Raw genomic sequence first — 57671 nt, 5'->3', positions numbered from 1 at the left:
GTCAGGGACGCGTTGCGCGCCATGACCGCCGTCGTGGTGGAGCACGAGGACGAGCTCGGGCGGATCGACGCGATCGCCGGTGACGGCGACCACGGCTCGGGCATGGTCCGCGGGCTGCGCGCGGCCCGGTCGGCGGCCGAGGCGACCGGGGGAGGGGCCGAGACCGTGCTCGCCGCCGCCGCGAGCGCCTTCGGCGACCGGGCCGGCGGCACCTCCGGCGTGCTGTGGAGCCTGTTCCTGCGCACGATCGGCGAGTCCCTCGGCGACGCCGGCCCCGTCGACGCGGCGCGGCTGGCGCGGGCCGTGCGACGGGGCGCGGCGGCGATGAAGGACTTCGGCGGGGCCGAGCTCGGCGACAAGACCATGCTGGACGCGCTCTACCCGTTCGCCGACGCCCTCGACGCGAACCTCGCCGCCGGCGCCACGCTCGCCGCCGCGTGGGCCGCGGCGGCCGGGACCGCGGTCGAGGCGGCCGCCGCCACCGCGCGCCTGGTGCCCAAGATCGGCCGGGCCCGTCCGCTGGCCGAGCGCAGCGTCGGGTCCCCGGACGCGGGCGCGACCTCCATGGGCCTCATCCTCACCGCGGTCGGCGACGTGCTCGTCCGGCACTGCGGCTGATCTACAGAAGAAGGAGACGATGTCCATGGTGTCCAAGCGCTGGCGGATGGCGATCGGCTGCGACTCCGCCGGGCTCGCGTACAAGGAGCTGATCCTGGCGGACCTGCGGGCCGACGACCGTGTGGAGTCGGTCCGCGACCTCGGCGTGCCCGCGTCGGATCCGGAGAGCGAGTCGTACGGGGAGGTCGGCATCAGGCTCGCCGAGCTCGTCGCGGCGGGAGAGATCGACCGCGGTGTGCTGATCTGCGGCACCGGCATCGGCATGGCCATCAGCGCCAACAAGGTGCCCGGAGTGCGCGCCACGGTCGCCCACGACTCCTTCAGCGCCGAGCGGTCGATCCTGTCCAACAACTGCCAGGTGCTCGCGCTCGGCCAGCGCGTGATCGGGCCCGAGCTGGCGCGACGCCTGGTCAAGGAGTGGCTCGGCTACGAGTTCGACAGCTCATCCCCGTCGAATGAGAAGGTCGTCGTCATCACCCGCTACGAGGACCGCAGCGCGAGCTAGGGAACGAGGAACATGGCCGTCTTGTGCGTCGACGCGGGCACCACCGTGGTCAAGGCCGTGCTGTTCGACGAGGAGGGGCGCGAGCTGCGGGTCGCCCGCCAGGCGACGCAGGTGCGGCGCGGCGCTCCGGGATTCAGCGAGCAGGACATGGACGGCGTCTGGGACGCGGTCGTCCACACCGTCCGAGCCGTCGTCGACGCGCGCCTGGAGCCGGTGCGGATGCTCGCGTTCACCGGGCAAGGCGACGGATGCTGGCTGGTGGGACCCGACGGCCGCCCCACGGGCCCGGCCATCCTGTGGAACGACGGGCGGGCCTGCGACATCATCGACCGCTGGGAGGCCGGCGGGGTGCTCGACGCCGCCTTCAAGATCAATGGGAACTACGGCTTCGCCGGCACGTCCGGCGCCATCCTGGCGTGGCTGCGGGCCCACGACCGGGCCCGGCTGGACGCCTCCCACCAGGCGCTCTACTGCGGCGGCTGGCTGTTCCTGCGCCTGACAGGCGAGTACGCGGCCGAGGAGTCCGACGCCGCCTCGCCGTTCCTGGACATCCGCACGCGCGCCTACGCGCCGGAGATCCTCGACCTCCTCGGCATGCCGTGGGCCGAACGCCTCCTGCCCGGCGTCCGCGGCGACGGCGACCGGATCGGACAGCTGCGTCCCCTCGCGGCGACGGAGCTGCGGCTCCCGGCCGGGCTGCCGGTGGTCATGGCACCCTTCGACATTCCCGCCACGGCACTCGGCATCGGCGCCGTCACCCCGGGACAGGCCTGCACGATCCTCGGGACCACCCTCTCCACCGCGACACCCGTCACCGTCGTGGACACCTCCGGCCCGCCGGCCGGGATGACCCTGCCCTCCGGGGTGCCGGGGGGATACCTCCGCTCCCTCGCCACCATGGCCGGGATCGAGGCGGTCGGCTGGGGGATGAAGCTCATCGGCCTGGACAAGCCCGACGGGATCTCCGACCTCGCCCACACCGCCGACGCCGGCGCGGACGGCCTCTTCTTCCTCCCTTACCTCAGCCCCGCGGGTGAGCGCGCCCCGTTCCGCGACACCCGTGCTCGCGGCTCGCTCAGCGGACTCACCTTCGAGCACACCAGGGCCCACATCGCACGCGCCATGCTCGAAGGGATGAGCTACGTCGTCCGGGAATGCCTGGAGTTCTCGGGCGTGCGCGCCACGGAGTTGCGGATCACGGGCGGGGGAGCGAACAGCGAGTTCTGGTGCCGGCTGCTCGCCGACGTCACCGGCGTGCCCACGATGCGCTCCGCCGACTCCGAGCTCGGGGCCAAGGGGGCGTACATCGCCGCGCTGGTCGCCTCCGGCGCCGAGCCCTCCGCGCGGGCCGCGGCGGAACGGCACGTGCGGCCGCGCGACGTCTTCGAGCCCGACGAGAAACGGTCGGCGCTGTACGACGAGCTGTACGCCGACTTCCTGGCCGTCCGCGACGGCACCAGAGACCAGTGGGAGCGCCTGGCCGTGTCCCGCGCCCGCCCCCGGCCGGCCGATGAGACGGGAAGCCGCCGAAGCTCCGCATGACACGCTGCGCCTTCTCGGCGGGCTCGGCCCGCGAGGCACGGCAAGGGCATAGAGCGCATCTGCCAGGGCAGGCGCAACCTAACAGGCCGGCCGCACGAGAGAGCCGGCCGGCAAGGTGAGAGCCCAATCCGTCCAAGACGAGGGAAGAAGCAGATGCATCCGACACAGCAGGAAACCGGCACCGTCACCGGAACTCAGGACAAGGACTACAACCTGATCTGGTTCGTCGAGCAGTGCCTGAGCAACGTGCTGCGGCTGGAGAACTACATCGCCGACGCCGAACGCGCCGGGGACAAAGAACTGACCGACTTCTTCCGCCGCGCTCAGGCCGAAAGCCGCAAGGGAGCCGAGCAGGGCAAGGACTTCCTCCGCCGGCGCCTGGCCGGATGACGCCACCCGGCTGAGACCACCGCCGCCGACGTCTTCGCCCGCTCTCCGCGAAGCGACACGTCACCGACTCGACCAGCGCTCACGCCCGGTGCTCCGGCACAGGGGCCGCGACATCTCTACGAGGTGGGTAGCCGTGTAAGAGCCCACCGCACCGACCACTCCGCGCGGAGCGGGGAGTCGCGACATGGTGACGGCCGTGCTGAGGGAGTTCAAGCGGACGAGGAGGCGGGCGCCCCCGGCCGGACGCTCCAGCCGGGGGCGTATGGCGAAGATCAGCCCATGTGCGGGTAACGGTGGTCGGTCGGCGGGACGAACGTCTCCTTGATCGTGCGGGCGTTCACCCACCGGATCAGGTTGAAGATCGAGCCGGCCTTGTCGTTGGTGCCCGAGGAACGGGCGCCGCCGAACGGCTGCTGGCCCACGACCGCGCCGGTCGGCTTGTCGTTGACGTAGAAGTTGCCCGCTGCGAAGCGCAGCCGGTCGGAGGCCGCCGCGATGGCGTACCGGTCCTGGGCGATGATCGACCCGGTCAGCGCGTACGGGGCGATGCCCTCCATCTGGTCGAGCACCTGGTCGAAGTCGCGGTCCTCGTAGACGTGCACGCCGAGGATCGGCCCGAAGTACTCCTTGACGAAGATCTCGTCCGTGGGGTCGGCGCACTGCAGGATGGTCGGCTTCACGAAATATCCGACGCTGTCGTCGTACGAACCGGTGAGCACGTCGATGTTCGAGGCCGCCCGCGCCCGGTCGATGGCCGCCTTGTGCTTGGCGAACGACCGGCCGTCGATGACCGCGCCCATGAACGTCGACAGATCCCCGGCTACGTCCCCCACGGTCAGCGACTCGGCCGTGGCGACGAAGTCGTCACGCATCCGGTCCCAGACCGAGCGCGGCACGTACGCCCGCGAGGCCGCCGAGCACTTCTGCCCCTGGTACTCGAACGCGCCCCTGATCAGCGCCGTCGCGAGCACGCCCGGGTCGGCCGACGGGTGGGCCAGCACGAAGTCCTTGCCGCCGGTCTCGCCGACCAGCCGCGGGTAGCCGTGGTAGGAGGCGATGTTCTCGCCGACCGTGCGCCACAGGTGCTGGAACGTCGCGGTGGAGCCGGTGAAGTGGATGCCGGCCAGCGCGGGGTGCGTCAGGGCCACCTCGGAGACGGCCTGGCCGTTGCCGGTGACCAGGTTGATCACGCCCGGCGGCAGACCGGCCGCTTCCAGCAGCCGCATCGTGAAGTGCGCGGCGAACTGCTGGGTCGGCGACGGCTTCCAGATGACGACATTCCCCATCAAAGCGGCAGAAGTCGGCAAATTACCGGCGATGGCAGTGAAGTTGAACGGCGTGATCGCGAGCACGAACCCCTCGAGCGGCCGGTACTCCATCCGGTTCCACACCCCGGCCGACGACATCGGCTGCTCGGCGTAGAGCTGCCGGGCATAGGCCACGTTGAACCGCAGGAAGTCGATCAGCTCGCAGGCCGCGTCGATCTCCGCCTGCTGCGCCGACTTCGACTGCCCCAGCATCGTGGCGGCGTTCAGCGTCGCCCGCCACGGCCCGGCCAGCAGGTCGGCCGCCTTCAGGAAGATCGCGGCCCGCTCGTCGAACGACAGCGCCCGCCACGCGGGAGCCGCCTGGAGCGCGGCGGAGACCGCGTCCCGCACGTCCTGGGCCGTGGCGTCGTTGACACGGCCCAGGACGGAGGCATGGTTGTGCGGCTGCACCACGTCGATGGGCGCGCCGCCGCCGAGCCGCTGCTCGCCGTCGATCGTCATCGTCAGGTCGAGCGACGCCCCGGCCAGCTCCTTGACGCGGTCCTCCAGCGTTTCCCGCTCGGCGCTGCCCGGCGCGTAGCCGTACACCCGCTCGTTGGCGGGCACGGGGACGTTGCTGATGGCATCCATTTCACTTACCCCCAAGGGCACGAAGGAAGAAGGCGACGTTGGCCGGGCGCTCCGCGAGGCGGCGCATGAAATAGCCGTACCAGTCGTCGCCGTACGGGACGTAGACGCGGACCGTGTGGCCGGCCCCGGCCAGGGCCTCCTGCCGGTCGGTCCGGATTCCGTAGAGCATCTGGAACTCGTGGTCGCCGATCGTCCGCGCGTACCGGTCGGCGAGCAGCTCCGTGATCGCGATCATGCGATCGTCGTGCGTCGCCACCATGGGGTATCCCTTCCCCGCCATGAGGATCCGCAGGCATCGCACGTACGCCTTGTCCACGGCGACCTTGCCTTGGTGCGCGACCGAGGCGGGCTCGCGGTAGGCGCCCTTGACCAGCCGCACCCGGGAGCCCTCCGCCGCCAGGTCGCGGCAGTCCTCCTCGCTGCGGAACAGGTACGCCTGGATCGCCACCCCCGTCTCCGGGAAGTCCTCGCGCAGCTTGCGCAGGATGCCCAGCGTCGAGTCGACCGTGGTGTGGTCCTCCATGTCGAGCGTGACCGTGGAACCGCCGGCCGCGGCGGCGGCGCAGATCTCGCGGGCGTGCTCGAACGCCATCGCGCCGTCGAGCCGCTGCCCGACGGCCGACAGCTTCACCGACACCTCGCCCCGGGCGCCCAGCTCCAGCGGCCGCAGCGCCTCCAGCAGCGCGAGGTAGGCGTTCGCGGTGGCCTCGGCGGCACGCGCGTCGCGCGTCTCCTCGCCGAGGTGGTCGACGGTGACGGCGAGGTTCGCGTCGCGCAGGCGTTCGACGGCGTCGCGGGCCTCCTGGACGCTTTCGCCCGCGACGAACCGCTCGACGACGTTCTTCGTGAGCGGGACGCCCGACACTGTACGGCGTACGACACCGCTCCTGGAAGCGGCGAGCAGCAGCTGACCCAACATGTGCCCAAGTGTAAAAACCGCAGCTCAAAGGGGGCTATCGACGCGCGTAACGCCGGGTGTGGAATGCTGTTGTACAAATGTATGACGCCGCTGACCTCCAAGAGACCGTCGACGAGATCGCCGCCCGGCTGGGGGCGTCCGCGACGCTGGAGGACCGCTCGTTCCGGCTGCTGGCCTACGGCGCGCAGCACGGCGACATCGACACGGTCCGCCAGGAGTCCATCCTGCGCCGCCGCGCCACCGGCGAGGTCCGCGACTACTTCGAGCGCTACGGCATCGCCCGGGCCGAGGGCCCGGTCAGGATCCCGGGGGACGCCGCGCTCGGGGTCCTGGCCCGCGTGTGCTGGCCGCTGCGGCACGGCGACGTCGCCTACGGCTACCTGTGGCTGCTCGACTCGGGCGCGCTCACCGACGAGCGGCTCCGCTCGGCCGCGCCGCTGGTGGCCAGGGCCGCCGCCGCGCTCGCCCAGGAGGCCAGGAGCCGCCGCGATCTCGGGCGCGACCTGCTCGCCCTGTTCTCGGCCGACCCCGAGGAGCGTGCCGGCGTGTCCATCGAGGCGCCGGGGCCGGTCACGGCCATCGCCGTACGCGAGTCGCAGGAGCGCGTCGCCGCCCTCTGGACGCTCCCGCGCGGCGTCCTGGCCCGCACCGGCTCGCCCGTCGCCCTGCTCGCCCCCGCCCACCTGGCCGGAGAGGTGGCGCAGACCGTCCGGGGCGCGTACGGCACCGCCGCCGGCGTCGGCGCGCCCAGGACCGACCCGGCCGACGCCTGGCTGAGCTGGCGCGAGGCCCGCCAGGCGCTGCGCATCGCCGAGCACTTCCCCCGGTACGCCCCCGTCGCCCGCTGGGAGGACCTGGGCGTGCACCGCCTGCTGGCCCGGCTCGGCCGGCAGGACCTGCATGAGCTGGCGGCCGAGACCGCGGCGCTGGACGCCGAGCTGGCCCAGACCGTGGAGGTCTACCTCGACCGCGGCGGCCACGCCCAGAAGACGGCGGCCGAGCTGGGCATCCACCGTCAGACGCTCTACTACCGGCTGGGCAAGGCCGAGCGCCTGACGCACCGGGACCTGTCGCACGGCGACGACCGCCTGGCCGTCCACCTCGGCCTCAAGGCCGCCAGGCTACTCGGGTAACAGCCCATCTGCCCCATTGGTCACTCTGGACGAGGGTTGCGGCGCGCCGAGCAGCGTACGGGTCAGCGCCTCCTGGCCGCGCAGCATCTCCTCCAGCGCGTCCGCCACATGCCCGGCGGACAGCCGCGCGGGGCGGGAGCCGTCCGCGGCCAGGCCCACCAGCACCGCCCTGCGCAGCAGCTCCTTGAAGAACGACGCCGTCATGCCCTCCGTCCTGGCCACCAGCGGCTCCAGGTCCACCTCCGGCAGCAGGTCGCCGCCGTACAGCCGCAGCAGCGCGGCCCGGCAGCGCGCGTCAGGCCTGGGCACCTCCACCGCCAGGTCCACCCGGCCCGGCCGGTTGGACAGGGCCTGCTCCAGCATCTCGGCCCGGTTCGTGGTCAGCACGAACGTGACGTCGGCGTCGGCCCCGATCCCGTCCATCGCGTCGAACAGCGTGAACAGCAGCGGGCTGCCCTCGTCGGAGAAGCGGCGGTCGTGCGCCACCAGGTCCACGTCCTCCACGACCACGATGGCCGGCTGCAGCCGCCTGGCCAGCGCCGCCGCCTCGGAGATGAAACGCATCGCCGTGCCCGCCATGACCACCACCGTCACGTCCGGCAGGCGGCCCATCAGATAACGCACCGTGTGGGTCTTGCCGGTGCCGGGCGGGCCGTGCAGCAGCAGGCCGCGCTTGAGATGCTGGCCGCGCGCCAGCAGCGCCTCGGCGTGCCGGCCGATGCCGACCACGTGCCGCTCGATCGTCTCCAGCACCCCGTCGGGCAGGATCACCTGCTCCGGGTCGAGCGACGGGCGCGGCAGGAACGTCACCAGACTGTTGCCCCGGTGCTCCGAGACGCCGAACGTGAGAATCTGGCCGCGCAGCGCGTCGTGCCGCCGCATCAGCCGCTCGATCTCCTCCCTGGCGGCGGTGGCGGTGGCGCGGGAGGCCGCGATGACCTCCATCCGGCAGCCCTCCCTGCGGAACATCTCGGCGGGGCCGCGCAGGCTCACCACGATGGGGGAGCCGTCCGGCGCCGACGTCAGCACCAGGCCGAACGTCACGACCTCCATCGTCTCGTCCGGGCCGACGGCCGTGGTGGCGTAGTCGACGGCGCCGATCTCGAAGCTTTCGAAGCCGCGGTGGGCCGTGGACAGGATGTCCATCGTGTCGTTGTGCTCGCGGCCGTGCCCCGACACCCCGAACCAGTCGGCCTCGCCGTGGGCCTCCAGGTACGCGTCCACCCCGCGTTGCAGGCTGGCGTGCTCCCAGTTCCTGAAGGTCTGCGTGACGCAGACCAGGTCCTTCAGCGGGCAGCCCACGTGCCCGGTCACCCTGGCCACCACCTCGGGCGTGGGCCGGGACTCGTCGATCAGAGTGTGCGCCTGCTGGACCAGCTGCTGAAGAGCGCGTGCCAGCGACCGTGCCTCGTCGATCTCCATGCGGGCCACACTCGCACAGACCTGGGGCCCCCGGCCATGAAATAAGGACTCCGGCAGGGGGATCACCTGCCGGAGTCCTCGGGGTGCGGTCAGGCGCAGGCCGCCTCGTAGACCCGTACCAGTTCCTGGCTCACGCGCTCCCAGGAGTAACGCGAGCGCGCCCGGTCGGCGCCCGCGTACCCGAGCGCGGTGCGCAGGGTCGGGTCCTGCAGCAGCTCGCGGGCCATCCGCGCGGTAGCCGCCGGCCGGTCCGGCGGCACCAGCAGGCCGGTGACGCCGTCGATGACGGAGTCGAGGTGCGCGCCGACGGCCGAGGCGATCACCGGCACGCCGCAGGCCATGGCCTCCAGCGCGACGATCCCGGTCACGGCCTCGCGGGGCACCGACACCACGGCGTCCGCGCTGCGCATCAGCTTCGGCACCGCCGGCCGCTTCACCTGGCCCAGCAGCGTCACCCGCTCGGCGACGCCGAGCTGCTCGGCCAGGGAGCGCAGGCGGCGCACGTCCCTGTCGCCCTCCAGGTCCTCGGGCTCTGGCCCGCCGGCGATGACGAGCTCGACGTCGGAGAGGCCCTGCAGCGCCCGCACGATGGTGTGCGCGCCGCGCTCCGGCGTGAGCGGGCCGACGTGCAGCAGTCGCCTGCGGGGGCCGCGCGTGGCCATCGGGCCGCGCCGCTGGAAGCGCTCGGTGTCCACGCCGTACGGCACGACCGCGATGTGGCCGCGCGGCACGCCGAGCCGGATCAGCGCCGACTCCTCGTCTCCCGAGCCGGCGATGACCGCGTCGGCCCGGCGGCCCAGCGCCAGCTCCAGGTCCTTGTGCGCGGCGTCCACGGTGTGGAACGTCTGCGTGACCGGCACCGACAGCCCTTGGGCCCCCGCCACCGCGGCCAGGCCCCAGGTCCAGGTATGCGCGTGGATGACGTCCGGCCGGTCCTGGCTCCAGCGCCGCATCAGGTGGTCGCCGAGGTCGTTGAGGTATGGCAGGACGCCGTCCGCCGGCAGGTCCCTGGCCGGGCCCACGTCGAGCTGCTCCAGCGTGACTCCCGGGGCCACCCGCGTTTTGAGCTTTCCCTCGGCGTTGTCACGGCGGGAGTAGATGGTGACGTGGTGCTCGCGTCCCAGCTCGCGTGCGACGGAGAGGATGCGATGGCGCTGGTTTCCCCCGGCGGATGCGACGATCGCGATATTCATGGCACACCTCAGCAGCGTGGAAAGCGTTGAAGGTGTGCCTGCGTCTTAGGCACGTACGTCTACGTCTACGACGATACCCAGGTTCTCGCCGATCGCAAACCCCCGCAGATCAGACACCTCGGAGGGCGAACACCACGATCTCATCCCAGACCTGGCCGCCCGAGAACGCGTTCCGGTCCGACTCCACCGCCTTGACCACGGTGGACGGCGCCTGGCCCGCGCACCGGCCCAGCACGTCGGCCAGCCGCTCCTCGCCGTACGGCTCGGCACGCTCGTTCCTGGAGGAGATCAGCCCCTCCGAGTACAGCACCAGCGTCTCCCCGGGGGAGACGGTCAGCGTCTCCACGTGGGTCTCCGCCTCGGGCGCGATGCCCAGCGGCACGCCGCCGCCCGCGGCGTAGCGCACGCTGCCGTCGGGTTGCAGCAGCACGGCGGGATGGTGCCCGGCCGACGACAGCCGGATCTCGCGCCCCCGTACGAATCCCGCCACCGCCATCACGAACATCCCGGTGCCCTGCGCGACCAGGGCCTCGTTGACCTTGCGCATCACCAGATCGGGATCGGACTCCCAGACGCTGAGCACCCGCAGGCCGCCGCGCACCATGGCGCTGACCGACGCCGCCTCCTCGCCCTTGCCGGCCGCCCCGCCCAGCGCGAACCCCCACCCGCCCGAGACCGGGAACACGTCGTAGAACTCCGCGCCCACCGACGAACCCGGATGGTAGACGGCGGACGCCTCGTAGCCGGGCACGTCGGGCAGGTTGCGCGGCGCGACGCTCGCCGACAGCGCGTCCGCCGCCCGCGAACGGCTCTGGTAGCTGCTCTGCGCGCGTACCGCCAGCCCGACCTGCAGCCCGACCTCCTGCAGAACCGCCAGGTCCGCCAGCGTGAACGGCTGCCTGTCGTGCGTGCGCACCAGCGTCAGCACCCCGTCGCCGGCCCCGATCGGCACGCACACCACCGAGCCCGCGCCCATCGCCGTCAGCAGCGGACCCTCGGCGCAGAAGCCCAGCAGGGACTCGTCGTCCACCATCTCCAGGACCACGCCCGAGCCCCGCTCCAGCACCTGCAGCACCACCTGGCCGGTGGCCGGGTCGGCCGCCTCGATCTGGCGGACGAGCTCGCCGACCGGATGGTTCTTGGGCCCCACCACGACCGAGCGGCGCGGCAGCCCGTCACGCACCAGATCCGCGATCACCCAGTCCGCCCACTCGGCCGCCAGCAGCCGCGTCGCCCGCGCCATGGCGACCGGGCGCAGCAGCGCCTGCTCGTCCAGCAGCAGGTTGCCCATCTTGACCAGCAGATCCTGCCGCCTGGCCGCGGCGATCAGCAGCGCGCCGTCGGACTGCTCGGGCCGCCGCCCGCCCGGCTCGGGCAGCTGCACCTCGGTCGGCAGCGCCACGGCCGCCACCATCTGCTGCGGCTCGCCCGGCATCGTCAGCTTGGTCAGCGCGATCTGCACCACATGGGTGCGCCCCTGGTGCGCCAGCCGGGTCTCGAACGCCGCCGGATGCCCCGTCTGCAGCACCGACGTCAGATGCGACCGGAACGCCGCCCGCCGCGACACGTCCACCAGCAGCGGGAAAGAGCGGCCCACCAGGTAGCCGTCGGGACTGCCGAGCATCCGCGACGTCTCAGGGTTGATCCGCCTCACCACGCCGCCGCCGTCGAGCACGATCACCGGCACCGGGAACGCCCTGAACACCTGGCGCAGCAGCTTCAGCTCACGCTGCGCGCCGTCCTTCTTGCCCCCCGTCCGCTGGGGCGCCTTGCGCAACTGCTCGCGGGCCTCGGCCAGCAGCTCCACCGCGGTGTCCAGCTCGGCCAGCGCGGCGTCGAGCGTCGGCGCCAGGTCGGCGGGGTAGGCGGTCCTCGCCTCGCGCAGCGACGAGACGCGCCCGGCCAGCGCGTCCAGCGCTTGTTCGAGGTCCGGCATGGTCATTCTCCGACGCTACGCCACTCGGGATAATGGGTGCCATACGGGGTAGGGCCATATCGCTATGGAATCGACCGCGATGATCACCCCCGGGCTCGCGCGTGACCTCGCGGCGCTGGGGCGGCTGGGTGAGGACACCTCGACGGAAAGCGTGCTGCGCGGGCTGACCACGGCGCTGGCGGCAGGCGTGCCCGGGTGTTCCGGCGCCTCCGCCGAGCACTGGCGCGACCACCGCGTCCTGGTCTCCGGCTCGCACAGCGAGCTGATCATGCTCGTCGAGGGCGAGCGCGATTTGGGCGAGGGCCCGTCCATCGAGGCCAGGAAGAGCAGCGCCCGCGCCTCCGTGAACGACGTGCTCACCGATCGCCGCTGGCCGCGCTACGACGCGCTGGCCACCCGCTGGGGAGTGCGCTCGGCACTGGTCGTCCCCATCGACGTGGCGTCCGCCGAGCTGGTCGTCGGCCTCTACTCCGTCCGCCCCGGGGCCTTCACCCCCCAGGGAGCCCACTCGCTCACCGACATGCTCACCGAGCAGCTCGGCGTGGCCATGGACAACATGTCGGAGTTCGAAGAGGTGCGCACCGACGCCGCCCAGCTCCAGGAGGCGCTCGCCGGCCGCTCCGTCATCGACCAGGCCAAGGGCATCATCATGCAGACCAGCGGGTGCTCGGCCGAGGCCGCGTTCGAGGAGCTGCGCCGGATCTCCCAGCACCACCAGGTCAAGGTGGCCGACCTGGCCAGGCTCCTGGTCGACGAGCACCAGCGCAAGTCGCGGCGCTGACCTCAGTCTCAGCGCTGACCTCAGATTCAGCGCAGTCGCGGCGCTGACCTCAGTTTCAGCCGATGGCGGCCAGGGCGTCGTCGAGCGTGTCGTAGAGCGGCAGCCGCTGGGCCAGCCCAGTGATCCACATCACCTTGGACTTGGAGTATTCGACCCCGACCAGCGCGAACCTGGACCCGGAGGCCAGGCTCTTCTGCCAGTGGTGGACGATCAGGCCGAGCGCGCGCGAGTCCATGAACGTCACCCCGGCGAGATCAAGGATCACGTCGGAACCCGCCATCGACAGGTAATCGGCGAACTGCTCGCGTGTCGTCGCGTCGAGCACGCCGTCGACACGGATCACGGTGATCTCGTCGATGGTCGACGACGTCAGGCTCAGGGCCGCCGCGGGCCCGTCGCCGTTTTCCGGCATTGTCACGGAGCAACCCTACTGTCACCGCACGAGGTAGGAATACTTCTGACGCCATGGGGGAGACTGGATCCGAAGTCCAGCAGCGGGCTTTCGTCTCGAGAGTAGAGCGAGGCGTGCCTCTGCCTGGGCTTTTCCTGCTGAGCGGAGGCCGCCTGCGATCCATATGAGGAGCAGCGATGGCTGTGCAGGAATATGACCTCGAGGAGATGACGGCAGAAGAGCTCCTGGCCGAGATGGCCAGGGACGACACCCCCGACAGCCACCGGGAGCGGCTGCGCGAGCGCATCGTCGAGATGCACCGGCCGCTCGCCATGGAGATCGCCAGGCGATACCGATACCGGGGCGAACCTTTGGAAGATCTCCTCCAAGCCGCGTATGTTGGCCTGATGAAGGCCGTCAACGGCTTCGACCCGAGCCTCGGGCACGCGTTCAGGGGCTACGCGGTCGTCACGATGACAGGGGAGGTCAAGCGCCACTTCCGCGACCGCACCTGGGCCATCCGGGTGCCGCGCCTCTACCAGGAGCGCCGCTCCGAGCTCAACAGGCTCGTCGCCGACCTCAGCCAGGACCTCGGCAGGTCGCCGACCGTCGCGGAGCTGGCCGCCAAGATGAACATCACCGAGGAGGACGTCCTGCTGACGCTGGACGCCTCCGCCGCGTACAGCACACTCTCGCTCGACGCGCCGCTCGGCACGGACGACGACGCCGCCTCGCTCGGCGACGTCATCCCGGAGGACGACGACACGTTGAGCACCATGGTCGACAGGGAAGCCGTCAAACCCCTCATCGACGCGCTCCCTTCGCGCGAGAAGCACATCCTTCTGCTGCGGTTCTTCGGCAACATGACCCAAGCGGAGATCGCGGCGGAGTTCGGCATCTCCCAGATGCACGTCTCGCGCATCCTCCGCAAGGTCCTCGACCAGCTACGCAGCGAGCTGGTCGGCTGAGAAGAAGGTCGCCGGGTGAACGAGGACGTCGAGCCTCAGGCGGGCTACACGAGCCCGCCACCCGGCGCGCCCGTGAGACGGCTCCGATTCCGACTGCCGGATCTGCCACAGGTCCGGCAGTTCGCTGAGGACGAGGCCCGCGACGCCGGCATGCCCGAGGAGGCCATCGGCGACTTCGTCATCGCCGTCAACGAAGTGGCGACCAACGCCGTCACCCACGGGGCCGACCGCGCCACGCTGCGCACCTGGGTGACGAGCGGGGACCTGATCGTCGAGGTGCACGACGAGGGCACGTGGAAACCCGGCCCGATGCCGGGCGCGGTCGGCGGCATGGGCCTGTGGGTGGCCCGCCTGCTGTCGTCGGACCTGACCCTGCGCGTGGGCAGCGGCGGCAGCACAGTGATCATGCGCTTCCCCGGCAAGGGATGACCACCGGGCAAGAGAACGGCCTCACACGGGTAAGAGAACGGCCTCCCGCGCCTTCTTGGCGGGAGGCCGTTGGCCGATGATCGATCAGCGGCGGGTACGGCCCCGCCAGTTGCTGTAACCGGTGCGGAAACTGGCCTTGCCGACCCCTGCCTGATGCAGGGCCAGCAGGCACAGCCCGAGCAACGCGAACGTCATGCCTGAGAACCCGCCGGGGATTCTCGCGCCGACCAGGTCGAGCAGGAAGCCCAGCCCGAAGATGATCGCTGCCACTATCGCGAGCATGTCATGTCACCTCGTTTCCTGGCTCTGGTGACCGGACGGTTGAGTGCTCTGGTGGCTGGACAGGGCGAGCAGGCGCTCCAGGACGGTCCTGTAGTCCCGCAGCGCCAGGCGCAGCTGCTCGGTGTCGGGGGTCGCGGTGTCCTTCCAGCGGTCGCGCAGGGCGTTCGTGCGGCTGGTGAGGCTGCTGGTGAGCGACTCCACCACCTCGCCCACCAGGCCGTCGGCGCGCTGCACGGCCTCGCCGGGGTCGTCCACGAAGGACGCCTGCAGGTCGCGCCAGCGGGCCTGCACCTGGGCCGGGTCCTGGTCGAACAGGGTGACGTCGTCGGGGGCCGCGTGGGCCGGGGTCTCGTCGGAGACGGCGGAGGTGTGAACGGGGTCGGGGCCGTGCTCCGGCTCCGTCAGCATGTCGCCGCCGGTCCTGGCGTACGGATCCCGGTACGCGGCCTCGTCGTCCCCGGCCACCGCGCCGGGAACGGGCGTGACCACGGCGCCGGGGGCGGGCGTGACCACGGCGCCGGGAACAGCCGCCGCGTACTCGTCGCCGGCCCGCGGGCTCTCGGCCCTCCGCTCCTCGTCGTCCTCGTCGTTCGCGTGTTCACCGGCGGGGGCGGTGGCCGCGTCGCCGCGGGCGAACTCGTCATCGGTGAGATCGCCGCGGGGCGGCTCGCCGGACTCGTCGTTGTAGCGCCGCTCGCCCGGCTCGTCGCCGTAGGGCCGCTCGCCCGGCTCGTCATCATGGGCGAACCGGCCGGGCTCATCCGCACTGTGGGAACGCTCATCCGCACTGTGGGAACGCTCGTCCGAGCTGTCGGAATGCTCGTCCGCGTCCTCGGTGCGCTGCGACGGCACTTTCAGCTCGTCGCTGCTCATATCGTTTCACCGTCCTCGGGTGGTCTCATGTAGCAGTTCCTCGAACAGCGCGCGGTAGTGCACCATGGCCTGCCGGAGCTCCTCCGTGGAGGCCTCCTTCCTGGCCGCCCGCCCGCTGATCTCGTGCGCCGTCCTGTAGTGATCGAGAGTCGCCGCGTGCCCCACCGACAGGTCGGACAGCCGCTGCTCGAAGTCCTCCGTCGGGTAACCCCGCTCCGCCATGACCGCCGTGACCAGCTGATCGGCCTCGGTCACCGCGAACCCCGGCGCGTCCACGAAGCGCTCCTGCACCTCCGTCCACCGGTTGGCGTATGTCTCGCGGGCCTCCTGAGGGAGGGGACGGATGTCGAGCTCGGAAAGGCGCTGCTCGCGGGCGAGCAGCTCCTGCTCGGCTTCCCTCCGGTTCTCGCGCTCGGCGACTGTGCGTTCGTACTCCGGGCCGAAACGTTCGCGGAGGTGGTTGCGGCGCTTCTGCCGCTGAAGCATGAAATATCCCACTGCGGCGACCGCCACCACCGCGACCACGACGACGGCCACCCATGCGTAGGTGGTCATGATGTTCGCCTCCGGTCTCTTGTTGAGACCAGCGACTGCCCTCGAACAGGCACGTCGAAACTCGTTCGGCCATACCGGAAGGGCCGTGTTCAGCTGGTTTTGAGCCCTTTCCTGGCCGCCGCGAGCACGGCTGCGACATGTGATCCCGATGGTGCCGCAGGGACCTCGCTGAACCCCTCGCCGGCGTCGTACCGGACGTCGAGGCCGGCGTCCACGAGCCGCTGCGCCCACCGCAACGCCGTGTTGAGCCGCTCGGCCGCCGGCGGCTTCCCCTGCGCGGCCGCCGACAGGTTACGCAGATTGGTGGCGGGCCCCGACTGGGCATGCGCCCGGGCCAGCTTCCACGGGACGGCGGCGCTGTGGTCCATCAGCGGCTTGGCCAGCCCGGCGGCCCGCTTGGCCTGCAACACACCGGACTCGCTTACCCCGAAATGAGCGGCCAGCTCCTGCACGCTCATCCCCTGGGCGACCAGCCTGGCCAGCTCCTCGCGATCGATGGTCGCCTTGCGGCCCACCTGGCCACCTCCGCTCCGCTCTCCGTGTGCGCGTGTGCCTCCGATGTGCGCTAAGGTTATGACGTCCCACCCCGCAGGGGGCGGTCGACACAACCGGGACGTAGCGCAGCTTGGTAGCGCACTTGACTGGGGGTCAAGGGGTCGCAGGTTCAAATCCTGTCGTCCCGACCAGGTTTTCGCTGGTCGAGCAGGGTGTCACTCATCAGGGTGGCACCCTTTCGCATTGGTGAGTGACTAACTGAGTGACTAAGGTGCTTGCCGGAGCCTTGGAGAGGGGCTCATCTTGCTGTGCCGCCAAGGAACGGAGTACCGCCAGTCTCGGCAGTCGTCCCAAGGAGACCGAAGTGACCAAGCTATGGGCGGCTCGCGTCTTTCGGGCGCGTGACACCTACAAGCGATCTGCTTCCGTGGTCATGACCAAGCACTTTGCCGTTGACGATTGGGACGCTCAGATCACCATCGGTGATATCCCCGATGAGATAGTTAAGGCAACTGCCGTTGGCGACGCGGCCATCGGATCCCTTCTGGACGAGTACCTCGTGCCAAAGGGCGCTGATCGGCTTGCTGCGCGGGATGCCTACATCACTGAGCGAGCAGCCAAGTTCCAACTACCGGAGGCTTGGGCTCGGCAAGATGGCCTCTATACGACGCTTACCGTGTCGCGTTCTGTAGAAGTCAAGGTCGCCGACTCTGAACGCGCCTCTTCGATGTACTTCTGGTTTGACCTGAACAGCGCTCTTCGTGCGGCGCAGAAGTCCCAGGAAGAGCGGGATGATCTTCTTGAGCGTCTCACTGGTCTGATCTTGAGGCATCTCGATGCGACTCTTCTCTACGAGACTCTTAGTCCTACAAGGTTCTACTTGGAGGGGACAGGTAAGCCACCATGCCCGATCCCGCGGTTCGAGGTAGGTGTGCTCCAAGTTAGTCGTGGTACGGACATCAGCGAACTAGCGAACTCATTGGATGCGCTGTCCGCTGTCACGAAGATTCCCACCAAGGACGAGAATGGGCTCGTTGGCATCTCGCGGTTCGCCATGGAGCAGATGCGAGAGGGAGATCCTTTCAAGAGATTTCTGTGGTGCTACGCCGGGCTAGAGCTGGCGGCAACCAAGCTTTACGCTCGACTGCGCCCCGGCATCACCGGATCCCTCAGTCTGCAGTCTGCAGGTGCAGCGACGAGTGGAACGGCCGTCACGGAGCTGGTCTGGCCGACACCCCACGATGAGGGGGTAGACCCATGGCGGAGCATCACCTTCAAGTTCTCTGTTCTTGCCCTAGCGCTATCCCCAGAGACGGCCAATAGAGATGTTGAGATCTTCAAGGAGATCAACAAGTATCGCAATCGTATCCACGGAAACCTGGAGTTGCCGCCTAGGCCACCGGTTGAGCAAGCTGTCGATCTCTTCAATCGGTACTACCGATTGTCCGCAGACTATCTCCGGTCTAAGAGCTAATCGCGTGTGAAGATTCGATCCATGGCCTCTGCGCCGCTGAGAAGCACAGGACGGATTTGCTTGCGGTAGACCGCTTCGGTGACCGCCGTCCCGCTGTGGCCGACGAGCCGGGCGATGTCCTCCAGAGGGACACCCGAATCCGAGAGCAGCGAGACGAAGCTGTGCCGCATCTCTCGGGGCGTCCAGTAGTACTTGGGCATTCCAGCATCCTTGACGATCTCCCGGAACGCTCTGCGTACGTTGTGGGCGTCGAGTGGCGTGCCGACGAGGGAAGCGAAGACGAGCCCGTGATCCTGCCACTTGTCGCCTGCCGCCTTCTTGTCCTTCCGCTGTTGCTGTCTGTGTGTCTTGAGTGCTTCTACGCATCGCTTGGGCAGCGCTAGTGATCTCCGTGAGCGCTTGGTCTTGGTGTCGCCTCCTTCGCGTACCGAGCGCCACACGGCGATCCATGGCGGGATGTCCTTGTCCGGGTCGCCGACGAGATCCACCTCCTTCCAGGTGAGCGCCCGCAGTTCCTCCGTGCGGGCACCGATCAGCAGCGAGAGGACGACGTAGGCGTACAGGCGCGTGCCCTCGGTCGCGTTGAGGAGGGCGGTCGCCTGGTCGAGGGTGAGGGACTTGGATGGGCGGCCTTCCTTGCCCTCGGGGATCTCGCAGAGGCCCACGACGTTGCGCTTGACCTTGTCGCGGGCCTGGGCGAACTTCACCGCGCGGTTCAGGCACGAGTGGAGCAGCCGCACCGTGCGGGCGCTGAGGAGCTTGGCCTTGCCGACGAGCCACCGGTCCACGTCTTCGGCGCTCAGCTCGCGCAGCTTGCGCGCGCCCAGGTCGGGGATGATGTGCTTGTCGCACAGGGTTCGGTAGTTGGTGACCGTGTTCTGGTTGCGGCCGTGCAGGCCATAGGTGAGCCAGCTCGTCACGGCGTCCGCCACGGTGTAGTTCGCCGGGCCGCTGGCAAGTCCGTCCTCGTGGTCGCGGATGATCTCTTTGAGCTTGGCCTTGGCTTCGGTCTTGGTCTTGCCGCTGGCCTTCTTGACGATGCGCTTGCCGGCCGGGGTGTAGCCGACCGTCACCGAGGCGATCCAGCGTTGCCGCTTCTCGTCCCAGTGCAGGCCGCCGTCGCCCCGGCTGCGTCGTTCGGTCATGAAGCCTCCTTTTCGAGTAGGGCGATGTAGTCCTCAATGGCTGAGGAGGGGATGAGGCGCGTCCGCCCCTGGGTGACGGAGCGGAGGCGACCTGAGCGGATGAGCTCGTAGATCACGCTCCGGCTGAGGCTGAGCAGGTGCATGGCATCGGTGACGCGGTAGAGCCGCCGATCGTGGGCGGATGGGGCTGGTGTCATCCGTCCTCCGGCTCTGCCGCGATCTTTCGGGCGGTCTGGACGCGCTGCCGGATGTGCTCGGCCATGATGGCTTCGCCAGACGTGTAGCCGATCCCGGCGAACCGCCAGTGCCCGAGCACGAGCGTGGTCGCATCGCTGACGGCGGGTAGGCCGTGACGCTCCCGCGCTTCGGTGGCCCGATGCTGGGCGCGTGCGCTGCGCAGGTCCCCGAGGGTGGTGGAGTAGCGGCGGCTCTTGGTGGAGAAGTGTCCCCGGAACCCGAGCATGTGCGCCCACTTCCGGAGCCGCAGGCCGGTGAACTCCGGTCGCGCGCCCAGGTCCCAACAGGTACGGATCATCCACCGGGCGTGCTCGGTGACCGGCAGGGCATCGAGGTGCAGGCCAGGCTTGAGACCCGTGCCGCGGCACACTCCGCAGGTGGCCATCAGAGTCATCCGCCCACGGCCCGCGCACGCCGAGCAGGACAGGCGATGATCCACTGTCCCGGAGGCTTCCGCGCCCTTGGTGGCGTACTTGGCGATGTAACCGGCTACGGCCCGCTCGCTGAGCCCTTCGGCGCTCGGATCGACCAGGATCGGCCGGATGTCGAGCTGATCGCCCCAGCTCAGTTTCCACTTGCCCAGGGGGCTTGGGGGAGTGGGGAGCCGGACGCGCCGAACGGCGGGCGGACTGGCACGGACCAGCAGATGATGCCCGGCCCAGTCCGGTGGCGGTTCCTGGGAGCCGCCCGGTCCGTCGAGCCGGACGATGGCGTGAAAGTGGATCAGGCCCCGCCGCTGGTACTCGGCGACCTTGGCGAACGACACCCGGACCAGTCGGCTGAACTGCCGTCGGCTCAGGCCGGCTTCACTCGCCAGGCTGCGGCGCACTTCCAGGGCGAAGCGATGCCAGAGCCCGCCCGCGTGCGCCTGCCAGAGCACGGCCCCGACGTAGTCGTAACAGTCCAGACAGAGCGGCTGACCGAGGCACGGATCGTGCGGCTCATGCCGGACACTGCAGCCGATCGGCCGCCCGTGCTCACACACCCCCTCTCGCCTACGCGGACGGCAAGGCTTTCCGTCACGCAGGGAGTGGACGGGCCCGAACGAAGGAGCCGTCAGGGTCACGAAGACCCGAGGATGGCTGCTCACGGTCTCGGGGGTGCCTTTGCCGCCTGACAGTCCAGCACGGATGAGCTGGAACGTGTCGGCGCGGTAGACCTCTGAACAGGAGGGGCAGACCGAGGCGCGGCGATTGCCGCAAGCCACCAGGAGCCGCCCGGACGGCTCGTCCTCCGTGCGGTAACTGTGTAGCACCTCGCCCGTACCCGCATCCACGATCATGGACTCTCCCGTCAGGTGGATCGGGTGAGCGCATCCGCCAATGGCGGCGACCATGGACTTCCACCGCGAGTAGCCGGAATCGTTGACGACTCGCGCGAGATCAGCCAGCCACCCCGGCTGGCCGCCGGTCACTACCTCCTTGCTGCTGATGACAACCTCCTTCGCATCGGCTCCGACTGTTGCTTCAACACGTGCTACGTCTTGGCCCACATCGACATCGCAGCCAAGACGTGCTACCTCTTGTAAAGAGCAAATGTAGAGCGGGAGGTAAAGAGCATGACCGACGACAAGACAGCGGCCCGGTGGCGGGTCATCGCCGACCTACTGCGCACCGACGTGCTGCAAGACCACTACAAGCCTGGCCAGGCGCTGCCAGGTGAGGCGTTCCTCGCCAACGAGTACGCCACTTCGCGCCCCACCATCCGGAAGGCCATCGCCCAGCTCGTCGGCGAAGGACTCCTCACCGTCGCGCACGGAAGGGGCACCTTCGTCCGCCCGACCCCCGACCGCCGGCTCATCCTCCTGGGCGCCGCAGAACGCGAAGATCTTCTCAGCCCGGCCTACGACCCTTCGCGCCAGGGCTGGGAACACGTCACCGTCCCCAGCGACGCAGAGCGTGCCGACTCGCGGCTTGGCCCCAATATGCCGATCTTCATGAGCATAGAAGGCTCAACGGCCGACACCCTGAACGTGCGCCGAGGCCGCATGGGCCTCTACCGCAACGCCCACTGGCAGCACAGCAAGACACACGCCCGTATCCACCTCAGCTCCTACGTACTGGCCGACCAGGTAGGCACCGTCACCACCGACGACGGCCAGCCACGGCTAGAGGATGAGGTCGCGCCCGAGGAGTACTACGCCCACCTGGAGCGCATGCATGGCCCGCTGCGCTGGATCACCAGCGTCCACGCGCAAATGCCATACGGCGACACGTGGGAAGACCTCAACATGGAACCCATCGGAACCCCGCTTCTGATCGTCCGCCGAGTCATGCTCAGCAGCGACGGACGCCCCTTGGAAGTCACCGAGATCGAGGCTCCCGGCGACCGCTTCGAGGCGATCCCAGCCAGCGAAGCGGAGCAGGCCGGGGGCGACAGCCAGATCACCTTCCGAGTTTGATGGGCTCAAAGTTTCTTCACTGGTTCAAGGGCCGAGCCGCCTGCGGCGCCTCGGCCGCGCGTCGGCGGCAAGCTGGCCCGGCTGCGGCTCTCCGGCCGGTCCGGGCCAGCGCCACCCACGCGCTGCTGGCAAGGCGGGGCCCAACGACAAGAAGACCACTGAAGCGATTATCTCACGCATGCCCTCACCGTGCTGGCAGGGCTGAAGCGTTCTCACGTGGTGAGACCCAGGGTTGAAGACGGTGGCCGGGATGGGCGCGGTAAGGGCCGATTGGTCCATCTGGGCATGCGGCCAAGCGAGAATGTGCTCTCATTCAGCGGAGCTCCAAGGCGCGGCGGAGGATCGTCGTGTCCGGCGTGCGCGCACCGATGAGTTCCAGCTCGGTCGACGGTCATAGCCTGCAACGGTCAGTTCGAACCCGGCAAAGGAGCAGCACATGGTAATCGTCGCGGGGCATCTCGTCGTCGACCCGCAACAGCGCGAGCGCTATCTCGCGGACTGCGTGGGCATCATTGAGCTGGCCCGCCGCGCACCCGGCTGCCTCGACTTCGCCATCAGCGCGGACCTGGTGGATGTCGGCCGTATCAACGTCTTCGAGCGCTGGGAGTCGCAGACGGCCGTCGAGGCGTTCCGCAGCAGCGGCCCCAGCGACACGCAACGCGCTGCGATGCTCGGCGCCTCGGTTGCCGAGTACGACGTCGCGGACGCGCGCTCGCTGACCTGAACCGAGTGCGGGCGCCAACTCACCGGCGACATCACGACCGCTGGGGTAAGGCTGCAGGGCTGAAGCGTTCCCGGTTGGTGGGACGCACAAGGGCCTGAGACGGCCGGATGGTCGAGGGCACCCGGGCTGCAGATGACAAACGCGACCCCTCATGATCGTTGGGTGTCTACGCCAGTCGATCAAGAACAGGGGCCGCGTTCGCGTGCCATCATCCCCGATCGACGTGCTCGCCCGCCACCTGGAGCACGTCACCGTCGCCGACCCGCTGACCGATCCGCTCGATCTGCCGACCCTGGCCGAAGTCCTGGACGCCGTCCCCGACCCGCGCAGCCGCCGGGGGCGCCGCTACCGGCTCGGCCCGCTGCTGGCGTTATCCCTGCTCGCCGTACTCGGCGGAGCAACATCCCTGCTGAAGATCACCCGATTCATCGCCGGATACGACCCAGACCTGCTCGCCCGAGCCGGCTTACCCGGCACGCCACGGCTGGCCGCCAGCACCCTGGGCCGGCTGCTCGCCCGCCTGGACGGCGACGCCTTCGACACCGCCACCCGCACCTATCTGGCCTCGCTCGCTGCTTATGCCCCACCCGCCGCCACGAGCAGCCGGCCCTCAGTCCGGACCGAACTCGCCGGCGTGGCCGTGGACGGCAAGACCCTACGCGGCAGCCGCACCCCAGACGGCACGGTCCACCTGCTGGCCGCCACTCGTCACGACCCCCAGATCGTCGTGGCCCAGCGGCAGATCGAGGCCAAGAGTAACGAGATCCCCGCGTTCACACCCCTGCTGTCCGGGCTGGATCTGTCGAGCGTGGTGATCACCGCCGACGCTCTGCACACTCAACACGCCCACGCCCGGCAGATCGTCGAGGCGAGAGGTCACTACCTGTTCATCGTCAAGGGCAACCAGTGCGCCACGAGGCGCTCTGACGCATCCCCGCCAAAGGCGGGACAGACTCGAAGGGAGGTCTGCTGGGTCCGATGGCTTACCTGGAGCCGAAAGGCGAAGGGGACCGAAGCATGCCAGGAAACCGGCGGCCGGGTCCAGGTGCCTGGGAAGGCGCGCCGGGGGACCCGCGCGGTATGGCGAAGGCTCGACTGCTTGAACCCCAATCTCCAGCGGCAGCAATTTACTGCGACCGGAATGGCACCTGAAACCGGTGCCCGCCGTGATCGGGACGTACTGGTTCGTCCTGGTCAACCTTCGCGGCGGGAGCGATGTCCAGCGAGGGCATTGAAGGAGATGAGTGGGGCGCCTGGAGCCGCGCTGAACGTGTGTCAGAGACGAACGTGGGATCACCGTCCCGGCCCTCACCGGGTCGGCGGTGACGGAGTGCTCGTAGTAGTCGCCGGAGTAACGCCCGGCCAAGGAGAGCGGGAGAGCCGCTCACAGGGCGAAGGGGCACAGGTGGAGCGGACACCGATCGATTCGAGGAGGTATGCGTAATGCAGAGCGCCGACGCGGTGCTCGGTGTCCTGCGCGACCGGGGCGGGCGCGGCCTGCCCCCGACGCGACTGTATCGGCAGCTGTTCAACGAACAGCTGTTTCTGATGGCCTACGGGCGCATCTACGCCAACAACGGGGCGATGACACCCGGGGTCGATGGGGCCACACCCGACGGGATGAGTCTGGAGCAGATCCGGCAGATCATCGGCTTACTACGGGCCGAACGCTACCGGTTCGCCCCGGTCCGCCGGGTGCACATCCCAAAGAAGAACGGGACCCTGCGGCCCCTCGGGCTGCCGACCTGGTCGGACAAGCTGGTCGGCGAGGTGGTGCGCCTGCTTCTTGAGGCGTACTACGAGCCACGGTTCTCGGCCAGATCGCACGGGTTCCGTCCCGGACGGGGCTGCCACACCGCGCTCGACGAGATCGCCTCCACATGGACCGGCACGACCTGGTTCATCGAGGGCGACATCGCCGACTGCTTCGGCAGCCTCGACCACGAGGTCATGCTCGCGATCCTGGCCGAACGCATCCGTGACGGACGGTTCTTGGCACTGGTGGACGGCATGCTGAAGGCGGGGTACCTAGAGGACTGGAGGTGGCACGCCACGCATTCCGGCGCGCCGCAGGGCGGGGTGGTCTCGCCGATCTTGTCCAACATCTACCTTGACCGGCTCGATACCTTCGTGGAACACACGCTGGTACCGGCCTGGACCCGCGGCAATGCACGCCGGCAGAACCGGGCGTATGGCAACGTCACCGCGAACATCGGCTACTGGAGACGCAAGGGCGACCGCGCCCGCGTCAGGGAACTGCGCAAGATCCAGCAGTCGATGCCGAGCGTGGACGTCAATGACCCCGGCTACCGGCGGTTACGGTACTGCCGCTACGCCGACGACCACCTGTTGGGGTTCGTCGGAACCAAGGCCGAAGCCGAGCAGATCAAGAACCAGCTCGCCACGTTCCTACGCGAGGAACTGAGGCTGGAGCTCTCCACCGAGAAGACCTTGATCACCCACGCCCGCACCCGCAAGGCGCGGTTCCTCGGCTACGACATCTGGACCCGGCAGGCCGACACCTGGCATACCCGGGGTGGCCGCTCGCTCAACGGCACCATCGCGCTGGGCGTCCCACCCGAGACGGTAGACGCCCGATGTCGTACCTACCAGCGTCACCAGGGCAAACCCCTGATCCGCAACGATCTGATCCGGACCAGCGACTACAACATCGTCGCCGCGTACGGTTCGGAGTATCGAGGCTATGTCCAGTACTACCAACTGGCCGGGAACTTCAACCGGCTCAACAAGCTCCGTTACGTCATGGAGAAGTCGATGTTCTCCACCCTGGCCGCCAAGTACCGCCGCCCGCCGTGGGTGATGCGCGACCGCTACCGGACCACCGTTACCACCCCGTATGGGAAGCGTCGGTGTTTCGAGGCGAAGCTGCACACCCCCTCGGGCACGGTGTTCACCGCCAGGTTCGGAGGCGTTCCGCTGCGCCGCCGCAGGCACGCCCGTCTGATCGACGGGGCCTGGCCCGCGCGGCGGGGACGTCAACTCATCGCCCGGCTGACCGCCGGGATCTGCGAACTGTGCGAGGCGCGCGACGGGATCACCGTCCACCACGTCAGGCGCCTCGCCGACCTCAACCGATACAGCTCCACGGCCGCACCACGCTGGGTCGAGGCGATGCGGGCCATACGACGAAAAACCTTGATCGTCTGTGCCCGCTGCCACGCTGACATCCATCGGCGGTCGAACGCGCAGTAGCACCACTGGAGAGCCGCGATGCGGGGAAACTCGCACGTCCGGTTCGGGGAGGGGCCGCGCGGAGACGACCCTTTAAGGGCATCGCGCCGCGCGGCCTACTCCACACCCACGCTCCTGAGCCGGCTCAAGGCCCTGCCCTGGCGCGAAGCGATCCTCAACGACCGCACCGACGAGCAAGGACACGGCCGCCGCGAGATCCGCCGCATGAAGATCTGCACCGTCCGCCCGGACCTGCCCTTCGCACACGCCGCCCAGGCGATCCAGGTCAAACGCCGCCGCACCGACCACCGCACCGGCAAGACCACCATCGTCACGATCTACGCCGTCACCAGCCTCCCACCGGGACGCATCACCCACACCCAGCTCGCCGCCCTGATCCGCGGCCACTGGAGCATCGAAGCCCTGCACCACATCCGCGACGTCACCTACCGCGAAGACGCCTCCCGTGTCCGGACCGGCGCCGCACCCCGGATCATGGCTGGCCTCCGCAATCTGGCCAGCGGCCTGGCCCGCCTGATCGGCTGGACCAACATCGCCGCCGCCACCGACCACTACCGCAGCCACCCCACCGACGGCCTTCAGCTACTCGGTTTCACAACATGAGAACGCTTTGGCCCTGACCGTGCTGGCTCGCAAATTGTGCTCCAGTCGTACAGAGCCGCATCGGGACAACGGGGACGAAAGTTATGAATAAGTACGTTTCTCGATAAGTTAGCCATCAATCTTCACGCTGCACTAGAGTTGCCTGCATTGCAGGCTCCGGTCGCGAAAGTGATTCCTGTGGCGAAACATCGCAACAACATCCCAGATGAGTCAGACTCTGGCGAAGAAATGTCCAACTCGACACCTGACCTAGTTGCGCGTAGCATCGCCCTCTTTCGCAACACAGGGATCGTACTGGGAGTATTCTTCACCATCTTCATCACTGTCGTTCCTGTTGTGGTCATGGCACTGCGAGTTGCTGTCGCCTCACAAGGACAAAAGGCCCAAGCGGCTGCAATTATTGCGTCCATCGATCTATTTGCCGCATCAATCTCCGTGATGGTTGACCTTGCGGTGGGGATTGTAGGCGCCGTAGTATTCCTAGGCCTTTCCATGAATGATATCCCGAGGCTCATTCTTCCTAATTTGGGTAGAATGGCTGCCATAATGGTCATCCTTTTTATTGGTTTGAATTTGCCCATAGTTCAGGTAGTAGGCAGTGTACTATGTGCTGGCATAGCGCATAGAAAGGTCTATATGGCGACCCATGTCGCCATTCCTGGTAATGATGGGGCGGGGTCGGATAGGTTGGAAGCGGCCGCACGGACATGGGCCATCTTGCTTCTCTCTACTACACCGATGTTCGTAGGCATATTCACCGGAGTATTAGGTCGCCCCGGAGAAATTGAATGGCTGCCTTCTGAATCTATTTCGATAAAGGGCGAAACACCTCGGACGGTGAGCATTTTGCAGGATAATGACCACGTATTAAAAGTGATTGAAAGGAATACGGGCAGGCTTCGCATTGTTCCACAGGGAGACATTACTAGTCGGACCTATTGTGAAGGTGAGGCGAATGCGCCTGCGTTCTTAAGCTATTCGCTGGCCGAACTAATACCAAATGAATCGGAAATTTCCAACTTGAAAAGAAAATCGGAGTCACGGCTGCCAGTGTGTCCCGGCTGATTCTCCATGTCATGGACAAGGGCTTCCCGGCCGACGTTGGCGCGTCGGCCTTATCTCGAAACCATCATCGGATGATCCGGGAAGGTACACCCCTTCCCGGCAGATCCACAGGTTTCGATCATTGCTCCAGTTCCTCCTCAGCCCTGGCTCAACTGCTGCGTAGGTGAACTCAGCGTCATCCCTCCCAGCGTGAAGACGGACTGCTACGCCTTCGACCAGGTTACGGAGTTGAGCGAGCACGTTCTGCGAGAGCAGAGCACGCTGGTCCATGAGTGAGGCGATGTTCCGGCAGATCGCCTGATCCACACTCCGGATCTGCTCGCCAACCGTTGCCATCTCGCACTCACCTCCTCTCGACCCAACAGGTCCACTGCTCACGCGAAGATCAGGCGCCACTGCAGCCGCGCCAATTTTAGTGGTTGGCAAGCAAATAGGCGCGTTCATATCGCCTTGCTGTTGGATGAGGTGAGAGCCCCAGAGATGCCGGACAACGTCTGATGGGACGAGCTACGCTGATGGCGGCCAGACGGGCGTGTATGTCACCGTTCCGCAGGTATGCGGCGTTGACAACGGCGAGATCATCGGAGTGATCGACTGGTCCGAGGCAGCCCAGGGCGACGCCCTTACGACCTCGCTATCTGACGCTTGGACACGAGGAGCATCTCGGCGACGTCGCCGCGAGCGCGGCACGAACGTCGACCTCGACGTGATCCACGCGTGGTGGTTGCGCATGCTTCAGGGGCGGAGTCCCTGGCAGCCCAAACCTCAGAGCAGGGATGGCCGAGGCCGGACTGGGCCGATCGCGCTGTTTTCGCGGAGTTGGCTCGACCGCCGCCGCGCCTACTTCTACAACGTCTGGGCCGGGCGCGGCCTGGCCAAGGGCCGGTTCCGTGCCAGGCTGCGCGCCGATCTCACCGAGGTGTTCCCGGCGCTCCAGCGCGGTGACGTCACGGCCCAGATCGCCACCCAGCTCCCGCTCGCCCGCGTCGCCGACGCCCTGCGACTGGCCGAGTCCGGCACAGTCGCAGGGAAGGTCGTCCTGAACCCCTAGAGAGCCCGATAACTGATGACGAGACCGACGTTGCGCAGGCCAGCGGGATCGCCGTCGGCCACCAGCGTCAGCGGGCCGACCCGCAGGCCCGGGGTGCGCAGCGCCCTGCCGTCCTCCAGCGCCGCCCCCTCCTCGCCGCCGAGCAGCAGGCGGACCTCCTCTCCGCCATCGCGCGAGTACGTCGCGTAGAGCCCGGCGATCTGGCTGCCGGTGATGCGCGGCAGCGCCTCCGCCGTGAGCGGCAGCGTGAGCTCGCCCTCCCCTCCAGAGACGAACTGCTCCCACTCTTCAGGGAACTCGCCCGCGAGGTCGAAGAACCTGGACGCCTGGTACGGCAGGAGCATCCCCTTGACCGCGTTGGCGAAGACCGCGCCGCCCTGCTCGGCGGTGTACTTGACGACGATCGTCACGTCCACGAGATCGCCAGGAGGCAGGCCGCCGGTCTCCAGCCGCCATGCCGACACCGCGCCGGTGCCCTCGAACGGCAGGTACCTGTCGTCGTCGTAGCGCAGCTCGAACAGGCCGTTGTTGTCGCGGCCCGGCTCCAGCCCCGACAGCGCGACCTGCTGCCCTGCCCGCCAGTCGAAGCGCAGGGTGCCGGGCGGCTCGCCTCTGCCGTCCATCAGGTAGCGCACGGCCTTGAGGTCGGCCGACAGGACGGTCTTGTGCCCGAGCTGGGTGAGCGTGGCGTTGACCTCCAGCGGCCCTTCCATGCCGTCGAAGACCACCGACACGGTCTTGATCCTGCGCCGGTAGTGGCCGGGGAAGTCCCGGTCGAACAGCGCCTCGGTGAGGGAGAACTCGCAGCGCCCCTCGGTCTTGAGCCGCAGCAGCCCGACCGCGTCGAGCTCCAGCAGCGACACCCGTTTGACGATCTCCAGGCCGCGGCCGTCGCCCTCCAGGTACGCCTTGGACAGCCGGTCGAGGTCGAGCCCGAGGCCCGCACCCGCCAGCAGGCCGGCCCGCCGGCTGTCCCAGTGGGCCGGCTGGATGAAGGCGTCGGTGACGCCGCGCTCGTACTGGTAGGCGCGCTCGGCCGCCTTGGCGCTCTCGTGGGCCAGGTTGTAGGTCTGGAAGTACAGCCCGCCCAGCCGCCCGGCCATCCACCGGTAGAGCTCGAGATCGGTGAACTTGCCGGTGAGGAAGGTCGTGACGGCCTCGGCGTTGGCGATCTCCTTGTCGGTGATCTCCAGCTCGTGCCGGGCGATCGCGAGGTGCTGCCCGGCCTCGGCGACCCGGTGGCCGAGCTGGACGACGTCGGCCTTGGTCAGTATGAGCTGGTGGCTCCAGTCGCTCTCCTGCCGTTCGTGCTCGGCGTGCAGGCCGTACAGCTCGCCCATCATGCCGAAGCCCTCGCCGAGCGACTCGGAGATCTCGGCGCCCTTGTCGAGCGCCTCGCCGACGTTGAGCCCGCCGTACTCGGTGCCCATGATGAACGGGCCGATGGAGACCTGCGGCGCGACGAACGCCAGGGCCGAGCCGAGCCTGAGCCCGGCGGAGGCGAAGTGCGAGTTGGAGGCGTGCGTCATCATCTCGATCTGCGCCTGCTGGTAGGAGGTCAGCCCGGCGTCGATGAGGTCCTGGAAGTAGGTGACGCGATCGCCGGCTGTCTCCAGGGCGGCCTGTGTCTCCTGGAGGTTCTCCGTCGCGGCCTTGACCTGCGCCTCTCTGACGGCGCGGGCCATGAGCTGCAGCTCGCTCTCCTGCCTGGCCCGCAGCAGCGACAGCTCCTCCCCGTCGCGCCGCTCCAGCACGCTGAGCAGCTCGTCGCCGAGCTGGCGTGCCCTGTCGGCCAGCTCCTGCGCCTTGCGCAGGGTGAAGGTGAAGCGCTGGTGCGGCACCGCCGCGCCCGCTCCGGCGGTGGACGCGCCCGGGGTCAGGCCCGTGGCAGCGCCTCTGACCAGCGCCATCACGTCGGCCGGCGGCTCGAACAGCGGCAGCGGGCGGCTGATGCCGAGGATGTCGAGCGAGGTCCTGATCTTGCGCAGCCGGTCCTCGACCCGCGTCCAATAGTCGCCGAGCACGGTGTTGCCGGGGATGAAGAAGTACGGGTGCGCGACGCCGCCGTGCACGGCGCCCATCCCGTCGAGCATCCGGCCGCCCGCGGTGATCTTCTCGGCGTCCGGGTTGGCGCCGTTGGAGCCGCTCAGCCCGCCGTAGGTCTCCGTGGCCCGCAGCGTACGGGTGCCGATGCTCTCGGGACGCCGCCCGAGCAGGTCGTACGCGAGGACGTAGAGCATCCGCGCCTCGTCGACGCTCTCCATCGTGTACTGGCGGAAGAGCAGGTCACCCCAGTCGAGCAGGTTGTCGATGTAGGCCATCACGACCGTCCGCCGGTAGGCCGAGGGCCGCAGCCCGGCGATGGCGTGCGGGTCGAACGGGTCGTCCTGGTAGGCCTTGAGCAGCGATCCGTGGTCGCCCATCAGGTCGTACTGCCTGTGCAGCCTGGCGAGCAGGCCGAGCTTCTCGCGCAGCGGGTTGTTCTCGGGCAACGCCTCCTCGACCGTCCGCAGCTTGCCCGCGGCCAGCTCGTCGAGGAGCTTGAGCTCGTCCGGGGTGAGCGTGCGGGCCTGCTCGAACGCCGGTGCCATGCCCTCGACGTCGCCGAGCAGCCCGAGGAGTGACTCCTCCGTCCAGCCGGACTCGGCGAGCGCCTCCTGCGTCCAGTCGATCGGGCCGAGGTCGGCCCTGGAGCCGGCGACCAGGGCCTGGACGTCCACCGCGAGGAACGGCAGGAACCTCCAGTATCTGTCCTGCTCCGAGGGGTCGAAGACGTACTCGTACCAGCGTCTGGCGTCCTCGAAGCGCTGGGCGTCGTTGAGCGCCTGGGCGATGAGCATGGGCGCGTGGAAGAAGATCTCCCAGTAGTAACGGCCGTTGGCGCTCTGGAAGTCCAGGTGCGTGCTGGCGGGCACGCCCTCGACGCTGGAGGTCACCTGGATCGTGGTGGGCCCGGAGTCGGTCAGGCTGAAGGCGGGCAGCTCGTCGGTCTCCTGCGCCTGCGGGGCGAGCAGCGCGGGCACGCCGCCGACCAGCAGCCGCCGGTTGAGCTCGTACGCGGTGCTCGACGTGAGCCTGATGATTTCGTGCGGGCGCGCCGCGAACTCGTACGGGCGCATGGTCGCCGCGTCCTTGGCGTAGGCGACGTAGCGGTTCCCCAGGAAGAGGAGCAGGTGCCCGGGGTTGTCCATGGCTCCGGAGAAGTCCGCGCCGAACTCCGGCGGCAGCCCGTGCCAGTTGCCCTCGATGTCGTGGAAGGACTGGGAGGTCAGGGCGCCGAGCTCCTGCGCGGCCTCGAGGACGGCGTACTCGCCGTCGCCGAAGACGTAGCGGTGATCGTCGCGGGAGAAGACGGCCTGGACGAGGTGGTGCAGCGGCTTGGGGTAGTCCGCGTCGATGTAGGCAGGAAGGGGCCCCTTGTCGGGAATCGTGTAGCGGACGTACTCCAGGCCGCTGGTGAGATAGAGGTGGCGGCCGGAGACGTAGGCGGCGTCCACCACGCCGGTCTTGGTGATCGCCGTGGGGATCTTGCCGAGGGCGTAGGTGGACTGGCCGGAGGAGACGGACTTCTGCGTGTGCGTGACGTAGACGTGGTTGACGTTGTCGAAGTAGTACTGGGTCTCCCCGTAGGAGAAGGCCGCGCCCAGCTCCGCCCAGCGCGGCAGGTCCTTGTCGTTGTCCGCAAGCGCCTTGGGGTAGTCCTCGTGGAGCTCCTCGCCGTCGGGGTAGTACCAGACCTGGTCGGAGGAGAAGGCGAACAGCTCGCGCTGGCGGAGCACCACGGACCTGGCCTCCTCCGGCGGCTCCCACTCCTCCTCCTTGCGCGGCTTGGCCGACGGGGAGCGCCGGACGTGGCGCAGGTCGCCGGAGAAGAAGTACTCGGTGCCGTCCGGGGCGGTGAAGGCGCCGTCGAGCCGCTCCCATTGGGGGAGGTCGTCGTTGTTGGCCGAGATGAGCTGGGGGTAGCCGGGCTCGAGCGCGCCGAACGGCTTGTTGCGGAAGCAGTAGTACTGGCGGCCGGAGAAGACGTAGGTGAGCTTGCCCCTGTTCAGTACGGCGTCCACGACGCCCGTCTCGACGAGCGAGTTACCGATCCTGCCCCACACGTCGGCGGTGTTGCCTGCGGTGCCCGTCGTCGTTTCGAGGAACCGCTTGGCGTTGTTGTCGAAATAGTGGGCGGGGCCGTCCTGCAGCCGGAAGCCGGCGTTGAGCTGCGCCAGGTCGGGCAGCCCGTGTGCGGTGCTCGGCAGGTCGAGCACCGGGTCGATGACGGCGTCGGCGGCGAGCGGCCGGCACAGGAAGCTGCCGCCCTTGTGGTCGACGCTGAACCACGGGCCGTCGGCGAAGTCGGCGGGGCTGTTGAAGCGCACCAGGTCCGCCTCGTCCACCTGCTCGGCGAAGATCTTCGACAGCTCGACGGTCCGCGCCCGCTCGGCCGGCGTCTCGACGGCCACCGCGTACAGCTCGGGGGTGAGCGCGTACGCCGTGGACACGGTCTTCGTGCGGTTCTCCGGCGCGGGGACGTCGTAGGAGCAGGACACGACGATCGAGTCGTGCCGCTCCTCATCGCCGACCGGCAGTGTGGCCGAGGCCTGGACGAACAGGCGCACGCCGCTGATCGGCCCGTCCTCCAGCGGGCCGGCCGGGAGCTGCTGGGCGGGCACCCACTCCTTGTTGAGGTTGTAGAAGGAGTAGAAGATGCGCACCCGGTGCTTGGGCGGCGGTGCGGGCCCGTCCTTGACGCCCGTCGTCTCCGGGGGCACGGTCTCCACGGTGGTCCAGAAGACGAAGACGCGGCCGAAGGCGTGCACCGGGTCCACCCGGTCGGCGTCGATCTGCACGTCCACCTTGACCCACGGCTCCCACGTGGCGGAAAGCTTGTCGCCGTCGCGGAACTCGGCGGAGCGGTAGTAGTGGCGCAGCGGCTCGGTCCTGGTGCGGCCGAACAGCACCAGCCGCCTGACGCCCGTCTCCGCGCCGTCCTCGGTGTAGACGTACGCGCCGCAGATCGCCAGCCTGGACACCTCGGTGTACTCGTCGAGGTAGCGCTTGTAGGCGCGCTGCACGCTGTCCTCGGTCATCGCGCCCTGGAGCAGGTCGCTCTCCAGCTCGCGGAAGGCCGGGGTCTTGGTGTCGCGCAGCTCGGGCCTGAGGTAGTTCTCCGGGTAGAGGAAGACCCTCCTGTTGGCCTCCCAGATCCGGTAGTTCTTCAGCCACGACCACCAGGTCTTGATGTCCTGGCGGGCCTGCCCGTTCGAGCCGCTCCGCTCCAGGTCGAGCAGGTAGCGGTGGACGTAGAGCTGGGTGGCGGCGATGGCCTCGCGGACCGGCGAGGTGGCGCCCTCCGCGCCCATCTCCACGTCGATCAGCAGGCGCTCGTACAGCGCGCGCACGTCGGCGATCTCCGGGTGCAGGTGCAGCACGGCCGGTACGAGCGCGTCGCGTTTGAGTACGTTGAGCTCGCCGTGGACGACCTTCGAGACGCCCTTCCACTCCTCGGGGGTGTGCCTGCGCTCCAGCAGCAGCGCCAGCCCGTCGCCCGGATCCTGCTTGCTCCACGCCTCGGTGTAGATCCGCGAGGGGCCCGCGCCGATCCGCGCGGCCACCGCGAACAGCCGGACGAGCTTGAGCACGAACTCGATCTCGAACCGCTCCTCCTCGGCGGGGAACTCCGTGATCAGCCCGGCGTTGCGCTTGACCCAGCGCAGCTCCTCCACGTCCCAGGAGAACAGCTCGGCCAGCCGCCCGTACGGCTCCGCGGCGCCCTGCGCGAGCAGCTCGACCAGGCCGGGGCGCACGCGGGCCAGCTCGGCGAAGCGGGCGATGGTGTGCACGTCAGTGAGCCGGTAGTCCGCCGCGTCCGACCAGCGGTGCGTGAAGTCCTGGGGGAAGGTGCGGTCGAGCGCGTCGTAGCCGCCCGAGTAGCGCACGTACTGCTCGCCCTTGGTCAGGTAGGTGCGCCCGCGCAGGACGAACGCGCCGTCGACGCCCTCCTCGAACACCTTGGGCAGGTCACCCCAGTCGTCCTTGATCGTCCTCGGGTAGCCCTCCTCCACCAGGTCGGGCACGCCGGGCCGGTAGCGGAGGTACTGGTCGCCGCGGAAGGCGTACAGCTCGCCCGCCGGTGAGACGAATGCCGCGTCGATCGCGCCGCCCGCGGCGAACTCGTTGCGGATCCTGCCCCACTGTCCGGTCAGCGGCCGTACGACGCCGCCCTCCAGGTAGTTGCCGCCCTTGAACAGGTAGAGGCGGCCGTCGAGGGTGCGGAAGGCCGCGTCCAGCCCGTGCCCGAACTCCTCGGGCAGCGCCGGCGTGAGGCCCGGCTCGCCGGAGAGCGCGGCGATCGGGCGCGGATAGCCCTCGTCGGCCACGGTGTAGTCGGCGCCCGAGTACCGCACGTACTGGTCGCCGGAGAACAGGTACGTGTGCGGGCCGGTGACGAACGCGGCGTCCACCCGCCGCCTGTCCACGATCGCGTTGCGCACCCTGCCCAGCCCGGCCAAATCGTACGTGGCCGTCCTCTCCCGCGACACGACGTGCAGGACACCGCCGACGACCAGGTACGCGGTGCGGCCGTTGGCCACCGCCGCGTCCACCACCCGGCCGGCCCCCCGGGCGGCGACCGCGTCCTCGAACGTCTCCGCCAGGCCCGCGAAGGGCCGCTCGGCCCGCAGATTGCCCGCGATCGGCTTGGGATAGCCGGGGTCGGCGTAGCGGTAGGCGGCGCCGGTGTACCTGACGTACTGGCCGCCGGAGAACAGGTAGGTCGTGTCGTCGCCGAAGACGATCGCGGCGTCCACGGCGGCGGTGGCGTCGTCGGGGACGAACGGGTTGAGCGACCTGCCCCACCTGTCGCGGATCGGCGCGAGCGGCTCGAAGACATGGTTCGCGTAGCGCGCGTACGTCTCGGTGAAGAAGAAGTAGGTGGAGCCGTCGGCGGCGGTGAACGCAGCCCGCAGCCGGTCGCCGGGCTCCAGGCCGCGGCCGAAGCCGCGCCAGATCCGCTCGATCGGCCGCGGCTGCGACCACTGGCCGGTCTCCTCGCTGAGCTGCACGCACCGCTCGCCGTTGAGCAGCAGCATCGTGTCGCCCTCGAACAGCACGGCGGACGGCAGCGGGAAGTTGTCGGGCGCCTTCCAGAAGGTCGCGTCGGTCAGCGCCGGATGGCCGGGGTCGGGCTCCAGGTAAGGGCCGTGCTCGCCGGTGTAGAGGACGTGCCGCATCGCGCCAGTGTCGTCGGGATGCTCGAACAGGTGGGTGACGCCGTTCCTGAAGTAGGCGAGCGTGACGCTGGTCAGGCCGCCCCAGTGGTCGGCGATCGGCCTGGGCTCGCCGTCGATCGTGTCCAGCGTGCCCGAGGAGTAGACGACGAACTGGTCTCCCCTGAACAGGTACGTCCTGCCGTCCCGGCCGGCGAAGGCCGCGTCCACCGCGCTGTCCTGGTAGATCAGGTTGCGCGGCCGGCCCCACTCCTCGGCCAGCGGGTAGGCGCGGTCGAGCTCGGTGTCGTAGCAGTTGGGGCCCTTGAACAGGTAGGTCCTGCCGTCGGCGCCGGTGAGCACGGCGTCCAGGCCCGAGCGGTACTCCTCCGGCACCGCGCGCAGCGTCAGCGGGTGCGCCTCCGCCGTGCCGGGCGGGCCCTCCAGCGACGCGCGCCGCGTCCAGCGGCCGTTCCGCTCGACGAGGACGGCGCCGTTCTCGACGTACGCGCACGACAGCCCGGCTAGGTCCAGGTCGTCGTAGGCGCGGTAGAGGGTGTCGGACACGACGTGCCACTGGCCGCCCCTGAACAGGTAGACGTTGCGCCGGTCGGCGAAGGCGGCGTCCATGCCGTCCAGCGGCACGGCCAGCGCCGCCATCCTCGGCTCGGTCCGCAGGGCGCTGAGCGGGCGCGGGTAGCCGTTCTGCACGAAGGTGAGGTCGCGGCCGGCGTAGCGCACGTACTGGTCGCCGGAGAACAGGTAGGTGTAGGTGCGGGTGACCTCCGCCCCGTCCACGAGCTCGACGGTGTCCATCACCAGCGTCGCGTCCACCCTGCCGGTCCGCGCGATGATGTTGGCGACGTTGCCCCAGTAGCCGCTCACGCTCGCCGGGAAGCGGTCGTCGGCCTGGGTGTAGTCGCCGGTGGAGTAGCGGACGTAGCGGCCGTCGTCGCCGAAGACGTACGTCCTGCCGTCCTTGCCGATGAACGCCGCGCTCACGCGGCCGAACGGGATGCTGTCCCAGTCGTCGAGCAGCGTGTACGGCTCCGACCACCAGCGGCGCCGTACGTCGAAGACGACGAACCGGCCGCCGGAGAACAGGTACGTCCGGTTGTCGCGGTCGGTGAAGACGGCGTCGATCCGCGCGAAGCCGGGGTCCTTGGCGAGCGTCACCGGCAGGTTCCACCAGTTGTCGGCCAGCGGCCTGGGGTAGCCGGCGTCGGGGACGGTGTAGTCCCTGGTCGAGTAGCTGACGTGGAAGACGGTGTCGTCGCCGGAGACCTTGATCCGCTCGCCCGCCCTGCGGATGGTCAGCACGAGCGAGCGCTCCGCGGTCACCTGCCACGTCGGCGAGGTGCCGGTGACGCGGGCGTCGTCGGGCACGGTGACGCCGTGCTCGCGCAGGCGGCGGCGGAGCGCGGGCGACAGCCGCCCGTCCGCCAGCTCGGCCTCGTAGTCGGCGGGCAGGTCGAGGATCTGCCCGACCGGGCCGAACAGGTGGGTGACGCCGTCCATCACGAACGCGGCGTCCACGCGGTCCAGCCCGCCCCAGTCGCCGGCCACGCCGCGCGGGTAGCCCAGGTCGGCGACCGAGTAGTCGGCCGTGGAGTAACGCAGGTAGCGGTCGCCGCTGAAGAGGTAGGTCATGCCGTCGCGGCCGACGAACGCGGCGTCCACCTTGCCGTCGGTCAGCACGGGCGCGAGCCGGCCCCAGCGCTCGGCGGTCGGCGTGACGGGGCCGGCGCCCGTGTAGGGGATCGTGACGGTCTTCCCGTCCTTGAACAGGTGCACGGTCCCGGCGGCGTCCTGGAAGGCCGCCTCGATCGAGCTCTCGAACCCGGCGGGCACGTCGGCGCGCCACGTCTGGATCCTGAGGGGGTGCCCGTCGGCGACGCGCACGCCGGCGTTCTCGGGGCTGTCGGTGCAGCGCGCGACCTGATCGCCGGCGAACAGCAGGAAGCCGTCCTCGTCCGCGTAGGCCGCGTCGATCCGCGCGGCGCCGTCGAAGGCGTTGCGCACCTTGCCCCAGTGCTCGGCCAGCGGGCGCTCGGTCGTGCCGTCGAACCAGCGCGGGCCACTGAAGACGTGCGTGCGGCCGTCGCGACCGTGGAAGGCGGCGTCCACAGCCCTGTGGAAGGGCTCGGGCAGCGGCGTGTCCCTGCCCTCGCCCTGCCACCACTCGCCGATGGCGCGCGGGTAGCCCTCGTCGGCCACGGAGTAGTCGGTGCCCGAGTACCGCACGTACTGGTCGCCGCTGAACAGGTACGTGCGGCCGTCGGAATCGACGAACGCGGCGCTGATGCGCGCGGCCGGGTCGGCGAAGGTGTTCCTGACCTTGCCCCAGACCTGCGCCTTCGCGCCCCACCTGGTGCCGCCGCGGACCCGGGTGAAGGCGTGCGAGAGGCCGTCCACGTCCCTGCCCACGATCCACTCGGTGCCGTCGGGCTGCGTGAACGCGGCGTCGATCGCGGTCAGGCCCGCGAGGTTGGGCGACAGCTCCTCCAGCGTCCTGCCGCGCGGGCTCTCCAGCGCGTACGTGGCCGCCGAGTACATCCAGTAGTACGTGCCGTGGAACAGGTAGATCTTGCTGTCCCAGCCGGTCAGCAGCGCGTCGAACCGGTCGAGGCCGGGCGGCAGCGCCAGCGGCTCGGGGTACTTGCCGGCCAGATCCTGGTCGCGGAAGGCCAGCTCGACGCCCGTGGCGTTCAGGCCGAGCTTGACGGCCAGCCGCGCGAACCGCTTGATCCGCCGGTAGACGCGCCGCACGTGCGGATCGGCCAGCGCGGCCTCAAGCCCCGCGCCCGGCGCGGCCTGGGCGCCTCCGCCCGGCGCGTCCACGGGGCCGGCGCTCAGCGCGGGCAGGAGCAGCAGGTCGAGCGCGCCGGGCGCGACGGCCCGGCAGAGCACCTCGACGACGTCGGCGGGCACGCCGAAGCCGTCCTCCAGCACGCTCAGGACCGCGTCGTGCTGCGCCGTCGCCAGCTCCTCCACCCTGCCGGTGATCTCGGCCAGCGCGGCGGCGGTCTCCTTGGCGGTCTGGTGCAGGAGGAAGAAGACGTCCTTGGCGTAGTCCTCCAGCCCCGGCAGCTTGAAGTCCAGCGCGTTGGTGACCGTGGCGAAGTGGCGCACCCGGCTCTGCGGCACGCCGAGCGCGTCGTCCAGGTGCCCGTCCTCGACGAGCATCGCCACGAGCTGCCCGCGCTCCTCGTCGGTGAAGCCGAGCTCGGTCAGCGGCGCCGTGTCCAGCCGGTACGGGAGCTGCGCCTCCAGGATCGCGGCAATGCGGCCGCGTACCAGCTCGCTGTCACCCTCGGTGAAACCGTCGCCCAGGGCGAAGCCGCTCTCGGGGCCGGTGAACAGCTCGCGGGCCTCCTCGCGCACCCGGCCCTGCTCGGTGATCTCGACCTCCAGCCGGTCGAGGACCCGCCCGGCCATCGCCTCGTCGGCGACCTGGACGAAGTCGTCGGGGGTGAAGGTGTACCGCTCGATGCGGACGGCCGCGATCTGGTCGCGGATCGCCTCCATGATCGCCCGGCGCATCGGATAAAGCTCCAGCGGCAGGGCGACGTCCTGGGCCGTGAGCGCAGCGACGTGGTCGGTGTAGACGTCGTCCTTGCCGATCACGCCGTTGAAGCGCAGACCGTCGATGAGCATGGCGAGCTGCGCCTCCGTCAGCCCGGTGAAGACGCCAGGATCGATGACGATCTGCGCGGTGCGGAACTGCCTGACCCGCCCGCGCAGCACCTCCAGCACGTCCGCCTCGACCTCCTGGAGATCGGCCGAGGCGGAGAACTGCTCGGCGTTGGCGAGGTCGGCGAAGAAGTCAGGGCTGAGCACCTGACCCTCCTCGTCGATCCAGCCGTTGTAGAGCAGGTTGTCGTACAGCTCGGCCTGCTCGGCCCAGGGCCGGTCGGGGAACAGCTCGGTCAGGTCGGCGGGATAGAAGGCGTCTTCGGCCTCCGCGATCGCCTCAAACAGCGGCGCCGACAGCTCGCCGTAGTCCTTCGCCAGGGTCAGCCCGCCGGGCGGCGTCTCGGCGACGAGCAGCCCGTCGGCGTCGAGCACCCCGGCCAGCACGAGGTTGGTGAAGATCTTCTCGGCCACCGGCCCCTCCAGCCCGAGGCCGAGGAAGTCCTCCGGGGACAGCACCGCCAGCTCGGTGACCGCGCGGTACGCGGCGGCGGCGACGACACCGGGCTCGGGCCGCAGCAGCCGGGCGTCACGCGGCGAGACGACACCGTCGTCGTAGGCGGACAGCACGTCGTGCACGACCTGCGCGCTCCGCTCGTCGAACCGCTCGGACACCAGCGCCCCGGGCGACAGGGCGACGCCCTCGAACCTGTCCCGCAGTCCGTCGAGCAGGGCGAGCTGCTCCTCCTCCGGCTCCGGCGCGCCCGGCTCACCCAGGATCCTGGCCAGCTCCTCGATGCCGAAGCCGGACTCGCGCATCCAGGCGTTGACGGCGACCAGCGTCTGCAGCAGCCACAGACCGGCGCGCGGATCGTCGCCCGCGAGGATGCGGTGACAGTCGCCGCTGCCCGGGTCCAGCACCCGCAGCACGGGGAAGGTCGTGTACCGGCGCAGCGCCGGATCCGCCTCCAGCGCCCCCAGCAGGGAGAACAGCTCCTCCGCTGAGACGCCGAGCGCCGACAGCAGCAGGCCCGCGCGGTGCAGCGCCGACAGCGCGGGCAGGCCGATCCCGCGGTCGAACGGGCTCTCCTCCAGCGGGCCGTCGAACCGGGCGCGGTAGCGGCGCACGACCTCGACGATGTCGGACTCGGCCACGTCCAGGGCGAGCGCCAGGTGCAGGCGGTAGTCGCGGTTCTGCGGCGCGAGCAGGTCTCCGGCGGGCGGCGGCACGTCGTCCACGGCCGGCGGGAGCGCGCGGGAGGTCAGCGCCGCGATCGTGGCGAACGGCAGGCCGTGCGCCCGGTGCAGGTGCACGGCGACCGCGAGCGGCCGTAACGCGGCGACGTCGAGCTTGCCGCCGCAGCACGAGGTCAGCAGCAGGTCCAGGTCGGTGAAGGACAGCCCGGTACGCCGTGCCAGCCGGACGAACCGGCTCGCGCGGTCGAACCAGGCCGCGGGGATCGGCTCGTCGGAGTCCGCGACCAGCGTGCGATCGTCGTCGTCCACCCGTACGACGGGGCCGCCCGCGTGCACGAAGAACGTCGCGGGCGAGCGCTCCATGAGCGGGTCCTGGTAGAGCAGCTCGCGCAGCTCGGCGCCGGTCATCGACGCGGCGGTAAGGAACGTTCCGACGTCCCGCAGGTCGGTGAGCGGCCTGCCGTACACCTCGGCGATGCCCGCCGCGGTGGCGCGTACGGTGGTGATGACCTCGACGTCCTTGGGCGACAGCCCGAGGCAGGCGCGCGCGAGCCCGTCGCGGTCGGCCTCCGCGGCGAACAGCCCGGCGAACTCGACCGGGTCCACCCCGAGATGGCGCAGGTAGGTGACCACTCTGGCGTGCTTCAGCGAGAACGGCAGCGCGAACGGATGGTTGAGCTTCTCGAGCTCCTCGTAGGGCCGCCCCTCCACGAGCCCTTCGAGCACCCTGATGACGACGTCGAGATACGGCGTGAGCGTGAAGGTGTTGTCGTTGTCGAGCGGGATGTCCTCCAGGTCGGGCCTGCGCTCCAGGATCGAGTCCTCGCCGAACGCGTCGTGCAGCAGCTTGAGCAGGTCTGTCAGATAGGCGGCCGGCGAGTACACCGACCTGGCATGATCCCCCTCACGTAGATCGAGTTCGCCGAAGAGCCGTTCGTAATCGGGCATCCTGGAATCGCTGCTCACGCGGCACGTCCCCCCTTGAAAAGAGTCCCCCGACTCCACCCCGACCTGTCCCCCCGAATCGGGCCGACTCATGCTCCCTTATCGCGGCGGGAAGTGACATACGCCGAAAAGGTGACAAAACCGGACCAGGCCCGGAGGTGCCTCAGGTCATTGACCGGCCTGCCGCACTCGCGTACCGTCCGCTCTCGCACACCGCCGGGAGGCGGGGGGAAAGCGATCTTTTCACTGATCCGGCACGGAGGGCGGCGATGAGCGAATTCTCAGTCGAAGATCTTGACCTTGACGCGCTGGAAGCGGAGATGGCGGAGAACCTCCGGAAGAAAAAGCGGGCCAATCGCACTGAGCAAGTCAAAGTCAGTAATCAGAGAACAGAAAAGCCGCCCGTCGTACCGAAGACCCAGACGCCGAAGGCGCCGCCGCTGAAGCGTAAGAAGAGCGCGCCGACCGTGATCGTTTCCAACAAGAAAGCGAACAAGGGCACCCAGGAGTTCAAGACGCCCACTCCCCCGCCCGTCAAGAAGGAGCGGCCGGTGGGCGGGCCGGAGCCGATCATCATCAGCGGCAAGGAGGACCAGGCCGGCATCGCGCTCCTGACCCACGATGCCGCGCCCCGGGCCGACCTGCAGAAGGACTACCTCTTTCAGGTGCTGAAGAAGCTCCGCACGGTCTCCATCTTCGACTCGCTGCTCGAGCAGGTCGCCAAGGTCGGGCCCCAGAGCTGGGCCCAGCTCGCGGCCGATCAGCTCAACCTGGCCCCCGATCAGCGCTCGCTTCCCGACGAGGTGCTCGCCAGGCTCGCCAAGGTGCCGGACGAGACGGGCATCGTGGTGATCGACCGCGCCGGATTCCAGGACCTCGAGCACGACGGCGACGAGACCTGGCCCAAGGCCGTCTACAACAGCCTCACGCACACCATCGACCTCGCCCAGCCCGAGACCGGGGACCCGTTGGTGGTGGGCCGTGAGGCCGGCGGCTACTGGCAGTACCTGAAGAACACCCTCTTCGAGCTCTGCAACGCCTACAGGCGTCAGGCTCTGCGGCGGATCGAGATCCAGGCCGCGAAGGGCGTCCTCGACTGCACCACCTACACCCTGTCGAAGGAGCTGGTGGAGGCCGCGAGCGAGGAGCTTTTCGACGACCTCTGGCGCAAGGCGGTCAAGAGCCTGGACTGCCGCGCCGACCTCCTCGACGAGGAGAGCGGAGAAAGGCTGACGCTGTTCGCCGACAACGGGCTGCTGAACGGGCTCTATTCACAGCAGGTCGGCGTCTCCAGGAGGGACCGCATGGGGAACGCGGTCATGACCAAGCATTCGGCGAAGTACATCGACCAGTGGAAAGACGCGTACGCGGGGTTGCACCAGAGCCCCGCCGCCAAGACCCCGGCCGATCAGGTGGAGCAGGCCACTCAGGGGGTCACCAAGATGCCGGTGCCCGAGGGAATGGCGGCGTACTTCTCCAACTATGTCGCGGGCGCGTACAACAGCCCGGACACCTACAACATGCCAGCTCCGCCGCCCCTTCAGCCGAAGAAGGCGCAGACCTCCGCAAGTGGCCGCACGAACAAGCAGCAGCAGAAAAAGAAACCGTTGAAAAAGTAGGGGGGACGGCGATGAGCTCAAGTTCGCTCGAAGACGACATCTTGAAAGGTCTGTCCGAGGAGCAGGAGTCGGAACCGGGGGCCAAGAAGTTCAAGCGCTTGAAGCGCCGGCAGACCGTGCAGAACACCAAGACGGAGCCCAAGGAGAAGAAGGGAAAGGAGAAGAAGGAGGAGGACACCGAAGAAACCGAGGTCATCATCCGGCCGATCAAGCGTAAGAACAGCAATACCACCACCTCACTCACCCCGACCAAGAAGAGCAGGACAAAAGACCCGGCTCCGCAGAAAGCGTCTTCCGTCAAGAAGAAGGCGCCGTCGTCGATGGGTGGGCCTGATCCGATCATCATCGCCTCAGGCGGCGACGAGCCCTCCATCGCGTTGGTGACCCACGACGCGCAGAGCGCGGAACACATGCAGCGGGACTACCTCTTTCAGGCGCTGAAGAAGATCCGCACGATGCCCATGTTCCGCAAACTGCTCAGGCAGGTCGCCGCGGGCAAGCCGGAAAGCTGGGCCGCCGCCGTGGCCGAGCACCGCAAAGGGCTCGCGAAGCAGGATCAGCTCTCCGACGAGTTGCTCCTCGCCATCTCCAAGGTGCCGGACAGCACGTGCATCGTGATCATCGACCGCGTCGGATTCAACGAACTCGAGCACGCCGACGACCCGACCTGGCCCAAGTCCTTCTACAACAGCATCCTCCACACGATCGACCTCGCGCAGAACCTCCCGGAGGACTCCATCGTCGCGAAGTACACCGGCGGCGGTTACTGGCAGTACTTCAAACACCTCCTCTTCGAGCTCTGCAACGCCAGCCAGCACGCGTGCCTGCGCGCGATCGAGATGCAGGCCGCGAAGGGTCTCCTCGACTGCGCCACCTTCACCCTCGCCAAGGAGCTGGTGGAGGTCGAGAGCGAGGACATGCACGACGTGGCCTGGCCGCTCGCGCTGAAGAAGTCGGAGTCCCGCAGCGAGGTGCTCGATGAGAACGACGGAACGACGCTGCTGCTGTTCTACGAGCCGACCCTCGCGGACCTGATCTACAAGAACAGCGTCGGCCCGACCAAGCGAGAGCGCATGGTGAACGCGGTCAAGACCAAGCACACGGCCGGGTACATCGGGCAGTGGAAGGGCCAGTACGCGGCCAAGTTCACCGGCCAGACCGAGACCCCCTCGGCCCTGGCCGCGACCATCGCCGGGCTCCGGGTGCCGGTGGGCATGGGCGCCTACTTCACCGACTACGTCCAGCGCGCGTACAACGATCCGTACAAGATCGTCATGCCGGACCCGCCGCCCGTGAAGGTGACCAAGGAGCCGAAGAAGCCACCGGCGAGCGGCCGCAAGAACAGCCCTCCGAAGAAGAAGTCGCCGCCGACGACGAAGAAGTGAGCCGACCGGCCGATGCGGGGGCGTAGATGGCGAAAAACCCGTCAGAGGACGCCATCTATGCCTTCACCTGGGCTTACTCTAAGACTTCACTCAGGTTGACCACATAGCGTTGACCAGATGTCCATCAATCTTGTTGGGCTCAAGAACTCGAATCAGTTCTAGCGCAGAGGCCTTCGTCCGGTGAGCGGAAGGGCTCAGGGGCGCCGAATGGCTGGTCCGGATCGCCTGGGATCATGTTTCGTGATCTTGTCTATGGTGTACGCCGTCACCCGGCGTCTGTTGTCTTTGCCCGCGCTGCTGCTACGGAGGAGCGTCTCCAAGGAGGCGGAACTGCTGGTGCTTCGGCATCAGAACGCGGTCCTGCGCCGTCAGGTCCCGCGGGTGCGTTACGAGCCAGCCGATCGCCTGTGGTTGGCTGCGCTCTCGCACCTGATACCCCGCTCCCGAGGGGCGGAAATCTTCCCGATCAGACCGGCCACGTTGCTGGCCTGGCACCGCAAGCTCGTGGCGAAGAAGTGGGACTACAGCAATCGTCGCCGTCCCGGACGGCCACCCACCGCGGCTGTGGTCAAAGCCCTCATCCTGCGCATCGCCGCGGACAATCCCCGCTGGGGCCACCGGCGCATCCACGGTGAACTGACCCGCCTCGGCCACAAGATCTCGGCTTCTACCGTGTGGAACATCCTGAACCGGGCCGGAGTCGACCCCGCTCCGCGCCGCAGCGGGCCGACATGGAAGCAGTTCCTGACCGCCCAGGCCGAGCACATCGTCGCCGTCGACTTCCTGCACGTGGACACCGTCAACCTCACACGCTTGTATGCCCTGATCATGCTCGAACATGGCAGCCGTCGTGCCCACCTGCTCGGCGTCACAGCCAACCCCACTGGCCCGTGGACTGCTCAGGCCGCTCGTAACTTCCTGATGAACGCCGACACCGACATGACGAAGCCGAAGTTCCTGATCCGTGACCGTGGCGGTCAGTTCACCGATGCCTTCGACGCGGTCTTCGCCGACGCCGGGCTGCGGGTCATCGAGAGTCCACCACAGGCCCCGAAAGCGAACGCACATTGCGAAAGGATTATCGGCACCCTACGCCGCGAACTCCTCGACCACATGCTCATCCTCAACGAGCACCATCTACGCCGAACCCTCACCCGCTATCTGGAGCACTACAACACGGCTCGGCCTCACCGCGGCATCGGGCAGAACAGGGTGGGCCGCGCGGCGAGGTGCCTGGTGTTCAGGTCCTTTTCCGGCGCGGCCTCCCTCCGAACCACGCGGGCTAGTTTCCCAGCACGTGGCTCTCCAGCGATCTACGCCGCGTTCGCGGCGGGTTGCCCGTGGTGGATGGCCTCATGACAAAGGCGGCAGACCACAAGGGTCTTGCGCCGCTTCTTGATCATGAGAGCCGCCCAGGCGGGCTGGTCTTGTCCCGGGCCGGGGAGCCGTGCGAGCTTGCGGACTTGGTGGACCATCACCTTGGCCGCGTCGCCGCACAGTTCACACCGCCGCTTGAGGAGCCGGGCGGCCAACTCCTTGCGAGGGCGCCGGATCGGGGCAGGGACGCGATCGTTGAGCTTGGCGTCCTTGTTCCGTGTCAGGGGTATCCCGCCGAACCGTGCGACCAGTGGCTGCTTGCCGGCGCGTTCGACGCGGGCTTCGAAGCAGGTGCGCAGCCCGTAGGGGGTTTGGATCTTGGCCGTGTATCTGGCCGCCATCTTCGTCACCGAGGACTGGTGCTTTGCCGCCAGCGTCTTGAGCATCGATGTCCGTGCGATCCAGCAGAGCCGGTTCAACCGCCAGACGTCGATGGCGAGCAGGTAGTACTGGACGATGCCCCGGTATTCGGCGCCGTAGGCCTTGACGATGTCGTAGTCGTCGAGGTTCTGCATGCCGCTGCGGTGCCACGGTTTGCCGCGTCGCAGGTAGGGGGCGCATTTGGCCTTGATCACATCGCGTGGTACTCGCAGCGCGATGATCCCGTTGACTGACCTGCGGCCCTTGGTCAGACGGGTGTTGTTGCACTGCGTGATGATCTCATAGCCGAGGTAGCGCGCCGCCCGGGTCCGGGCATGTGTGATCAGCGTCTTGTCCGGCGACAGTTCCAGGTTGAGTTCTTCACGCAGGAACGCCGCCAACTGATCTTTGATTTCCTCGGCTTCGGCCTTGGTTCCGATGAGACCCAACAGATGATCATCGGCGTAGCGGGAGTAGCGCAGCCGCCGATAGCCGGGATCGCAGGGGTCCCGGCTGGGCAGATCACGCCGCCTCCTGCGCAGTTCCCGGGCATTTGCCCGGTCGCCACGCCGCTGTGCTTGCCGCAGAGGATGACGTGTCTCCTCATAGGCGGGGTTGGGTCGTCGGCACTCTCCACGGGAGTGCTGCGGGATGAGAACCGTCTCGACAAACTCGTCCAGCTTGTGCAGGTAGATATTGGACAGGACGGGTGAGACCACCCCGCCTTGTGGCGCGCCCGACAGCGTGGCGTTCCAGGTCCAATCCTCCAGGTATCTGGCCGTTAACATGTTGCGTATCAGCCGCAGGAACCGGCCATCGTGGATCTTTTCCGCGAGAATCTTGATCATGATGTTGTGATCAAGAGATCCGAAGCAGTCGGAGATGTCCCCCTCGATGAACCAGACCGTGCCGGTCCAGGTCCGCTCGATCTGCCGCAATGCGGTGTGGCAGCCCCTTCTCGGCCGGTAGCCGTGTGAGTGGTCGGAGAACTGTGGCTCGTAGTATGCCTCCAGTAGCAGGCGTACTACTTCACCGACGAGTTTGTCCGACCAGGTCGGCAGCCCCAGTGGACGCAGCTTCCCATTTCTTTTCGGGATGTAGGTCCGCCGGGCAGGAGTAAACCGATAGCGTTCGTGGCGCATCGCCTCAATGATGGCGTCGAGTTTCTCCTCGGACATGCCGTCCGCGGTTTCCTGGCTGGCCCCGGGTGTCATCGCGCCGTGGTTGGCGTAGATGCGGCCGTATGCCAGCAGATACAACTCCTTGTTGAACAGTTGTCGATACAGCTCGTTACACGGCAGACCTTTCCTGCCGCGATCGTGGAGGACACCCAGCACCGTTTCGGCGTTTTGCATTTCGCATACCTCCTGGTCAGTTGGTGTCCGATCACCTGTGCCCCTTCGCCCTGTGGACGGCCTTCCCGTCCTCCCCGGCAGGTCGTGACCCCTGCGACTACTACGGGCACTGTGTCGCCATAGAGCTCGCGCCCCGTAGGCGATCCCACGTTCGTCCTTGCTATACGTATCGAGCGTGACGTAGGCGCCCCACTCATCTCCTTGAATGCCCTGGCTGGACATCGCTCCATCCCGGGAGGTTGCAGCGAGCAATTGCTCAACTCGCCGCACGAGATGGCGCCGGTTTCAGACGTCTTTCCGACGGGCGTTTGATTGCGCCTTCTGGAGATTGGGGTTCAGGCAATCCAGCTTTCGCCATATCACGCGGGCCTTCCCAGCGCCTCGCCCCATACGTCTGGACGCGACCGCTGGTTTCCTGACATGCTGTTTTCCCTTTCACCCTTTCGGGCTCCGGTAAGTCATTAGGCCCAGAGATACACCTCCAATCTCTCCCTGCTGGACAGGGGATATAGCAAAGCGCCTCGTGGCGCAGGCAATCGTCAATACCTGTGGATCAAGATCTTTAGGCGGCTATCGACTGCTTGTCGGTGACCGGTGATCCATCGGGCCGCTCGATGAGCCTGCCCTTGCGGAACTTCGCGCCGGCGCGGACCAGGGCAACAAGATGAGGCGCGTTGACCGCGCGCCAGCGGGCCTGGGCCGACTCGATCAGCTTGAAGGCCATGGCCAGCCCGGCGGCGCGGGAGCCCGGCCCTTTGGTGACCTTGGTGCGGTGGCGAACGGTGGCGAAGGTCGACTCGATCGGATTGGTCGTGCGCAGATGCACCCAGTGCTCGGCCGGGAAGTCGTAGAAGACCAGCAGTTCCTCCAGGTCATCGGTGACCTTGGCGACGGCCTTGGGATACTTGGCACCGTAGGCGGCCTGGAAGTCCTTCACCGCAGCCTCGGCGTGCTCCTTGTCTTCGGCGTTCCAGATCTCGGCCAGATGCTTCTTGGCCGCCGGATGAGCCGACTTCGGTAGCGCCCCCAGCACATTAGCGATCTTGTGAAACCAGCACCTTTGCTCCTTGGCCTGCGGAAACACCTCCCGCAACGCCGACCAGAAGCCGAGCGCGCCGTCCCCGACCGCGAGCACCGGGGCGCGCATGCCCCGCCGCTTGGCATCACGCAGCAGGTCGGCCCATGACTCGCTCGACTCGCGGTAGCCGTCGGACAGCGCCACGAGCTCCTTGCGGCCGTCCGCGCGCACGCCGATCATCACCAGCAGGCACAGCTTGTGCTCCTCCAGCCGGATGTTGACGTGGATGCCGTCCACCCACAGGTAGACGTAGTCCACCCCAGACAGATCGCGGCCGGCGAAGGCGCGCTGCTCGCCCTTCCACTGCTCGGTGAGACGCGTGATGACCGACGCCGACAGGCCCGAACTCGAGCCGAGGAACTGCCCCAGCGCCGGGACGAAGTCGCCGCTGGACAGGCCATGCAGATACAGCAGCGGCAGCACCTCGCCGATCGACGGGCTCTTGCGCGCCCAGGCCGGCAGGATCGCCGAGGAGAACCGCTTGCGCTCGCCCGTGCTCTCGTCGATGCGCTTGTCGTTGACCCGCGGGGCCTGACCTCGATCGCACCGGCCGCGGTGAGAATCTCGCGCGGGGCGTGGTAGCCATTGCGCACGACCAGGCGGCGGCCGTTCTCGTCGCGTTCGTCGGCGAAGGCGGCGATGTAGGCCTCGACCTCGGCTTGGAGCGCGGCGGCGAGCATCTTACGGGCGCCATCGCGGACGATCTGATCAATCAGCGACGAAGAGCAGACGGATGCGGAGTTGCTGTCGTCAGCCGGCGGCTCGGGCACTACGGTAAGCGGCACGGGTGTGCCTTCCCGACCGACGTTGGCGCGTCGGCCTTATCTCGAAACCATCATCGGATGATCCGGGAAGGTACACCCCTTCCCTGCAGATCCACAGGTTTCGATCATTGCTCCCGGCCTCATCGCTCAGCACAGTCCAGTGCTCGATGAGTTCATCCATGCCAAGAGGCGGACGTTCCATGCCCATAGATCCGCGCTGGGCCCTTCGGCATTACAGAAGGTCAGGCTAGGGATCTTCGAGGTTTGGCGGCCTATGACACGTTGGTTAACGGCACCCCTATACGGAACACCCTGACCTGGGGCGCTGTCTCGGCTGGCGGGTGTTCCGGTGGGGGATCCCCTTACGGAACACCGCGTGTGACTTAGCGCTTCAGTTGGCGGGAATCGCACGCTGAAGCGCTAACCATGGCAATTGATCATTGCTGTGTGCACCTAATTGGCTTCGAGAACGAAAAACAGGAAGCTCAGGAACCTCGTGCCGGGGATCCTGCTGAGCTCCTCGCGGAACAGTTCGCGGGCTTCCGGCACGAACGGCGGTTCGCTGATGACGCTGACGCGAAAGCCCGCGGCGGTGAAGGCTTCGGTCATCGCGTGCAGCGGCCGGTCCCAGAACCTCATCTGGACGGCCTGCCCGCCCTGAGCCCATTCTTCGGTCCGGCTGCGGGTCTCGAAGTACTTACAAGGCGTTGCGTTGACCGCTTGACCCGCACCGATGAGAGGGCGCAAGCGTCCTGCGAGCAACAGCGCGGTCCGACCGGGGACTGAGAGCCCGGTGTCTATACCTTGCTCGCGACCACCATATAGTTCTCGGCCTCAAGATCGAACGTGCTCACTTCCGTCCGGAGTCCGACCCGGTGCAGCTCGACTTCGAGTTCCTCGTACCGGTAGGGCCAGCAGGACAGCAGTTCCGAGCGGACAAGAACCAGCCCAGTCGCATCAACTTGCGCGATCGCAATCTCGATGTGGTGCTCCTCCTCCCAACGCGGCGCAATCTCCCAGCGGTAGACCACGACGGCATCGCGACCGTTCCGGCGGACGAGTCGGTCACTGATGTCCAGCCGGGAACCTCTGGCCCTCACGAGTTCCCAAGTGCGGGATGTGAGCACCAAGCGCCCGCCAGGGCGCAGAAGCCGTGACATCGACTCCAGAGCAGCACCCCTGCCTGTCGCGCCCGCGGCATGGTGAAGCGAGTTGCCAACGCAGAACACCATGTCGAACGTGTCGTCCTCGAAATGGTCGGGCAACTCTTCCCAGTTCGCCCGCATGGCCCGGACGGATGCCCCGAACTCCTCAGACAACTCTGCAGTCCGACGAACCATCGCTTCGCTGGCGTCAGTTGCAACAACCTGCATGCCACGACCGGCGAGGCCAACCGCCAACTGTCCGGTTCCGCACGAACAGTCGAGGACGTGAGCGTTCGACGGCAGGAGACTGAGGACGTCATCGAACGACGCAGCGAACTCGGCTGGAGGCAACTTTGCATCCGAGATGAGCCATTCATACACCTCGGCAAGCACGTCATAATCCGTCACAACCACTACCTCCGTCACGCGGCAGACTCACGGCGGGACGTCAGTCCATCATCGGAGCAAGCCGGGCACCAATGGTTTTCGCAAGGACAACCCGTCCGCGCATGCCGCGGATAGCGCGAGCTGATCCGCGTCATTCGCCGTGGTGTCGGCGCTTCGGAACTATCAATACGTCCGAACTTGATACGCAGCGTGTCCAGTACTGATCATCTACGAGAGGCTTGAAAACAGGCACTTAAGCTCTTCCCCGGCCATGTGCTGAAAGAGAGCGATGCCGAACGGATGATCAACCGAGACGAGGAGCCTGCCACCAGGCCTCAGCACGCGTCGCAGCTCGGCCAGCGTCGGTCCCCAGTCCTCCAGATAGTGCAGCACCAGGGACGCAACGACGTCGTCGAAGGCGTCGTCGGAGAAGGGCAGCGGGCCGGCCTGCGGCGGCGAGGGCGAACCCCGCCTTAGGGTTCCTGGTGGTCGGGGGTGGAGCTGTTCGCTCTCCAAGTGATCATGTGGTCGGCGTTGTATGGGCCTGCCGAAACCAGCGAGCGGGCGATTCGCTTGGGCGAACCCTACCAAGTACGGCAGCCGCCATTCGCTAGCTGAGCTGGGATGATGCGCCGCTGGTCAATGCGATCTTGTGATGGCGATTGTGCACAACAAGAGCAGCCGCCCGTGATCATGTCTGTGTGAAGAGTACAAGACTCTGGCAACTCGGCCCGGGACCGTACCGATATTCCGAGCCGTTGCGTACAAAACACTGGCGGGCGGCTGGCACCGCAACCCAAAGTTCTTCCCCAAACACCCGATATGACCTTGGCGCTAACCGAGGTTCATGGCCGCGACCTGCTCCGTTTCGGCCGGCGGCAACGGTTCCAGCGGTGGTCGTACGGTCGCGCTGGCGATCACGCCGAGCTGAGCGAGCGCGGTCTTTACCACACCGACACTGGGCGCGCCTCCCCTTGCCGACCGCAGGTTCTCGAACGCGGTGGCCCGTCGGACGGCGGCCCGTGACGCGGCCAGGTCGCCGGTCCGCAGGGCGTCATAAAGCGCCATCGGAATGGTGTCGTCGACCGCGATGAGGCCGGAGGTGAAGCCGGTGGCGCCGGCCTGCCACGCGTACGCCGCCCATTTCTCAGCCAGACCGCACAACCAGACCACCTGGTCGAGGACGGCGTGAGCGGCCAGCGCGGTCGGATCAGGCACCGAGTGCTTGATTCCCACCACGTTCGGACAGGCGGCGACCAACTCGGCGACCGCAGGCGGACCGACTGCGGGATCACGCAGATACAGCACCACCGGCAGCGGAGAAATGGCGCTCGCGATCGCACGGTGGTAGGCAACCCAACCGGCCACCGACGCGAACGGATTGGTGGGCTGGTGAATCATGACGGCGGCGGCACCGTACGCTGCCGCTGCCTTCGCCTCCTGGATCGCCGCGTCGACCGCGCCACCGACCGAGGCGATAACCGGCTTGCCGACGGTCTCCATGGTCGCGGCGACGACATCGAGACGTTCTTGTGCTGTCAGAGCGAGAAACTCTCCGACGCTGCCGCCAACGGTGATGGTGCCGGCGCGGCCACCATCGACGTGTCGCGCCAGCCGGCGTACCGAGTCGAGATCGATCGACCCGTCGGTGGCCATCGGCGTCACGACGACGGCGCACACCGAAGCGAGTTGACTGGCGAAATCAGCGGACACGAAGGGCCTCCAGTACACGGTCGAGGTCGGAGACGGTGGTGTAGGGCCCGATGGCCAGCCGCGCGCCGGACGGTGTACGGGACACCGCCAGGCCGGCCGCCTGCAGCAGGTCCGCCGCATCGGGCCGGGGGACGCAGACGATCGGCGTACTGCCCGGCGGCAGGTCGAGCCACCGCCGTAACCGGCCGGCGAGATCCAGCACGTGGTCGGCGATCCGGTCGGCCCCGAGATCCAGCACCGTGTCCAGGGCGGCCGCGGTGGCGCCCCAGGAGTTCCATACCGGGCTCACGTCCAGCCGGCGAGCGGCCGGATCGAGATCGAGTGGACCGCCGAAGAAATGGCTGGCGGACGGGCTGGACCACCAGCCCGCGCCGCTGGGTCGCAGCCGGTCCAGCAGGTCTGGCCGTACGGTCAGAAACGCCGTACCGCGCGGTGAATAGAGCCATTTGAAGGCTGGGCACACCACGAAGTCGAAGCCGGCGTAGTCAGCGTCCAGCCAGCCGCACGCCTGCGCCGCGTCGACGATGGTCAACGCGCCGCGGCCGGCTGCGGCCGTACGGATCGCGGCGTGGTCGGCGAGCGCGCCGTCGGCGGAGTGCACAAGGCTGAAAACGACCGCGTCACCGCGCTCGGTGATGGTCTCGGCGAGCAGGTCCCGGCGGACCAGGTCGACCTTCACGCCGCGGTCGGCCTGGCTGAGAAAGGGAAACAGCAGCGAGCTGAACTCGTCCTCACTGGCGATCACAGTGCTACGTTCAGGCAGAGCGGCGGCCACGATACTGGCCAGTTGCGACACCGACGTGCCGGTGGCCACGTCCGCCGGGTCCACGCCCACCAGCGCGGCGAACGAGGTTCGCGCTTGCTCGGTGGCGCCCAACCAGTTGCCAAGCGGCGCGGCACCATAGGTCCACTGCTCGATCCAGCCGGTCGCGGCGGTAACCGCCGCACGTGGCGGCAGGCCGTAGGACGCGGTGTTGAAATAGCCGGCACCGCGGCCGTCCCAGTGGTCGGCGAGTTCAGTCATGGCATGCATCGTCGGTGGAAGGCATGCTTGCCGGTAAGTGGCAGTTATGACCTCTGTCGTATGATTTGGGACATGATCACCGTTGCCGTGCTCGCGTACGACGATGCGCCGACCTTCGAGTTGTCCATCCCGCAGGCTGTCTTCGGCGCGGCGGAGCTGGCCGACCGGTGCGAGGTCGTGCTGGTGTCCGGTGAGCCGGGTGAGCTGCGGACCGAGCACGGCTGGCGTCTGCCGGCCCGGTCGCTGCCGGAGCTGACGCCGGCCGATCTCTTGGTGGTCGCTGGTTGGCGGGACCCGGCCGAGGACGTGCCGGCGAGCATGGTCGAAGCCGTACGCGCTGCCGCGCACGCCGGCGCTACCGTCGTGGCGCTGTGCACCGGCGCCTTCGTGGTCGCCGCGGCCGGCCTGCTGGACGGCGAACCGGCCACCACGCACTGGCGGCACGCTCCGGCGTTCGCGCGCCGCTTTCCCCACGTACACCTCGATCCCGCGGTGCTTTACGTGGACCGCGACGCGATCGCCACCTCGGCGGGGACGGCGGCCGGCATCGACCTCTGCCTGCACCTGGTCCGTGCGCGGTTCGGTGCGACCGTCGCCAACGCGATCGCGAGACACCTGGTCGTACCAGCGCATCGCGAAGGCGGCCAGGCACAGTACCTACCGCAGGCGGTCCAGTCGGTGGAAGGCGACGACCCGATCCGCGCGTCGATGGAGTGGATGACCGGTCGGCTTGACCAGCAGATCACCATCGCTGACCAGGCCGCGCGATGCCACCTGAGCGCCCGCCAGTACGTCCGGAGGTTCGCCGACGTCGCCGGCACCAGCCCATACCAGTGGCTGCTCCATCAGCGGATCGCGCGCGCGTGCGAGCTGCTGGAGAACACCGACGACAGCATCGACCAGATCGCCACCGCCTGCGGTTTCACCGATCCGACCGGGCTGCGCGCACAGTTCCGCCGCCGCGTCGGCGCGACTCCCACGGCATACCGTGCCACCTTCCGGACCCGAGGCAACAACCTGCCAGCCAATGCGGTCTCGAGCTGACAGCCGCTCGGCCGGTGACGGCTCCAAGGGTGAGCGCATCTACGCCTGGGTGTCACTTTCCGAGTCGTCTGCACGGATGTCCTGGGCTTTCGGGGATCTGTGCAGAGGACTGTGAGGCACCGGCTTGTCCCAACACCGGTAAGTTAACGAACTTTTGTCGTCTTGACGCAGGGCGGGGTCTCCTGCGCGACTGGTCTCGACGAAGAGGACCACAAGCGCGGGAGGCCCCGTTGTCTGGTCATGCTGCCACCGATGCGCCGTCTGACGCGAGTGTCCGGGCCCGCGGATCACCGACTCATCCGCTGGATCAGCTCGGGCTCGGAGCCATCATGGAGTTCGTGCCACCGGACCTGGTGGATCAGGTGATTGACGCCTGCGGATCCCGGGAGGTGCGTAAGCGCGCCCTGCCCCAGGACGCATCTTCCGCCGTTGTGGACGAGGATGGAGTGTAGACCCCGCAGGGATCCATATAGTGATCTTGGGCGCAGCGATCGTCGCGCCGGTCCCCAGCCGAGTCGAAGCCTTCCTCGCACGCGCGTTATGAGTGATTGGCGGCCAAAAGTAACGTTGGTTACTGTTGGGTCGGCTTGTCGTAGACACCGATCGTCCACTCCTTGGGACGCTGGTTCACTACCTTGGCAAGGCGTTCCGGCGTCGTGACGATCGTATCCATGTCATAGGTGCCGCTGCCGTCCTCGATTTTCTGGCCGAGTGGGGCGTCAGAAGGGAAGATCCAGATCTCCAGGTGCTGAGGTTTGCCGAGCCATCCCGGGCCGGCGGACTGCCAGTCGTACTGGGCGTCGAGACGGTCTCCACGACGATCCCCGCATGCCCAGGGCGGGCGACACGCTGAAGTTCTGGAAGTCCGACCGGTTGGGGCCGCCCAGCGGGGCACGTGCTGACCACGGTCAACGAGCTGCGCGACCGCGACATCACGGTGGTGTCACTGACGGAGAACTTTGATCTGGGTACCAAGGAGGGCCGTTTCATATTCGCGGTCCTGGCCGCAGCCGCGGAATACGAGCTGGAGCTGCGCGCCGAGCGCCAAGCCGAGGGAATCGCCGCCGCCAAGCGACGCGAAGCCACCGGTGCCATGCTCCCCGGCAAGAAGAAGACCGGCCGGCCGCGCGTCATCGGCCCCGCCGAGCTGGCCACACTACGCCGCCTGGTCGACGACGGTATCTCGGTCACCGAGGCTGCCCGCACCCTCAAAATCGGCCGCTCCACCGCCTACACGGCGATCGCGGCCCGCTGACCACCAACTATCCCACCCGTATCTCACTTCTGCCCTGGGTCCGCCCCAGCAAGATCGTTCTCATCGATAACGGCTGTCCGCCGGTTCCTCAGCCCCGGTCACCCCGAGCCGCTCGGCCACCCGCGCCACCGCCGCGCTCACATCGTCGGGCACGAACCCCAACCAGGGCAGACTGCACAGCTGGACCAGCATGCCCAGCCGATCAACAGGCCCCCGCCCACCGGGACTCACGAACGCCACGTCCGCCGCCGTCGGCGTGAAATACCTGATCAACTCATCGCTGGTGATCTCCAGGAACGAGCGCAGCTGCTCCAACTGCTCCTCGGAGAACATCTTCTCGGACAACGCACCACCTCTACCTGCCGTACCGGACGAAACCGGAACGAACGTAGCGGCAGTGATCACCACCTGCCACAGACGGTCAAGCGTCTCCGTTTATGCAGGTCAGAGGCTACTTCGTTGGAAATTTCTTCATTGCTACTGGGACCCCTACAGGTCGACGATGATGGCCGGTCGGATGTGGCTGAGGTCCAGCCCGTCGATCTGGCCGTGCAGGACCAGGTGGAACTGGGCCTCAGGGACCAGCCGGGTGGGGTCGATCTCGGTCTGCTGGCCGCGGAAGTACCGGTAGCAGGAGATCCTGCCCGCCTTGCGCAGCTCCCCGAGGGCCGATCGCACCGCCTCGGCCGGCAGGTGCGCGCCCCGGACGAAGGCGGCGATGGTGACGATCAGCGGCCCGGTCGGCACCTTGGCGGCGTCGGTCCAGATCTCGCGCGCCAGGTAGTCGGTGACGTCGGCGGGCGGCTCGGCGGGGGCGGTGACCTCCAGGTCGTCGAGCATGGCGCAGGCCTCGGCCAGGGCGTCGCGCAGGCGGCTGCGCACCCCGAACACCTGGGGCCGGTCAGCGCCGGCGGCGCGGGCGGCGGCGATCTTATGGGCGAGCCCCTCGATCCGCGTGGCCCAGGCGTGCCAGTCCAGCACCTCGCCGCGGCCCGGGTAGCGCTCGTCGTCGCGGACGCGCTGTTCCACCTCGTAGTCGATCTGCCGGGCGAAATCGACGCGATCCCGCTCGTCTTGGCGCAGCCGGCGCAGCTCGCCCAGGTAGGGGTCGCCGTAGTAGGCGGCATCATCGCTCACCCACCCCTCATCGTCGCCGGAGTCGTCGTGGCCGCCAGCGGGGTCAGGCCGGTCGCGTTCGGCGGCCAGGGCGTCTTCGAGCGCGGCCTCAAAGGCGCCGTCCATCTGCTGCAGCAGGTCCCACAACCGCAGGTAGGCGCGCACCCACAGCACTTCGTCGGCGTCCAGCACGGCATCGGCCGCCCGGTGCAGCCGTTCGTAGGCGCGCCTGGTCTGCTCGGCCTCGGCGGCCGTCTGTTCGACGGTGCTGGCCAGTTGGACGCGCGTGCGGGCGGCCTCGGCGGGCACCACCGCGGCGATGCGGGTGCGGTGCTTGGTCAGGTAGGTGATCTCGTCGAGGTAGCGGGTGTCAACGACGGCCGAATTTTGACCCCCTGACGACGTCTGAATCGTGACCCCCTCATGTTGTCGTTGATTACTGCTCGTGCTCGGATCGGGCCGATGGAACCCGGCCCAGGTCGCGGTTCTTCAGCCGGTAGCTGTCTCCCTTCAGCGAGATCACCTCGGCGTGGTGGACGAGGCGGTCGATCATCGCGGCGGCGACCACGTCGTCGCCGAACACCTCACCCCAGCGGCCGAATGGCTTGTTGCTGGTGACGATCAGCGAGGCCCGCTCGTAACGGCTGGAGACCAGCTGGAAGAACAGGTTGGCGGCCTCGGCCTCGAACGGGATGTAGCCCACCTCGTCCACGACCAGGACCGGGATGCGGGCCAGCTTGACCAGCTCATCCTGCAGCTTGCCGGCGGCGTGCGCGTCGGCCAGGCGGGCCACCCACTCGGCCGCGGTGGCGAAGGCGACCCGATGCCCGGC

The 57671-nt window shown here is 68.3% G+C and carries 43 protein-coding genes, 1 tRNA gene and 3 pseudogenes (1 of these 47 running past the window's edge); 23 read left to right on the top strand and 24 right to left on the bottom strand.

What is annotated here, in order from left to right:
- From ACIBX3_RS37040 to ACIBX3_RS37025, 4 genes are all read left to right on the top strand, one after another.
- Positions 1-618 carry the end of a dihydroxyacetone kinase family protein gene (locus ACIBX3_RS37040; protein ID WP_397125186.1) on the top strand. It extends 1182 nt beyond the left edge of the window, so only the last 618 of its 1800 coding nucleotides appear in the window; the start codon falls outside the window, past its left edge; it ends in the stop codon at positions 616-618.
- 25 nt (positions 619-643) lie between these two features.
- Positions 644-1123, top strand: a complete 480-nt coding sequence (locus ACIBX3_RS37035; protein WP_188195101.1) for an RpiB/LacA/LacB family sugar-phosphate isomerase — start codon at positions 644-646, stop codon at positions 1121-1123.
- A 12-nt stretch (positions 1124-1135) separates the two neighbouring features.
- Positions 1136-2665, top strand: coding sequence for an FGGY family carbohydrate kinase (locus ACIBX3_RS37030; RefSeq protein WP_397125185.1), 1530 nt, complete (start codon positions 1136-1138; stop codon positions 2663-2665).
- Between the two features lie 153 nt (positions 2666-2818).
- On the top strand, positions 2819-3055 hold the full coding sequence (locus ACIBX3_RS37025; RefSeq protein WP_397125184.1) for a hypothetical protein: 237 nt from the start codon (positions 2819-2821) through the stop codon (positions 3053-3055).
- 272 nt (positions 3056-3327) lie between these two features.
- Here the strand turns inward: ACIBX3_RS37025 and pruA are convergent, their stop codons facing one another.
- Positions 3328-4953, bottom strand: coding sequence for an L-glutamate gamma-semialdehyde dehydrogenase (gene pruA / locus ACIBX3_RS37020; protein WP_397125183.1), 1626 nt, complete (start codon positions 4951-4953; stop codon positions 3328-3330).
- Between the two features lies 1 nt (position 4954).
- Positions 4955-5872, bottom strand: coding sequence for a proline dehydrogenase family protein (locus ACIBX3_RS37015; protein ID WP_397125182.1), 918 nt, complete (start codon positions 5870-5872; stop codon positions 4955-4957).
- A gap of 77 nt (positions 5873-5949) precedes the next feature.
- Here ACIBX3_RS37015 and ACIBX3_RS37010 point away from each other — a divergent pair, with 77 nt between their 5' ends.
- A complete protein-coding gene (locus tag ACIBX3_RS37010; RefSeq protein WP_397125181.1) occupies positions 5950-7005 on the top strand; it encodes a PucR family transcriptional regulator in 1056 nt (351 codons plus the stop codon).
- Here the strand turns inward: ACIBX3_RS37010 and ACIBX3_RS37005 are convergent.
- The 3 genes from ACIBX3_RS37005 to ACIBX3_RS36995 all read right to left on the bottom strand — a co-directional run bounded on the left by ACIBX3_RS37005 (position 6994) and on the right by ACIBX3_RS36995 (position 11562).
- Positions 6994-8427: an AAA family ATPase gene (locus ACIBX3_RS37005; RefSeq protein ID WP_397125180.1), complete on the bottom strand. Its 1434-nt coding sequence runs from the start codon at positions 8425-8427 to the stop codon at positions 6994-6996. The two genes, ACIBX3_RS37010 and ACIBX3_RS37005, sit on opposite strands and share 12 nt — an antisense overlap.
- 89 nt (positions 8428-8516) lie before the next feature.
- Positions 8517-9620 (bottom strand): glycosyltransferase, encoded by a 1104-nt coding sequence (locus ACIBX3_RS37000; protein ID WP_397125179.1) that lies wholly within the window; start codon positions 9618-9620, stop codon positions 8517-8519.
- A gap of 109 nt (positions 9621-9729) precedes the next feature.
- Positions 9730-11562, bottom strand: coding sequence for a SpoIIE family protein phosphatase (locus ACIBX3_RS36995; protein WP_397125178.1), 1833 nt, complete (start codon positions 11560-11562; stop codon positions 9730-9732).
- A gap of 58 nt (positions 11563-11620) precedes the next feature.
- On the opposite strand from ACIBX3_RS36995, the gene ACIBX3_RS36990 reads away from it, so the two are divergent.
- Entirely contained in the window at positions 11621-12337 is a 717-nt protein-coding gene (locus tag ACIBX3_RS36990) for an ANTAR domain-containing response regulator (RefSeq protein WP_397125177.1), read from the top strand.
- A gap of 55 nt (positions 12338-12392) precedes the next feature.
- Here ACIBX3_RS36990 and ACIBX3_RS36985 read toward each other — a convergent pair whose 3' ends face one another.
- Positions 12393-12749: an STAS domain-containing protein gene (locus tag ACIBX3_RS36985; RefSeq protein WP_397125373.1), complete on the bottom strand. Its 357-nt coding sequence runs from the start codon at positions 12747-12749 to the stop codon at positions 12393-12395.
- A gap of 176 nt (positions 12750-12925) precedes the next feature.
- Between ACIBX3_RS36985 and ACIBX3_RS36980 the strand changes: the two genes are divergently transcribed.
- Together ACIBX3_RS36980 and ACIBX3_RS36975 are read left to right on the top strand one after the other, a co-directional pair.
- Positions 12926-13696: a SigB/SigF/SigG family RNA polymerase sigma factor gene (locus tag ACIBX3_RS36980; protein ID WP_188195111.1), complete on the top strand. Its 771-nt coding sequence runs from the start codon at positions 12926-12928 to the stop codon at positions 13694-13696.
- 15 nt (positions 13697-13711) lie between these two features.
- Positions 13712-14125, top strand: coding sequence for an ATP-binding protein (locus tag ACIBX3_RS36975; RefSeq protein ID WP_397125176.1), 414 nt, complete (start codon positions 13712-13714; stop codon positions 14123-14125).
- Between the two features lie 84 nt (positions 14126-14209).
- Here ACIBX3_RS36975 and ACIBX3_RS36970 read toward each other — a convergent pair whose 3' ends face one another.
- From ACIBX3_RS36970 to ACIBX3_RS36955, 4 genes are all read right to left on the bottom strand, one after another.
- Entirely contained in the window at positions 14210-14407 is a 198-nt protein-coding gene (locus ACIBX3_RS36970; protein ID WP_397125175.1) for a hypothetical protein, read from the bottom strand.
- A 6-nt stretch (positions 14408-14413) separates the two neighbouring features.
- Entirely contained in the window at positions 14414-15280 is an 867-nt protein-coding gene (locus ACIBX3_RS36965) for a hypothetical protein (RefSeq protein WP_397125174.1), read from the bottom strand.
- 6 nt (positions 15281-15286) lie between these two features.
- Positions 15287-15835: a hypothetical protein gene (locus ACIBX3_RS36960; protein WP_397125173.1), complete on the bottom strand. Its 549-nt coding sequence runs from the start codon at positions 15833-15835 to the stop codon at positions 15287-15289.
- Between the two features lie 89 nt (positions 15836-15924).
- Positions 15925-16350, bottom strand: coding sequence for a hypothetical protein (locus ACIBX3_RS36955; RefSeq protein ID WP_397125172.1), 426 nt, complete (start codon positions 16348-16350; stop codon positions 15925-15927).
- A 94-nt stretch (positions 16351-16444) separates the two neighbouring features.
- On the opposite strand from ACIBX3_RS36955, the gene ACIBX3_RS36950 reads away from it, so the two are divergent.
- Together ACIBX3_RS36950 and ACIBX3_RS36945 are read left to right on the top strand one after the other, a co-directional pair.
- A tRNA-Pro gene (locus ACIBX3_RS36950) sits at positions 16445-16521 on the top strand.
- Between the two features lie 173 nt (positions 16522-16694).
- Positions 16695-17804, top strand: coding sequence for a hypothetical protein (locus ACIBX3_RS36945; protein ID WP_397125171.1), 1110 nt, complete (start codon positions 16695-16697; stop codon positions 17802-17804).
- Here ACIBX3_RS36945 and ACIBX3_RS36940 read toward each other — a convergent pair.
- The 3 genes from ACIBX3_RS36940 to ACIBX3_RS36930 are packed head-to-tail and all read right to left on the bottom strand — an operon-like array spanning position 17801 to position 20600.
- Complete coding sequence (locus tag ACIBX3_RS36940; RefSeq protein WP_397125170.1) at positions 17801-18949, bottom strand: tyrosine-type recombinase/integrase; 1149 nt, start codon at positions 18947-18949, stop codon at positions 17801-17803. The genes ACIBX3_RS36945 and ACIBX3_RS36940 overlap by 4 nt on opposite strands.
- The gene (locus ACIBX3_RS36935) at positions 18946-19146 is read right to left on the bottom strand and encodes a helix-turn-helix domain-containing protein (protein ID WP_397125169.1); all 201 of its coding nucleotides are present in this window, start codon (positions 19144-19146) and stop codon (positions 18946-18948) included. Before ACIBX3_RS36935 ends, ACIBX3_RS36940 begins: the two co-directional genes overlap by 4 nt.
- Positions 19143-20600 carry a replication initiator gene (locus ACIBX3_RS36930; protein ID WP_397125168.1) on the bottom strand — a complete coding sequence of 486 codons (1458 nt, stop codon included), beginning with the start codon at positions 20598-20600 and terminating at the stop codon, positions 19143-19145. The genes ACIBX3_RS36935 and ACIBX3_RS36930 overlap by 4 nt, the downstream gene beginning before the upstream one ends.
- A gap of 144 nt (positions 20601-20744) precedes the next feature.
- Between ACIBX3_RS36930 and ACIBX3_RS36925 the strand changes: the two genes are divergently transcribed.
- The 7 genes from ACIBX3_RS36925 (at position 20745) to ACIBX3_RS36895 (ending at position 28243) form a co-directional block, all read left to right on the top strand.
- The gene (locus ACIBX3_RS36925; RefSeq protein WP_397125167.1) at positions 20745-21587 is read left to right on the top strand and encodes a GntR family transcriptional regulator; all 843 of its coding nucleotides are present in this window, start codon (positions 20745-20747) and stop codon (positions 21585-21587) included.
- Positions 21588-22023: 436 nt separating this feature from the next.
- Positions 22024-22311 carry a putative quinol monooxygenase gene (locus tag ACIBX3_RS36920; protein ID WP_397125166.1) on the top strand — a complete coding sequence of 96 codons (288 nt, stop codon included), beginning with the start codon at positions 22024-22026 and terminating at the stop codon, positions 22309-22311.
- Between the two features lie 202 nt (positions 22312-22513).
- Positions 22514-23755, top strand: coding sequence for an ISAs1 family transposase (locus ACIBX3_RS36915; RefSeq protein WP_397125165.1), 1242 nt, complete (start codon positions 22514-22516; stop codon positions 23753-23755).
- Positions 23755-25524, top strand: coding sequence for a reverse transcriptase domain-containing protein (locus ACIBX3_RS36910; RefSeq protein ID WP_397125164.1), 1770 nt, complete (start codon positions 23755-23757; stop codon positions 25522-25524). Before ACIBX3_RS36915 ends, ACIBX3_RS36910 begins: the two co-directional genes overlap by 1 nt.
- Before the next feature lie 18 nt (positions 25525-25542).
- Positions 25543-26127 (top strand): ISAs1 family transposase, encoded by a 585-nt coding sequence (locus ACIBX3_RS36905; RefSeq protein ID WP_397125163.1) that lies wholly within the window; start codon positions 25543-25545, stop codon positions 26125-26127.
- Positions 26128-26274: 147 nt separating this feature from the next.
- Positions 26275-27192, top strand: coding sequence for a hypothetical protein (locus ACIBX3_RS36900; protein WP_397125162.1), 918 nt, complete (start codon positions 26275-26277; stop codon positions 27190-27192).
- Between the two features lie 730 nt (positions 27193-27922).
- Positions 27923-28243 (top strand): zinc-binding dehydrogenase, encoded by a 321-nt coding sequence (locus tag ACIBX3_RS36895; RefSeq protein ID WP_397125161.1) that lies wholly within the window; start codon positions 27923-27925, stop codon positions 28241-28243.
- On the opposite strand, the gene ACIBX3_RS36890 is transcribed toward ACIBX3_RS36895, so the two are convergent.
- Positions 28240-41220: a hemopexin repeat-containing protein gene (locus tag ACIBX3_RS36890; protein WP_397125160.1), complete on the bottom strand. Its 12981-nt coding sequence runs from the start codon at positions 41218-41220 to the stop codon at positions 28240-28242. The two genes, ACIBX3_RS36895 and ACIBX3_RS36890, sit on opposite strands and share 4 nt — an antisense overlap.
- A 464-nt stretch (positions 41221-41684) precedes the next feature.
- On the opposite strand from ACIBX3_RS36890, the gene ACIBX3_RS36885 reads away from it, so the two are divergent.
- From ACIBX3_RS36885 to ACIBX3_RS36875, 3 genes are all read left to right on the top strand, one after another.
- On the top strand, positions 41685-42836 hold the full coding sequence (locus tag ACIBX3_RS36885) for a hypothetical protein (protein ID WP_397125159.1): 1152 nt from the start codon (positions 41685-41687) through the stop codon (positions 42834-42836).
- Between the two features lie 11 nt (positions 42837-42847).
- A complete protein-coding gene (locus ACIBX3_RS36880; RefSeq protein WP_397125158.1) occupies positions 42848-44221 on the top strand; it encodes a hypothetical protein in 1374 nt (457 codons plus the stop codon).
- A gap of 252 nt (positions 44222-44473) precedes the next feature.
- On the top strand, positions 44474-45580 hold the full coding sequence (locus ACIBX3_RS36875; RefSeq protein ID WP_397125157.1) for a transposase: 1107 nt from the start codon (positions 44474-44476) through the stop codon (positions 45578-45580).
- On the opposite strand, the gene ACIBX3_RS36870 is transcribed toward ACIBX3_RS36875, so the two are convergent.
- From ACIBX3_RS36870 to ACIBX3_RS36840, 7 genes and pseudogenes are all read right to left on the bottom strand, one after another.
- Positions 45535-47313 (bottom strand): reverse transcriptase domain-containing protein, encoded by a 1779-nt coding sequence (locus ACIBX3_RS36870; protein WP_397125156.1) that lies wholly within the window; start codon positions 47311-47313, stop codon positions 45535-45537. The genes ACIBX3_RS36875 and ACIBX3_RS36870 overlap by 46 nt on opposite strands.
- Before the next feature lie 562 nt (positions 47314-47875).
- Positions 47876-49161: pseudogene (locus ACIBX3_RS36865) on the bottom strand (IS256 family transposase).
- Between the two features lie 447 nt (positions 49162-49608).
- Positions 49609-49902 (bottom strand): hypothetical protein, encoded by a 294-nt coding sequence (locus tag ACIBX3_RS36860; RefSeq protein WP_397125155.1) that lies wholly within the window; start codon positions 49900-49902, stop codon positions 49609-49611.
- A 50-nt stretch (positions 49903-49952) separates the two neighbouring features.
- A complete protein-coding gene (locus tag ACIBX3_RS36855; protein WP_397125154.1) occupies positions 49953-50726 on the bottom strand; it encodes a class I SAM-dependent methyltransferase in 774 nt (257 codons plus the stop codon).
- 255 nt (positions 50727-50981) lie between these two features.
- Positions 50982-51134: pseudogene (locus ACIBX3_RS36850) on the bottom strand (class I SAM-dependent methyltransferase); the annotation flags it as partial.
- A gap of 387 nt (positions 51135-51521) precedes the next feature.
- Positions 51522-52400, bottom strand: a complete 879-nt coding sequence (locus ACIBX3_RS36845) for a dihydrodipicolinate synthase family protein (RefSeq protein ID WP_397125153.1) — start codon at positions 52398-52400, stop codon at positions 51522-51524.
- Entirely contained in the window at positions 52390-53424 is a 1035-nt protein-coding gene (locus ACIBX3_RS36840) for an aminotransferase class V-fold PLP-dependent enzyme (RefSeq protein ID WP_397125152.1), read from the bottom strand. Before ACIBX3_RS36840 ends, ACIBX3_RS36845 begins: the two co-directional genes overlap by 11 nt.
- Positions 53425-53496: 72 nt before the next feature.
- On the opposite strand from ACIBX3_RS36840, the gene ACIBX3_RS36835 reads away from it, so the two are divergent.
- From ACIBX3_RS36835 to ACIBX3_RS36825, 3 genes and pseudogenes are all read left to right on the top strand, one after another.
- Positions 53497-54468 carry a GlxA family transcriptional regulator gene (locus ACIBX3_RS36835; RefSeq protein WP_397125151.1) on the top strand — a complete coding sequence of 324 codons (972 nt, stop codon included), beginning with the start codon at positions 53497-53499 and terminating at the stop codon, positions 54466-54468.
- Positions 54469-55354: 886 nt separating this feature from the next.
- Positions 55355-55537: pseudogene (locus ACIBX3_RS36830) on the top strand (recombinase family protein); the annotation flags it as partial.
- A 24-nt stretch (positions 55538-55561) separates the two neighbouring features.
- Positions 55562-55723 (top strand): helix-turn-helix domain-containing protein, encoded by a 162-nt coding sequence (locus ACIBX3_RS36825; protein ID WP_397125372.1) that lies wholly within the window; start codon positions 55562-55564, stop codon positions 55721-55723.
- A 60-nt stretch (positions 55724-55783) separates the two neighbouring features.
- Here ACIBX3_RS36825 and ACIBX3_RS36820 read toward each other — a convergent pair whose 3' ends face one another.
- From ACIBX3_RS36820 to ACIBX3_RS36810, 3 genes are all read right to left on the bottom strand, one after another.
- A complete protein-coding gene (locus ACIBX3_RS36820; RefSeq protein WP_397125150.1) occupies positions 55784-56068 on the bottom strand; it encodes a DUF4158 domain-containing protein in 285 nt (94 codons plus the stop codon).
- A 144-nt stretch (positions 56069-56212) separates the two neighbouring features.
- Positions 56213-57151 (bottom strand): hypothetical protein, encoded by a 939-nt coding sequence (locus ACIBX3_RS36815; protein ID WP_397125149.1) that lies wholly within the window; start codon positions 57149-57151, stop codon positions 56213-56215.
- A 124-nt stretch (positions 57152-57275) separates the two neighbouring features.
- The coding region (locus tag ACIBX3_RS36810) for an ATP-binding protein (RefSeq protein ID WP_397125148.1) at positions 57276-57671 on the bottom strand (396 nt) is incomplete at its 5' end.

This window comes from Nonomuraea sp. NPDC049480, assembly GCF_044465905.1.
GTDB lineage: Bacteria > Actinomycetota > Actinomycetes > Streptosporangiales > Streptosporangiaceae > Nonomuraea.
This window is presented reverse-complemented; position numbering and strand designations above follow the sequence as displayed.

Excerpts from the sequence above, each read along its gene's own strand:
- ACIBX3_RS37015 (WP_397125182.1), bottom strand. The coding sequence starts at position 5,872 with ATGTTGGGTCAGCTGCTGCTCGCCGCTTCCAGGAGCGGTGTCGTACGC.
- ACIBX3_RS36990 (WP_397125177.1), top strand. The coding sequence starts at position 11,621 with ATGGAATCGACCGCGATGATCACCCCCGGGCTCGCGCGTGACCTCGCG.
- ACIBX3_RS36905 (WP_397125163.1), top strand. The coding sequence starts at position 25,543 with ATGCGGGGAAACTCGCACGTCCGGTTCGGGGAGGGGCCGCGCGGAGAC.
- ACIBX3_RS37030 (WP_397125185.1), top strand. The coding sequence starts at position 1,136 with ATGGCCGTCTTGTGCGTCGACGCGGGCACCACCGTGGTCAAGGCCGTG.
- ACIBX3_RS37000 (WP_397125179.1), bottom strand. The coding sequence starts at position 9,620 with ATGAATATCGCGATCGTCGCATCCGCCGGGGGAAACCAGCGCCATCGC.
- ACIBX3_RS36980 (WP_188195111.1), top strand. The coding sequence starts at position 12,926 with ATGGCTGTGCAGGAATATGACCTCGAGGAGATGACGGCAGAAGAGCTC.
- ACIBX3_RS36925 (WP_397125167.1), top strand. The coding sequence starts at position 20,745 with ATGACCGACGACAAGACAGCGGCCCGGTGGCGGGTCATCGCCGACCTA.
- ACIBX3_RS36940 (WP_397125170.1), bottom strand. The coding sequence starts at position 18,949 with ATGACCGAACGACGCAGCCGGGGCGACGGCGGCCTGCACTGGGACGAG.
- ACIBX3_RS36870 (WP_397125156.1), bottom strand. The coding sequence starts at position 47,313 with ATGCAAAACGCCGAAACGGTGCTGGGTGTCCTCCACGATCGCGGCAGG.
- ACIBX3_RS36935 (WP_397125169.1), bottom strand. The coding sequence starts at position 19,146 with ATGACACCAGCCCCATCCGCCCACGATCGGCGGCTCTACCGCGTCACC.
- ACIBX3_RS37025 (WP_397125184.1), top strand. The coding sequence starts at position 2,819 with ATGCATCCGACACAGCAGGAAACCGGCACCGTCACCGGAACTCAGGAC.
- ACIBX3_RS36960 (WP_397125173.1), bottom strand. The coding sequence starts at position 15,835 with ATGACCACCTACGCATGGGTGGCCGTCGTCGTGGTCGCGGTGGTGGCG.
- ACIBX3_RS36890 (WP_397125160.1), bottom strand. The coding sequence starts at position 41,220 with ATGCCCGATTACGAACGGCTCTTCGGCGAACTCGATCTACGTGAGGGG.
- ACIBX3_RS36840 (WP_397125152.1), bottom strand. The coding sequence starts at position 53,424 with ATGACTGAACTCGCCGACCACTGGGACGGCCGCGGTGCCGGCTATTTC.
- ACIBX3_RS36970 (WP_397125175.1), bottom strand. The coding sequence starts at position 14,407 with ATGCTCGCGATAGTGGCAGCGATCATCTTCGGGCTGGGCTTCCTGCTC.
- ACIBX3_RS37035 (WP_188195101.1), top strand. The coding sequence starts at position 644 with ATGGTGTCCAAGCGCTGGCGGATGGCGATCGGCTGCGACTCCGCCGGG.
- ACIBX3_RS36880 (WP_397125158.1), top strand. The coding sequence starts at position 42,848 with ATGAGCTCAAGTTCGCTCGAAGACGACATCTTGAAAGGTCTGTCCGAG.
- ACIBX3_RS36995 (WP_397125178.1), bottom strand. The coding sequence starts at position 11,562 with ATGACCATGCCGGACCTCGAACAAGCGCTGGACGCGCTGGCCGGGCGC.
- pruA (WP_397125183.1), bottom strand. The coding sequence starts at position 4,953 with ATGGATGCCATCAGCAACGTCCCCGTGCCCGCCAACGAGCGGGTGTAC.
- ACIBX3_RS36965 (WP_397125174.1), bottom strand. The coding sequence starts at position 15,280 with ATGAGCAGCGACGAGCTGAAAGTGCCGTCGCAGCGCACCGAGGACGCG.
- ACIBX3_RS37005 (WP_397125180.1), bottom strand. The coding sequence starts at position 8,427 with ATGGAGATCGACGAGGCACGGTCGCTGGCACGCGCTCTTCAGCAGCTG.
- ACIBX3_RS36895 (WP_397125161.1), top strand. The coding sequence starts at position 27,923 with ATGCTTCAGGGGCGGAGTCCCTGGCAGCCCAAACCTCAGAGCAGGGAT.
- ACIBX3_RS36910 (WP_397125164.1), top strand. The coding sequence starts at position 23,755 with ATGCAGAGCGCCGACGCGGTGCTCGGTGTCCTGCGCGACCGGGGCGGG.
- ACIBX3_RS36825 (WP_397125372.1), top strand. The coding sequence starts at position 55,562 with ATGCTCCCCGGCAAGAAGAAGACCGGCCGGCCGCGCGTCATCGGCCCC.
- ACIBX3_RS37010 (WP_397125181.1), top strand. The coding sequence starts at position 5,950 with ATGTATGACGCCGCTGACCTCCAAGAGACCGTCGACGAGATCGCCGCC.
- ACIBX3_RS36835 (WP_397125151.1), top strand. The coding sequence starts at position 53,497 with ATGATCACCGTTGCCGTGCTCGCGTACGACGATGCGCCGACCTTCGAG.
- ACIBX3_RS36875 (WP_397125157.1), top strand. The coding sequence starts at position 44,474 with ATGGTGTACGCCGTCACCCGGCGTCTGTTGTCTTTGCCCGCGCTGCTG.
- ACIBX3_RS36985 (WP_397125373.1), bottom strand. The coding sequence starts at position 12,749 with ATGCCGGAAAACGGCGACGGGCCCGCGGCGGCCCTGAGCCTGACGTCG.
- ACIBX3_RS36920 (WP_397125166.1), top strand. The coding sequence starts at position 22,024 with ATGGTAATCGTCGCGGGGCATCTCGTCGTCGACCCGCAACAGCGCGAG.